Source organism: Dyella monticola (genome assembly GCF_003363155.1).
Lineage (GTDB): Bacteria > Pseudomonadota > Gammaproteobacteria > Xanthomonadales > Rhodanobacteraceae > Dyella_B > Dyella_B monticola.
The window spans coordinates 57,344-115,014 of the sequence record NZ_QRBE01000009.1; the positions used below are offsets into that span (position 1 = coordinate 57,344).

Here is a 57,671-nt window from a genome sequence, read left to right on the forward strand (position 1 = left end):
CCGTTACGCCCGCGACGTTTATTGAGGCCCGCGATGAGCGACAACGCCCTTTCCGATCTGGAACGCATCAAGGCCAACAGCCATTTTCTGCGCGGCACGCTGGCAGAAGGCCTGATCGATCCCGTCACCGGTGCCATCAGCGAAGACGACAACAAGCTGTTGAAATTCCATGGCAGCTATCAGCAGGACGATCGCGATCTGCGCGAGGAGCGCCGCAAGCAGAAGCTCGAACCCGCCTACCAGTTCATGGTGCGCGCGCGGTTGGCTGGCGGCGTGCTGAGCCCCGCAAAGTGGCTGTCGTTCGACCATATCGCACGCACCTGGGGCAGTCAGACACTGCGTATCACCACGCGCCAGACATTCCAATTGCACGGCATCCTCAAGCGCGACCTGAAGCGTTCCATCGCCGCGATGAACGAGGTACTGGTGAGCACCATCGCCGCCTGCGGCGATGTCAACCGCAACGTGGTGGCCAGCGCCAACCCGGTGGCCACGCCAGCGCATCGGCTTGCCTACCGTTGGGCCGAGCGCCTATCGGAACACCTCGTGCCCAAGACACGCGCCTATCACGAGATATGGCTGGACGAGAAACGGGTCGCAGGCGGCGAGGAAGAGAGCGAGCCCCTCTACGGCCCCACGTATCTACCGCGCAAATTCAAGATTGGCGTGGCGGTGCCGCCCACCAATGATGTGGACGTGTTTGCGCAAGATCTGGGTCTGGTCGCCATCATCGAAAACGGCGAATTGCTCGGTTTCAATGTCGCTGTCGGCGGCGGCATGGGCGCCAGCCACGGCGACCCCAGCACGTATCCGCGGCTGGGCAGCGTGATCGGTTTCGTCGAACCTGAGCATCTGCTGCGCACCGCCGAAGGCGTGATCGAACTGCAGCGCGATCATGGCGACCGCCAGGAACGCAAACATGCGCGCCTGAAATACACCATCGACCGGATGGGATTGGACGCATTCAAGACCGAACTCGAACGCCGCCTTGGTTTCCCACTGCAACCATCCCGCGCGTATCGCTTCGACCACAACGGCGACCGCTACGGCTGGACCGAAGGCGATGACGGGCGTTGGCATCTCACTTTGCATATCGAATCGGGCCGCGTTGCCGATCTACCCGGACAACCGCATCTGAGTGGCATGCGTGCGATTGCGCAAGAGCATCAGGGCGATTTTCGCCTCACGTGCAATCAGAATCTGATCATCGCCAATGTGCCGCCGACGCAACGCGCACGCATCGACGAGCTTGTCACCGAATACAAGCTGGATGGCTATCGCAAGCTCAGCGGCATTCGCCGCCATGCGGTGGCCTGCGTCGCATTGCCGACGTGCGGACTGGCGATGGCCGAAAGCGAACGTTATCTGCCGCAGTTGCTGCCCAAGCTGGAAGCCTTGCTTGATCAGCACGGCCTGCGCGATGAGCCGATCCTGCTGCGCCTTTCCGGCTGCCCGAACGGATGCTCGCGTCCTTACCTGGGTGAAATTGCGCTGGTCGGCCGCGCGATCGGCCGTTACGACCTTCGCGTCGGTGCGGATTTCGCCGGCCAGCGGCTCAATCGCACGCTACGTGAAAATATCGATGAAGCCGAAATCCTGGCGGAACTCGGCACACTGTTCGCGCGCTACGCCGCCGAGCGCAACGCACAGGAGCGCTTTGGTGATTTTCTCGTGCGCAGCGACGTGCTGACGGCCGCACGCCACCCGATCGGCGTGGAGGTTTTCGCATGAGCCTGCCTACGCCCGAACAGGCCGCGAACGATGCGCGCGCTCGCGTCACGCTCGACGCGCGCTTGCTCGCGCTGAGTGCGCAAGAACGCATCGACTGGGCGCTGCAGAACCTTCCCGGCGTACACGTGCTTTCATCGAGTTTCGGGGCGCAGTCGGCAGTGTCGCTGCACCTGCTTACGCAACGCGTACCCGGCATTCCGGTGATCGTGATCGACACCGGCTACCTCTTCCCCGAAACCTATCGTTTCATCGATGCGCTGACCGAACGCCTTTCACTCAACTTGCACGTCATTCGCCCGAACCTTTCGCCGGCGTGGCTGCAGGCACGCTTTGGCGAACTGTGGAATCAGGGGCGTGAAGGTCTTGACCACTACAACCGCCTGGCCAAAGTCGAGCCGATGCAGCGCGCGCTCTCCGAGCTTGGTGCGGGCACGTGGTTTGCGGGGTTGCGTCGCCAGCAGTCGCTGAGCCGCGCCGCGTCACCGGTACTGGATTATCGGCAAGGACGCTGGAAGGTGCACCCCATCGTCGACTGGACGGACCGCGACGTTGGCTTGTACCTGCGCCGATTCGACCTGCCCTATCACCCGCTGTGGGACAAGGGTTACGTCTCCATCGGCGACGTGCACACCACGCGCCGCTGGGAGCCCGGCATGCGCGACGAGGACACCCGCTTTTTCGGTATCAAGCGCGAATGCGGTTTGCATCTGGACGTGTAAACAACACCTGTCGTTCGAAAAAACAAAAGCAGCCCCGATCAAGGACACATCATGAAAGCTCTCGCCGCCGAGATTGTCTTGGCCGAACACGATGCGCTGATAGCGCCGCATGGCGGCGTACTGCGCGAGTTGTATCTTCCCGCACCCGAAGCCGAAGCACTGAAGCGGCATAGCGCCTCGCTTCCGCAGTGGACGCTTACGCAACGTCAGTTATGCGATCTGGAGTTATTGCTCAACGGTGGCTTTTCGCCGCTGCAGGGCTTTCTCGGGCGCGCCGATTACGATGGTGTCGTCAACGATATGCGCCTTGCCGACGGCACGTTGTGGCCAATGCCGATCGTGCTGGATGTGGACGAAGCCTTCGCCGCGCGCCTGCCGGATCACGCGCAGATCAGCCTCAACGACACGCAAGGCACGCCGCTGGCAGTGCTTACGGTGGAAGACGTGTACTTTCCCGATCGCATCGCCGAAGCGAAGGCGGTTTTCGGTACCATCGATCGCACCCATCCGGGCGTGGCCGAATTGCTGGATCGCACCGGCTCGGTGTACCTGGGCGGCCGTGTGCAGGGCATCCAGGCCCCGGCGCATTACGACTTCAGCGCGCTGCGCCATAGCCCGCGTGAATTGCGCGACTGGTTTCACCAGCATGGATGGCATCGCATCGTCGCGTTCCAGACGCGCAACCCCATGCATCGCGCGCATCGCGAGCTGACCTTGCGTGCGGCCGAACAAGTGGGCGCAAAACTGTTGATCCAGCCCTCCGTAGGCCGCACCAAACCCGGCGACGTGGATCATTACACGCGTGTGCGCTGCTATCGCGCATTACTCGAACACTATCCGAGCGATCACGCCGCGCTTTCCCTGCTACCGCTGGCGATGCGCATGGGTGGCCCACGTGAAGCACTGTGGCACGCGATCATCCGCAAGAATTACGGCGCGAGTCACTTCATCGTGGGGCGCGATCACGCAGGTCCCGGCAAGGATTCGCAAGGCAAGCCATTCTACGGCCCGTACGACGCACAGCATCTGCTGGCCACGCACAAGGATGAGCTGGGCATCGGCATCGTGCCGTTCCCGGCGATGGTCTATGCCGCCAATCGCGATACCTACGTTCCGCAAACCGAAGTGCAGGCGAACGATGAAGTGCGCGACATTTCGGGCACGGAACTGCGCCGCCGCCTGCACCAGGGTGACACGATCCCGGAGTGGTTCACCTTTCCGGACGTCGTGAAGATTTTGCGCGAGCGGCACCCTGCGCAAGCGCGGCAAGGATTCTCGCTGTTTTTTACCGGGCTTTCAGGGTCCGGCAAATCCACGCTTGCGCAAGCGGTCTTGGCGCGCCTGCTGGAAACCAGCAGCAGGCCTGTCACGGTGCTGGATGGCGATGAAGTGCGGCGCCATCTCTCCAAAGGCTTGGGTTTTTCGCGCGAGGATCGCGACGCCAACATCACCCGCATCGGCTATGTCGCCAGCGAAGTGGTGCGTCACGGCGGCATTGCCATTTGCGCACCTATTGCACCGTATGCCGGCGCACGTGCCGATGCGCGGCAGTTGGTGGAAACACACGGGCGCTTTGTGGAAATCCACGTATCCACGCCGCTGGAGGTGTGCGAGGCGCGCGATCGCAAGGGTCTGTACGCGGCGGCGCGTGCCGGCAAGATCAAGGGCTTTACCGGGATCGACGATCCTTACGAAACGCCGCAATCACCGGAGCTGCGCCTGGATACCAGCACGATGACCGTATCCGAAGCCGCCGACCGCGTCGTCGATTGGCTGCGCCAGGAAGAGCTGGCGTGAAGCCGTTGTCTCCTCCTTGCATGGAGGAGACAACCCATCCATGCATTTGCCGGCGAGAGCCGCCCGCGGCGCACGGCGCACGGTTCGCTGCAGGCTACTATGTTGCGACGGCTGCTTGCGGAAGCGGCAGGCCTTCGTGAGAACGGCGTCGATGATTCGCTTAGGCGGCTCGCGGGGTGACGCGCCGCACTTGGCGCGAGGTGAGCTCGCTCCAGTACGGCGGTGACGGCCAATGCGGCTCGGCGTGACCGGCCACGACACGACGCAGCTCGGCCTCATCGATCTGCGGCGCCACCAATCGCGCGAGCTGTGCCACATAGCTGCGCAGCACATGGTCGCGACGGAGCACCATCCAGCTGGTGCAGATCGGCAGCAAGTTGTCGATGGTCAGCGTGACCAGTTCGCGTGCATCCCCGGGGGTAATCGCCATTTCGGCCAGGATGCCGACGCCCAGACCCGCGAGCACGTAGGTCTTGATGAGATCGGCATCGGCCGATGTGCAGGCGATGCGCGGGGTGAGCTCTAGCGCGGCAAAAGCCCGCCGAAGCGAGGATTCGGCCTGCAGCGAGGATTCGTAGCTGACCAGCGGGTATTCGGCCAGGTCCTCAATTCGCAACGGACGGCCCAGCTTGGCCAGCGGATGCCCATGCGGCACCACCGCCCGCCGATACCAGCGGAACAGCGGCACGGCGATACCCCCTTCGGGTGGCTGGCCGCTGGTGCTGACGATGGCCAGATCCACCTCGCCGCTTTCGAACAGGCTGATGATGCGGCCCTCACCCTGCGGACGGATGTGCACGCCCAGGTCAGGATAGTGCTGCTTCAAGCGCGCGATGGCCTCGGGCAATACGAAGCGTGCCTGGGTGTGGGTGGTGGCGACCGAGAGCTCGCCCTGCGCCTCTTCGCGCAGATTGGCGGCCAGCGCGCGGATGTTGCGCGCCTCATGCAGGATGCTGCGTGCCCGCTCCAGCACCTGTACGCCAGCGGGGGTGATGGCATCGAGGCTCTTGCCACGGCGGGTAAAGACCTGGAAGCCCAGTTCGCCTTCCAGCTGCTTGAGCTGCTTGCTGATGCCCGACTGCGTAGCGTGAACGTTATCGGCGGCGAGGGTGATGTTGAGGCCGGCGTCGGCGATGGCGACGATGTAGCGAAGTTGCGTGAGGGTCATGAGATCGGCTCCAGAATGAATCGTGTGCGGGGGTGCGCTCGACGTTTCGTCGAGCACATACAGCTCACGAACCACCCTGGACGGCGCCTCATCACGATCTCCACACATCACCGGCCCTGCACCGGTCGTCATCCGACCTTAACACAGCGTTATTTGGACGTCTATACATCTATCTGTCTCCAAGTCCGATGCCTTTTCCGTATGCCATACCGCCATATCCTCCGTCCCACCGGCCATTTCCATTGGCGTTTGGCCAGCGCTAGCTTGGACGGCCAAACCCTCTTTGGCGGATACCTTTCATGCAGCTTTACCCGCTTTTCGCTGACCTAAGCGACCGCCCCGTACTGGTGGTGGGCGGCGGCGACGTGGCGGCACGCAAGACCGCCATGCTGTTGCGGGCTGGCGCCAAGGTCACGGTCGGCGCACCCTTGTTGGTGCCGGAGTTGCGCGAATGGGTTCGCCAAGGCCGTATCGCGCACCAGGCGGGTGGCTACCAGCCCGGCTGGCTCGATGGGGTGTGGCTGGTGATCGCGGCCACGCGGTCACGTGCACTCAATGCGCGCATCGCCGCGGAGGGCCATGCACGTCAGCGGTTGGTGAACGTGGTGGACGATCCTGCGCTTTCGAGCTTTCAGGTGCCGGCCTTGATTGATCGTTCACCCTTGCTGGTGGCCATCTCCAGCGGCGGCACTGCACCGGTATTGGCGCGCCGCTTGCGCGAACGCATCGAGAGCCTGCTCGATCCTGCACTCGGTTCGCTGCTGCAACTTGCACAACGCTACCGCACGCGTATTCGCGCGCGTTATGCGGATCTTGCCGCACGTCGTCGTTTTTATGATTGGCTGCACGACGGCCCCGTGCACGCAGCATTGCGCGCATCACGCCCCATTCACGCGCAGCGGCACCTGCAGGCAGCCCTGACTGATGACAGGCAACTACACGCACAGGGATCGGTCGTGCTCGTGGGCGCAGGTCCAGGCGATCCTGGACTGCTTACATTACGTGCCTTGCGCGCACTCAACGAAGCAGATGTCATTCTTCACGATGCATTGATCAGCGATGCCATTCTCGATCTCGCGCGCCGCGATGCCGAGCGTATCGCAGTGGGCAAGCGTGGCGGTGGGCTTCACACGCCACAGCCATCGATTCATGCGCTGCTGCTCGAACATGCGCGCTCGGGACGACGCGTCGTCCGGCTCAAAGGCGGCGATCCCTTCGTATTCGGACGTGGCGGTGAAGAACTGGATTTCTTGCGCGCACACGGCATTGCTTACGAAGTCGTGCCAGGCATTACCGCGGCGCTGGCCTGTGCCGCCTACAGCGGCGTGCCGCTCACGCATCGCGATCATGCGCAATCGGTGCGATTGGTGACAGCGCATTGCCAGCGTTCGTTGACGACGCTGGATTGGGCGGATCTGGCGCGCGAACGTCAAACACTGGCGATCTATATGGGCGTGAGCCAATTGGATGAACTTGCGCATCAACTTATGGCTCATGGCCGTGCTGCCGAGACGCCGTTCGCGCTGATCGAGAACGGCACACTGCCGCAGCAACGCACCCTGACCGGCACGCTTGGCCGATTGGCTGCGCTGAGTGCACAGCACGCGATCAGTGCGCCCGCCCTGCTCATCCTGGGCGAGGTGGCGGCGCACGCCGATGCGTCGCACTGGTATGGCCAATTGCTCGCCACATCGACACTGCAACACCCCACCGCCGTTCCTCACGACCTGGCCGATGCGGCATGACCGCACCATTGTTAGACGGAGATCACCATGAGCCTGCAATTGGGCGAAACCGCCCCTGACTTCACCCTCGATTCCACCGAAGGCACGATCCGGCTGCACGATTACATCGGCGATCAATGGCTGGTGTTTTTCTCGCACCCGAAAGACTTCACGCCCGTGTGCACCACCGAACTGGGCGCCTTCGCACGCCGCAAGGCGGAGTTCGACAAGCGCAGCACGAAACTGCTCGGGCTTTCGGTGGATTCGGTGAGCGATCACAACGCGTGGATCAAGGACGTGGAAGACGTCGGCGGCACGGCGGTCAATTACCCGATCGTTGCCGACCCGAATCTGGAGGTGGCCAAGCTTTATGGCATGTTCCATCCCAAGGCCGATCCGAAGGTAACGGTGCGCTCGGTCTTCATCATCGATCCACAGAAAAAAGTGCGCCTTACGCTGACCTATCCACCGAGCGCCGGGCGCAATGTGGATGAGATCGTGCGGGTGCTCGACTCACTGCAGCTTACCGACGGCCGCAAGCTCACCACCCCCGTGGACTGGCGTCCGGGCGACGACGTGATCATCGCCCCTTCGGTGTCCGATGCCGACGCCCAGAAACTCTTCCCCGAGGGCTGGCGTACGCTCAAACCCTATCTGCGCCTGCTCCGTTATAGCGCCACCCAGCACTGAGCGGATTGGCGCAAGTCCTTGCCGGTACGGTCATAAGAGCCGGGCTGCGGCCTCTGCGCGACCCGCACTGACTCGGTTTGCGTACCGGCAAGGAGGAGGGAGGGCGCGCATCCCAGCTCGCGAGGCCGTCGCGCTATGACGGCCTTTCCTTCGCAATGCTGAAGGGCGCCGCAAGACGGCATGAATCGGGCCTGCCCCGGGCCGGCCGAGTGACAACCGATTCATGTCAACCACGTTACAGTCCGTATCCCCGAAGGGCAGGTTACGGACCGCATGGCTCGGCTTTCCTCTACGTTTTTATCCAAACAGTCCGCCGCGGCCCGGGTCGCGCTGGTGCTGGTCATGATGGCGGCGTTCGTGCTGCTTACCGCCCTGTTGGACGGTAACGACGGCGTGGCCGCATCGCGGCTTTTCCAGCAGCCCGCCTTCCCGCTGGCCAATGCCGTACCCGGCTTGCTGTTCGCTCTGGTGCTGCTGGCACTGACGCGGCGCACCCTGCTTTCCTTTGGCTTGGCGTTTCTGCTTCAGGCGGTGATGTATGGCATCAATGCGCTGAAAGTCGCCAACCTCGGTACACCGCTGCTGCCGGCCGACTTCCGCATGGTGGATCAATTGCGCAAAGGCGGCCTGCACGTGCTGGGCAGCTATCTGCCGCATAGCCCGTGGCCCTACCTGGCCATCCTTGGCGGCATCGCGCTGATCGTGGCGATGTGGCGCTACGAGCCGCCACTGTTTGCCGAACGCACCGGCGGCAAGCGCGCTCTTGCCGGCACGGCGGCCGCTGTCACCCTGGCCACGCTGCTGCTGGGCATGCCAGGTTGGCGTGGGCTCTACAACGGTCACAAGCTTTGGCTGGAACCCTGGTCCGCCGCCGCCACCACCAGCCACTCGGGTCTGGTGAGCTCGTTGGTGATGTTCCATTTGCAGGACCGCCGAACCCAACAGAAGGCCGATCCGGCCGCCGTGGGTGATCTACTGCAAGCCACCAGCAGCGCTGTGCATGCACGCATGCACACGCCCGTGGACCCGAACACGGCACTCCCCGACATCGTGGTGGTGCAAAGCGAATCGTTCTTCGATCCGCGCATCATGCGCGGCTACGAGCACACGAACCTCACGCCCAACCTTACACGCCTGGCTGCCGAAGGCATGAGCGGGCCGCTGCACGTACCCACGTTTGGCGGCGGCACGATCCGCACCGAATTCGAAGTGCTGACCGGACTTTCGCTGCGCTACTTCGGCACCATGCAATTCCCGTATCTGCAGTTGAACGACAAAGTCGTGCCGGGCATGGTGCGTACGTTGCGTGCGCATGGCTACGAAACCATCGCCATTCACGGCAACGATCCGACCTTCTGGAACCGCAATACCGCTTTCAAAGCATTGGGCTTCGATCGCTTCGTGTCGCAATCGGGCTTCCCCGCGAACGCGGCGATGGATGGCAAATACATGGCCGATAGCGCGATGACCGACGAGATCATGGCGCAACTGAAGGACGCCGGCCCACCGCAGTTCCTGTTCGCGATCAGTCTGGAAGCACACGGCCCGTACGACGTGGAACCGAAAGATCCGGCGGCACGCAATGCCGAGCCGGTGCCCACCAATGTCGATGCCAACGACAAGGTGCATGTACAAACCTATCTCTACCATATGCAGCATGCCGATGCGGAGCTTGGACGCCTGGCCGCACTGCTGGCCAAGCGCAGCCGCCCTACCTTGCTGCTGTTCTACGGCGACCATCTACCCGCACTCACCGAGGCGTATCGCGAAACGGGTTTCGTGAATGGTCAGGACATGCTTTCTCAGGCTGGCACGTGGTTGCTGATCGATCCACGCAACCCAGGCAATGCGCAACGCATCGACATGGCGTCATGGATGCTGCCGGGCTTGCTGCTCGAACGCGCGGGCATCCATGACGATGTGTATTTCGCACTGACGCAGGTGCTCGCTCCATCGCTGGCCACGCTCACGCGCGCGCCCGGCGCACCACCACCTTACATCGATGCGCAACAGCGTCAATTCGACAAAGACATGGCCAGCGTTTCGGTACTGCGCATGAAGGGCAAGCTGGACAAGCTACTACCGGCCAGCCTGCTTCCCTCCAACACGGCCGTGGCAACGAATGACGCCGACCATGAGGACGGGCCATCCGCTGCCATGGGCATGCACCACTAAAAAAAGCCCGTTGAAAACAGGCTTTTTATGACGCTAACGCGCTACGGCGTGCCGCTGTCGAAAAGCCATCGACGCCGCCTCGGCCTTCGCAATGCGCTGCGCTGTAACGGGATGGCTGGATAGATAGCGCACCTGCTTGTCTGCGGCCAATTCCGGGTGCACTTTCTCCAGCGCACGCATGGCATCGACGAATGCGGCCGGATCAATGCCGTGCGCCGCCAGTGTCTGGAAGGCAAAGCTATCGGCATCTGCTTCAAAGTCGCGCGAGTAATGGTTGCCGAGCAGGAAGGCGGGGATGGCTGCAGTCATTCCGCCGAGCGAGGTCACGTCACCCGTCAGCATGCCAAACACCACCACCGCGCCCGAGCTGCGCAACACTTCTCGCAGGATGTGATGGTGCGCCTGATGACCTAGCTCGTGTGCCGCCACGGCGAGGAAGGAGCGATCGTCCGGCAGCGCTTTCACCAGGTCGTCGGTGAATACCACCGTGCCATCGGGCAGCGCGAATGCATTGGCACCGACCATAGGCGCGCTGTAGAACACGATGTTGACCGGCGGCAGATCGGGAATGCCGTGTGCAAATTGATCGAATAACGCCTGCAAGTGTTGGCGGCGTTCGGCCGGCAATGTGGTGGTGAGGAATACGCGTCCACGCAACACCGCCAGCGACTGCTGGCCCATCGCCACTTCGAGCCGGTGCGGCAGATGATAGGCAATGCGGTCAGCCGTCCACGGCAACACATATTCGAACAAAGCGATCAGCGCCAGCACCGTTACCACCACGCTTACCCACGCGATCGAACGCATGCGTTCGAGCCGGTCCACAGCTTTTTCGATGCGATGGCTGCGCGCAAACCAGTCTGGCGGCATGTCGTCATGCGCTATCTGCAACTGTGCGCCATCCGGCAGCAGCAACGTGAAAGGCACGCCGATCACGCGAGCACTGGGCATCACGCTCGACAGCGCCGCTTCGCCAGCGACGTCTGCGCCGCGCCACTGCAAGCTGTCATCCACGCGCGAAATGACGACCCGCGTGACACGGGTCGTCATGCCGTCGTGGTAGATGCCCGGCACCGACATTACAGGCCGATATCAAAGCCCAGGAGGCTGTCGATTTCGGTACCCGTAGCGGCCACATCGGCACCGCTGGTGCGTTGCGTGAATTCTTCCAGGCGTCCCTCCCCTGCCACCTGCAGACACGATGCGCGATAGCGTGCGACCTGTATTTTTGCCCACGGTATCGCAAGGCCGATGGTGAAAATGATCGCCAGCACGTTGCCCAGATAGATGTACAACATGGGCCAGAAACGCAATGACGATTCAAACTGATAACGACCCAGCGACGCCTGGTTGTAAAGCGCATTGGTCATGCGCACATGCACGTATGTCCACATGATGAGATAGGTCGGCGCAATGCACAGGTAGGTCGCCAGTAAGACCGGAATGGAATGCTGCCTCGGATCGATATGGCTTTTCACCATCGCATTGAACATCAGGCCCATCAAAATGCCCGATGGAATCATGCAGAGAACGCCGATGCCCAGGGCCGCACCGTAGATGCGGTAGTACGCGCTCGGTTCACGTGTGAAACGGAACGACTTGCCACCGAAGTAATGATGCTCGGCCATCCATTGCTGCTGGTTGCCCTTGAGCCACGGATAGAACAGAAAGAATCCGGCAAGAAACAGAACCATGCCGGTAAATGGATGGCCGCCCTGGGCAAGCAATCCCGACAGCGCCAGCGGAATCGCCATCAGCATATACACCAGCAGATACCATTGGTAAGCGCCACCATAATCGGCAATGAAGCGAAAATGCAGGCCACGCCAGGCCGAATAGCGCGCGCGGAACATCAGGCCTTTGACGATCATCCAAGGCATGAAGACACCAATCACACCCATGGTGACAAGCTGCAGCGTGCGCGAAAAATGGCTGGCCATGATGTAGGTGGCAAACAGCGCCGCCGCGATCAATCTGCCGCGCAAGATGGGAATGGGCCGCGCAAGATATTCGAACGGCGAACCTTCGAACAGCGTGTTGGCATACATGTAACGCCGCGTGCGCACCGACGCCCACGCCGAATAGATGCCCAGCGTGACAATGCTCAAGGCGACATTGACGATCCAGATGCGAAAATAATCGCGTGCGCTGCCGTTGAATTCGAAGCGATGCGCGTCTTCGGCGCGATTGAACACAGTGTCATGGATCTCGGGTAAGTAAATGCCCGAGCCTAAAGTCTCCTCATGCATATCCCTTTCTTCCCCTTTCCTTGTCCTCCCCCCGGAGGTGAGCGGAGTGTAGCGCTGAAATTCGACGCGCCAACACCGTGCGCAAAGACGGAACCGCACACCCGCAAATTCTTGGATCGCCAAACATCCCGCCGATATGCCCTCACCTTGATGCAGCTTAACGGTGGCTGCCGCACAAGACTTAAGTTGATGATTGACCTAATCTTTCCGGATGCACATAAAGACTCCATCATCACTCAAATGGCTGATCAGCAAACAAGCTCGGCTAGCAGGCGAAATTTTGCACAAGCAGGGTTGTCTAGCCCAAATGCAGGGCCAGATGGTTGCGTAAGCTCCCCCAGTTCCTGGACATACAGAAAGTAAAACTTTCTGGCATCTTTTCCGCCAGGAGGTTCCATGAAGAAATCGAAATTCAGCGAGGCGCAGATCGTCTCGATTCTCAAGCAGGGTGATGCCGGTGTACCGGTAAAGGATTTGTGCCGGCAGGCAGGGATCAGGTCAATGAGGGAAAACTTGTTCAGAGTTTCCCTAGAAACACGACGATGATTGCGAGAACAATCAAGATTGCATCTGCAATGGATATACGTCGTATCAGTGCAAGCAAAGGATCATCGGCGCCAAGGCTTTTGCCGAAAGTGCGGCCCAGATACCCAGGTAAAGACATGGGCATGAATTTTGGTTGTTCACCTTTACTAACAAGCCGCGAGTAGACAACGAGACTTGTAATAGTTCGGAAAAGTAACAAGCCAGCGCATAGTACGAACAACAGGTCGATAACGATTATCATTGGATCATCCTATAGCGGTGCTATACAGCTGCAGATAGCAGCTTGTGATGGTTTTTTCTCTTAAAATAAAGCACCGCATCCCGACCACCCTGGATGTTGGCTGCAAAGGAGTTCGCTCATGCCGCGCACCCTTGATCCACTTATCGAGTCGTTCCTGCCTGAGCTGCACGCAACCCGCTGGACGCAAAAAGCGTTAGATATCCAAGCGCGTATTCGGGCCGAAGAAGCCCAGCCTTATCCAGATGCCGATACCCTCGCAAGCCTTCGCGCCGAGCTACAAACGTGGACCGCTCAACGATTCAACGTCGAGAGCACGCGCCAGAGCTTGATCGACGCCACCGATTAACGGTATCCAGGCCGGCAGATCTGGGAGATGGTCACCATCATCGCTTGCTGAAGTGCCCGCAGCTCCCGCAGCGTCTGATGGATATCCTCAGGTGACGCGCCTTCCCCCGGTCGAGTGGCCAACCAAGTTTTCAGCTCCTCGCATACACGCGCCACATCGACGTTAAGGTGCAGGACGGCATCGGCCATGTCGTGATCGACCATGCACCGGATCGGCGTATGCAATGCCACCCTGGCCAGGAACGACGATAGCGGCAGCCCCGCCATGGCAGCACGTGCCGTAATTGTCTCGCGGTCACTCCGCGTTACATAGACCTTCAAGGGACGTTCGCGCTCGCAAACCTCGCACGACTGGGATTTATGGTGACGCATTCGTCTCTCCGGCTGATGTCGCGGCAGCGACTGTGTGCCTCGCAGAGCAAGATGTCGTCGAGTGCGAAGCGCGAGTAAGGGTAAGGATTGGGGGGGGCTACACGTTCACGTGTAGGCCCACAATACCCATCTTGCCTTCTTTCCCTGTGCACAGGTTTGCAACGCATTAAGCCGCTTTGAGAACGCCGTGGCGTTCTCAAACATGCTTAAACCGGCTTAAAGATGTGCAGAGTGGCGCAAAGATGTGTCCACAAACACCGGCACCAAACCTATCCTGCACTAGCAGTGCCCTTTCGCCTTCGATGTTCAGGGCCTGAACACGGCAACACGGAGTTGGCATTGCCCCATGACGGAGCGATGATTAACACCAGGTCCGACGCCAACGAAGGAACCGTGTCATGAGCTATACGAAGACGGTCTACCAGGCCGATGACCAAACGTGGTCATGGGCAGTCCTCGATCCCAACCAGCAGCCCATCATCCAAGGCGGTGGGTACGCCCACGTCAACGCGGCCGAGATCGCTGCCGCGAGGGAGCTATGTGTGCAGCGGGTCTTGGCCGGCGAACTGCGCAGCGATGGCGAGCCCATGACGGGTATCGATGCGCTCGATAATGATCGATCGCTGCCTTTGGATACGTCGCATTAGGAGATCGCATGCGCCTAACCGGATTGGAACCGCTCTATCGAAGCATGCAAGCGCAGGACATGGGACGTGCCAAGTTTCGCTATACACGTAATCACCTGGTCTTCGAGTGTCTGTTTTTTGCCGACACGGCCCCGTACGAGCTGGTGATGGGATGCCTGGGCCATAACTTCGTTATCTTCATGGAGGTCAGCGAAGATTTCGAGATCAAGCCCTACATCGAGCCGAAGGAAACATTCTTCGCTCTGCGCAATGCGGTTTTTCAAAACGCCGGCAACGATCACCGCCTCAGCGTCAGCGACTTTTTCACCGAGTTCAACCGCCACATCCCTTCCCATACGACGCGTCGCGAGGCCGTGACAGCGGATGATGTGGTGCGCTACTACCCGAGCATTGAGCACGCTAATAGTCGCTATTTCTGCGGGTGGCGAGACAACACCATTCGGGATGAGCAAGTCACGCCTAAAAACCTGGAGAAGACACGCCGCCTGCAGGGGCAGCGGGCACACGATTTTTCGCTGCGGCGTAACCAGAGCACTTGCTGGACGCATCTGCAAAGCAAGGCCATCCCGTTTTACATCCCTGACTAGCCGTAACCCCCACCCTTTCCTCATGAGGAAGGATTTACGGGGGTACTTGCCGGGGTTTGCCTATCCTGCACTAGCTCCGTTCGCCCATTCGTTTTTGATCATGATCAAATTTCTGTGTGGCTGCAGCTTTCGTCATGACGAAGGATTTACCGGGGTACTTCACCGGCGAAGTGCCTATCCTGCATTAGCCCACAGGTTTTCGATTCCTTGGAATATTCCAAGCCTCGCAGCTTTGCCACGGCACGGCGTCATACACTTCACCGGCAATCTGCCTATCCTGCAATCCTGCGTTAGCCCACCATCTTTCGATTTCTTGGAAGCTTCCAAGGCCCCGTCGCTCGCCGTGATGAAGAACTCCTAACTTCGTGCCTGGCGCAATTTCGCCCTGACAGGGGTGTCATACGCTTTTCCGGCGGGGTGCCTATCCTGCATTAGCCCACGCCTTTTCTAAAACCCTTGGTACGTACCAAGGTTTCCGGCCCGGGCGGTGATGAAGAACTCCTAAAGTTTTTCATGAAAAACTTTTCTTGGACGCGTCCAAGGCTTCACCAACAAAAAGGCCGCCCTGGGGCGGCCTTCGCGTTAGCATGGTTATGGTCTCGACTAGTCGGCGGTTTTTCGCTTTTCATGCGCGATGCGCGCAGCTTCGATGTGGGCGGCTACCGCTTCATCATGTGTCAGCTCACCACGGATGACGCGCTCCTGGATCGCCAACGCATCCGATGTCGGCACCCAGCCTTCCAGCGCAACGATACTGTTAGCGCTATGGAAAGCGCGCCTTAGATGTTCTTGCTCAGCTTCATTTCTCATCGGTGCAACTCTGCTACTAAACCATCTGAAGTCAACCTTACTCCGTTATTTTTGACCCAAAGCTGTCAAACACGCTCGCCTTTTCCTCTAAAGAAAAGGACTATTCCATAAAATATTCCGATGATGCCGCCAAAAATCCCAAAGGCGCAGCCGGAAAACCCAATTACTAAGAGCACCCTAGATCGAAAATGCATTGCAAGCAAAAGCACTAGCGATGAGCCAAAGGCGATCAGCACCATTGTGGCAACCACTCTAAGAGCCTTGGTCATATCTACTCATCACCAATTCGAAAATGAATTCCACATTTGCGAAATCGTCGGAGTCGTGTACGTATAGGTTCGATTCACTCCAGCTCCGGCCCAGATGCCGCCCCCCACGCCCAACTTACCAAGACCCGTTCCGCCGCCAACATCTTGTCCACCATTGTAGGTCAGGTTACCTCCCGCTGAAGGCCCATAGCCTCCATCTGCTTCAATGATCGCGCCAGTAGCCTTTGACCAACCTGGAGTGCTATCACATTTAATGTGGCTTATTCCGCCTACAAAGCCCGCACCAAGGTAGGCACCAAGCCCGCCCTCGGCATCGCCCTGAAATTGAAAAAATATGTTTCCATTTGAAGTAATGCCGATGTTCGCGCTTGCTCCACCACCCCAAAACAGAAACGCGGCGGTAACGTTAAATCCAACCGAAGCCTGCCACTCTAAACCGAAGGGATCGATGCGATCTAATGGATCGCCGCCGACATAGGCATAAGTGCTGCTCTGGCCTCCGAACATGCCAAGGGGGTCGCTTTGAATGTATCTGCCAGTAGTAGGATCGTAGTAACGGGCACCGTTGTAGGAAAGCCCCGTCTCCGCGTCATAATCTTGCCCTGGGAACCGACCATCGTAGAACGACGAACTACCTTCACTCATGACTTCGCCAAACGCGTTACCGAGCCATGGCCACGCGTAATCCAAATTTCCCTGCGTATCTGTAACGGCGCGCACGGTGCGATTCTGATCAGTGTAGAGGTCATTAATCGTGGCTGCTGTTGTGGTACTCGCATTCGTCGCGGACGCCACAGGTGTGCCGTTCAAGTAAATGTACTCGCGCCAGTCAGACTGGAAATACTCTCCTAGGACATTTTCGCTACCAAATGGGTCATAAACGTAGGCAGTAGTGGTTACTGTTGGCGACGTTGTCGAACGCCAGACGCGCTGACCGAGACCGTTGTACTGATAGTTGGCGATGGTCGCATCCCCACTAGTCACAGCTGCGAGATAGCCCCTGTCGTCATAGCCGAGTCCAACCAACGAGCCGTTGGGATCTGTCATCGCGGTTGTGTTACCCGCAGCATCGACGGATCGTGCCAGGCTTCCCACAGCATTTAGTTGATGTGTATTTGGGCTATAGGTATACGCGGTGGCAGCCGATCCAGCTAGCGTTTTTGAGAGACGATCACCGGTCGAATTATAGGTAACACTTTCTTCCGGCGTCCCGCTGGCGTTATCGAGCTCGATTAGCCTAAACAACGGATCGTACTTATATGTCTCGTTTGCTGGACTGGCGTTGAAGGCGTTTCCCTCGGCCGTGATGTGTCCCATCTGGTCATAGGCAAAATAGAGCGTCAGCGGGGAGCTAACGATGGTTTTTGGCCAGTAGTTACCGTCATAGCCAAAGGTTTCCGATGGACTCCCCGATTGTGCATACGTGTAGCCGGACATAGGGCCAAAGGGGTCGTAGGTTACGTTGTTGATCAATGGTGTTTCACTTTCGACCGTGGTCCATCCACCGGCACCATTTGATGCTTCCTGCTGGTAGCCCACGCTACTCACGCGCCCATCACCATCGAAACCGTAAGTCACCGCAAGCCCAGAACCGTATTGCAAGTACTGGAGACGTCCAGCCAGGGTATAAGCGTAGCCGGTCAGGTAAGTCACGCTATTTCCACTTACGCTTTGCTGCTCCTCGCTCAAGCTACCTTGATCCGTGTAGCACCAGGACGTTGATCCTGATGCATCGGTCATGCTCGTCATCTTCCCAACGTTAAAGTTAGTTGGACAGCCCGAAATCGGCATCGACTGATCGTATGCGTAGCTGACGTTTAACGTCGGGGTGGCCGGATATTGCACGCCTATTAAGCGATCAATTGCATCGTAGGTATAGTTCGTCACTACGCCGCGTGCATCAGTTTTGGACGTGAGATGACCTGCTGCGTCAAAGGCATTCTGCGTCGCGCCGGTGTCCGGACTTGTCACAGTCCAAACCTGACCAAATCCATCACGCCTGTAGCGAGTAACAAGACCGCTTGGGTCGGTAACGCTAGTCACTTGCCCTAATGGATTCAGCGACGCCAAGGTGCTTGAATTCTCGGTGGCAGGATCTGAACCATTGTAGTTCTGCGTGGCACCGTAATATTGGTTAAAGGCCGTATACCAGTAATGCGTATGGATGCCGTTAGCGTTCTCGGCGTCGTTAAGGTTTCCGTTCGGGTCGTAGGTATAGGTTTCGGCAGGAATACCATCAGCGTTATAGGTCGTGATCAACTGCCCCAATGCGTTGAATTGCCACGATGCATAGTTTGTAGCTACTCCGCTACTGGTATACATGACTCTGTTCGTCACATCTCCGGCGACATCAAGTGTGTATTTGACGTAATTCCCAAGGGCGTCTGTAATTTCGTTCAGTCGCTGAGACGAATCGTATGCGTAGTACGCGGTCACCCCATCTGGGTCAGTCACAGCAGTGACGACGTTGAATGGAAAGTCATCATAGGTAAGCGTTGTGGTGGCATCTGATGAGGAAGGAGCACCGCTGGAGTTGGCGCGCAGGGTGCGCGACGTCAACCACTCCATAGTGTTGTACGTAAAGTCAGTGATCACGCCATTCGGGTCCGTCATGCGCATAACACGACCCGAACCGTCATAGCTGTTATACGTTACCGTCTGCCCAAGACCGTTAACAATTGAAGACACGATTCCAAGTGTGTTGTAGTTATAGGTCACTGTATTGGTGGCACTTGGTGGCGTTACCGTGAGGCTCTGCACCAGTCCATTTGCATAAAGCGAGTACGCGTAAGTCGTTGTCCTCGACTGGTTAGGAACGCCATTAACGGTCAGGTTGGTCTGCGTCACCGATGCAATTCGACCCTCGGACGTATAGGTGAAGCTCGTCTTAAGAGCACCTACCACGGTTACCGATAGCAAACGATCGGTGCCGGGAGTGGAGTCCCACACAAGGTTAGTTGTACGAGCATAGTTGACGTTCGCGCCTTCAACTTTTTGTAAAAGCTCGCCATTGGCTGCATAGTTATAGTTCGTGACGTTTCCGTCACTATCTGTCTGAGACGTGACGTTTCCGTTGGAGTCGTAAGTCTGCGAGGCAAACGCTGCATCGCACCGGAACGCAGCCTGTCCAGTAACGGAAACAATGTTCAAATTGCTATCAAACTGGTAGGTGCTGACGTGGCCGAGCGGGTTGGTCACCGTCGCGGCCACGCCTGTGCTATTACTGGTATATGACACCGACACTTTGCTTGTGCCATCTGAATTTTGAGTTCCGGTAGCTTGTCCAAGGCTGTTGTAGGACGTTGTGTCGTGCGCAACGCCGTCGTAGTCAACTTCAGTCAATGCATACGCGTACTTCAATGTCGAAGTATCGCTTGCGTACTTGTACGAAACTTCTTCCAACTGATTGCCGCTTGGGGATAAATAGGAATAGACCACGGAATCGAGTTCGCCCACGATATATCTCGGCCCGGAGACGGGTGCAATCGTTCCCCCGGCAACGCTCGTGTCGTATGTGTAGTTACGACCACTCGGATCGGTAACGGTTAACACTCTAGTCATCGGTTGGACCCCACTAGTAACCGTGGTGTACGTATCCGACCAGTGCAGCTTCACCTGTTGCCCATTCGTATGGGTCACTACCATGTCATTGGCATCTGGATAAGCAAAGGTCCAGCCAATACCTGCCAAGTCCTTGACCGTCTTTACATAGAAGCTTCCGCCGCCATAAGCCGACGTGAAGGTTAGAACTTGAGAATTTTCATCGTGAATGACGTACGACCCATCGGCTTCTCGGGTCATCGTTGCAGTGCCGTTATGCAACTCGGCAAAAGATGCTGTTCCATCTGCGTTTGCGGTGCCTGGCGCAAATTCGATAATCGACCCATCCGGGCGCACCAACACTAACGGGCATACGCTGCCCGCAGCAAGAAAACTGCAGTTTGTTGACTGACGAATGTCTCCAGTCAGGACGAAATCATAACTTGTTGTCCAAGCCCCGATACGTGTGGTGCTCCCCACCGTCGTCTCGTTTTGCGCGTTGGAGTTGTAATACCGAACGAAGTCCAAGCCCATCTCACCAGGCATGGCGAAATCAGTCATCGATTCGATCTTCGCCTGCGTTCCAAGGTCGATCGGATCAGCCGCAACGCAATTAGTCTTAGTCTTGCTGGTATCGCGATTTACGGTCGAGGAGGAGGCTGTAGTTACCACCCCTGGCGTCTTGCTTGCGTGCAGTGGTGGAGCGACTGCACCGCCCGCGCCCGGAAGGGCCATACCAGGTGAAAAGTTATAGTAGAACTCAGTGGGAATGTAAGTGTACGTATTGGCGGTAACGTTTACAGCAGGTAGGTTTTGTGCATTGTTTGGAGTGGGGGTGGGGGTCCCGCCGCCACCTCCGCTGCCTCCACCAGACCCGCCGCCAGATCCACCGGCGCCACTATCGATACCACCGCTGTCTCCGTTATTACCTGTAACCACGACATCAGCATGCGCAACGCTGACAAGCTGATTGCTAATCCCAGCTACGGTCACCAGAGCAGCCAGTCCGAATATCAACTTCGGATTGCTCCTTCTCGTGCGAGATGTCTTTTTTTTCGAAGCCAGATCATCCGCGTCGTCGCGCTCCGCGCCCACATGGCTAGTAGAGCGAACAAGTTTTTGAGAAATTGAATACTTTGACATGGATATCCGTTATGTAGGCATGATTTACGCGCAATCGAACGCGTCGAAGCCATGGGGCTCGAGCAAAGTCCTCGTTTGGTTAAGCTTCAATGCTGGCGGATATCAGCCAGTATCAAGCGCTGAAGCAGAATTGCGCGGCGATCCGCCCAGCGGCGGCAACAAACAGCTACTTTCCATGTCTTCCCCTGAATTACTATCGCACTGGCGATGGCGCGAACGTCTTAGCAGTCGGTTCGCATTTTCGAATCTGCGCTTTTGGATGAACTCCTGTCAATACTCAAATCGGTGTGCGCGCTTTAAGAGGATTGATCCGACCACGGACTTCCCAGACTGCGGAGCGAAAGGAATTACGACAGCGTCCTCTAATTGGGTAACTCAAACGCCTCCACTATATCCATCGGAGCCACAGCCGTACTATTGGCAATGCTTAACGAGGAGCGTGAAACCTTGTGAGGTGGAGTGGCGGGTTAAGAGAGCTTCTTGTGCGACAGCTACCGATTAGCGCTTGATGCAAAAAGAAAACCCCGCTTGCGCGGGGTTTTCTTCGTGTTGCATGGGAAAGCCAGGGACAATTAGAAGTCCATACCGCCCATGCCACCCATGCCGCCGCCCGGGGCGCCATGGTTGTGCTCTTCCTTCTTCGGCAGCTCGGCCACCATCGCTTCGGTGGTGATGAGCAGGCCGGCCACGGAGGAGGCGTACTGCAGGGCCGAACGCGTGACCTTGGTCGGATCCAGGATGCCGAACTCGATCATGTCACCAAACTCGCTGGTGGCGGCGTTGTAGCCGTAGTTGCCCTTGCCTTCCTTGACCTGGTTGACGATCACGGACGGCTCGTCGCCGGAGTTGAACACGATCTCGCGCAGCGGAGCTTCCAGTGCGCGGCGGGTGATGGCGATGCCGTGGTTCTGGTCTTCGTTGTCACCCTTCAGGCTTTCGATGGCCTTCAGCACGCGGATCAGGGCTACGCCACCACCGGGCACCACGCCTTCTTCAACGGCTGCGCGCGTCGCATGCAGGGCGTCTTCGACGCGAGCCTTCTTTTCCTTCATTTCGATTTCGGTTGCAGCGCCAACCTTGATCACGGCAACGCCGCCGGCCAGCTTGGCCACGCGTTCCTGCAGCTTCTCGCGGTCGTAGTCGGAGGAGGTCTCTTCGATCTGCGCCTTGATCTGGCCGATGCGCGACTGGATCTTCGCCGCTTCGCCGGCACCGTCGATGAGGGTGGTGTTTTCCTTGGTCACCACGACCTTCTTGGCGCGGCCCAGATCCTGGATGGTGGCCTTTTCCAGTTGCAGGCCCACTTCTTCGGAGATGACCTGACCGTTGGTGAGGATGGCCATGTCTTCCAGCATCGCCTTGCGACGATCGCCGAAACCCGGCGCCTTGACGGCGGCAACCTTCACGATGCCACGGATGGTGTTGACCACGAGGGTGGCCAGCGCTTCACCTTCCACTTCCTCGGCGACGATCAACAGCGGCTTGCCGGCCTTTGCGACGCCCTCCAGGATCGGCAGCATTTCGCGCACGTTGGAGATTTTCTTGTCGTACAGCAGGATGAAGGGATCTTCCAGCTCGACCTGCTGGCTCTGCTGGTTGTTGATGAAGTACGGCGACAGATAGCCGCGGTCGAACTGCATGCCTTCGACGACGTCCAGTTCGTTTTCCAGGCCCGAGCCTTCTTCAACCGTGATCACGCCTTCCTTGCCGACCTTCTTCATCGCGGTGGCGATGATGTCGCCGACGGCAACGTCGGAGTTGGCCGAGATGGTGCCGACCTGGGCGATGGCCTTGTCGTCAGCGGTGGGCTTGGAGAGCTTCTTCAGCTCTTCGACAGCGGCGACGACGGCCTTGTCGATACCGCGCTTGAGATCCATCGGATTCATGCCGGCGGCCACGGCCTTGAGGCCTTCGCGCACGAACGCCTGGGCGAGAACCGTGGCGGTGGTGGTGCCATCACCGGCGTTATCGGAGGTCTTGGAAGCGGCTTCCTTGACGATCTGGGCGCCCATGTTCTCGTAGGCGTCGGCCAGTTCGATTTCCTTGGCGACGGACACGCCGTCCTTGGTGACGGTGGGGGCGCCGAAGCTCTTCTGGAGCACGACGTTGCGGCCTTTCGGGCCGAGCGTGACCTTGACCGCGTTGGCCAGGGTATTTACGCCTTTGAGGATGCGTGCGCGCGCGTCTTCGCCGAAGCGGACTTCTTTAGCTGCCATAATTTTTTTGCCTCAAAAAAATTAAATTAAATACGGAAAATCTAGCGAGAAAACTGTGGAAGGAGCCGAAGGCGACTGGGTGCGTGCTTTGTCTTTCGCACCTGTCGCGCTCAATCAACCCTCGACCACCGCAACAATGTCGTCTTCCTTCAAGAAGACCAGCTCTTCGCCATCGATCTTGATTTCCTGGCCGGCGTACTTGCCGAACAGCACCACTTCACCGGCCTTGACCGACATCGGACGAACCTTGCCGTCTTCCAGGATGCGGCCTTCACCGGCGGCGATGACCTTGCCGCGGGTCTGCTTTTCGGTTGCGCTATCGGGGATGACGATGCCGCCAGCGGAGACACGCTCCTCTTCCAGGCGCTTGACGATGACGCGATCGTGCAGCGGACGCAGTTTGCTCATATGATGAACTCCAGCTAATGGGCTAGGGATGAAAAATAATGAGGACCCCGAACCGGCCTGATGGCCCTTGTTAGCACTCGAGGTACACGAGTGCCAATTTTAGCCGCCAAAAAAACCCCTGCAATAGGGGGCCGGACAGGTCGTATGCAGCGACATGGGGCAGGCAGGCAGGCTTTACAAGGGCCGATCGCGCATTACCTCGCCAGCGCCGGTTCGGGCGAATGGGATGCCTGGTCCTGGCTGCGGATCAGCGCTGCAATGCGCTCGGCGTCCGCCGGCGTGGCCGGGTTGTAGATCACCATCCCCAGATCGGGCCGGCCGTCCACGGCAAACGCCGAGTACTCCATGCCGATCATCCCGGCGATGGGATGCCTCAGGTACTTGGTGCCCTCGCCGTAGGTGCGCACGTCGTTGTCGCGCCATAGTGCGGCGAATTCGGGGCTGGTGCGGCTGAGTTCGTCGACCAGGGCCTCTACGTTTTTCGCTGCGCCCGCACGCGCAGCGTCGGCACGGAATGCCGCCACCACGAACCGCGCGACGCTTTCCCAATCCCGTTGCGCCTGGCGAACCCGCGAATCGCTGAAAACCAGACGAAGAATGTTGCGCTGTTCGGGCGCCAGCTTGCTGTAGTCGGTCAGCATGACCGCCGCCGCACGGTTCCAGGCGACAACATCCCAGGTAGCGGTCTTGATGATGGCCGGGCTCAGTTCCAATGCGTCGAGCACGCGCTGCAATCGCGGTGTGACGCCTTCAACTGCCCGGTAACGGATTTCCGGCGGCCGGCCCAGCGCAAGCAGATATAGGTGTTCGCGTTCCACCTCGGTCAGCATCAGTGCGTGGGCGATGCGATCCAGCACGCTGGCGGAGGGCGCACCGCCTCGACCCTGCTCCAGCCAGGTGTACCAGGTGGCGCTGACATTCGCGCGCTGCGCCACTTCCTCGCGCCGCAGTCCGGGTGTGCGTCGACGTGTCAGGGGCAACCCGAATGCCGCCGGATCGAGCCGGGTGCGGCGATCCTTCAAATAGGTGCCGAGCGGATTGTCGTTAGGGTCCGACATGCGCATCCTGTTAGCAATTATACCCGTATAAAGTCACTACTTTAACCGGATAAATCATACGCCGATGATCTCCTGCATCCAATCCGGAGGTTATTTCCATGCGTGTATTTGTTACGGGCGCGACTGGTTTCGTCGGTTCCGCCGTGGTGAAAGAACTGCTCAGCGCAGGGCATAAGGTGCTGGGCCTGGCACGCTCGGATGGGTCGGCCGCAGCGCTGGTGGCGGCGGGGGCCGATGTGCATCGCGGCTCGCTCGAAGATCTCGACAGCCTTCGCAGCGGCGCAGCCACGACGGACGGCGTGATCCACACCGGCTTCAACCATGATTTCTCCCGCTTCGTGGAGAACTGCGCGATGGATCAACGCGCCATCGAGGCCATGGGTGACGTGCTCGCCGGCTCCGATCGTCCGCTGATCGTAAGCTCCGGCGTCGCCTTGCTGGCGCCAGGGCGCACGGCTGTTGAAGACGATCCGCCGCACGCTGTGTCCGCATCGTATCCCCGCGCATCGGAGACGACCGCCGCAGCATTGGCGGCGCGCGGAGTGCGTGCCACCTCCGTGCGCCTTGCGCCATCGGTGCACGGCGAGGGCGATCATGGCTTCGTACCGCGATTGATTGCCTTCGCGCGCGAAAAAGGCGTTTCGGCCTACATCGGCGAAGGGCTCAACCGCTGGCCCGCCGTGCATCGTTTCGATGCGGCCCGCATGTATCGACTTGCGCTCGAACGCGGCGCCACCGGCGGCCCCTATCACGCCATCGCCGAAGAGGGCGTGCTGTTCAAAGACATCGCCAGCCTGATCGGCCGCCATTTGAACGTGCCGGTGGTCAGCAAGACGCCTGAAGGAGCCAAGGACCACTTCGGCTGGTTTGCGATGTTCGCCGCCATCGATGCGCCAACCTCGAGCAAGCGAACCCGTGCGCTATTGGGCTGGGAACCGAAACAGCCAGAACTGCTGGTGGATATGGATCAGTCGAGCTATTTCCGCGCCTGAGAAACGTGCTGAGCTCCCTCCCCTGCTTGCAGGGGAGGGGGTCCATGCGTGCGCCGATCCATCGATACGGATGGCAAGCAGGCCTTCTGAACCTCATCCGGCCTACGTAGAATGGATCGGAGCACCCGAGGGCCCCCACGCAGTGAGCACGGACCAGACATTACGCGAGCAGATCGTCGCCGGTGGATTACAACTCACACCCTCGGGCCTGAGCCAGGGCACGTCCGGCAATCTCAGCGTGCGGCATGGCGACGGATTTTTGATTACACCCAGCGGCATGCCGTATGGCGACATTGCACCCGTAGACATCGTGCCTGTGAACATGGACGGCCATTACGAACACGCACGCCGCCCGTCGAGCGAATGGCGATTCCATCGCGATATCTACGCAGCACGCCCGGATGTGCACGCCATCGTCCACGCGCATCCGCCCTACAGCACCGGCCTTGCGATGTGCCGGCTGGCTATTCCCGCCACGCATTACATGATCGCCGTCAGCGGCGGCGATTCGATCCGCTGCTCGGACTACTACACGTATGGCACGCAGGAACTATCCGATGCGGTGGTGCGTGCATTGGAAGGGCGCCTGGCATGCCTGATGGCCAATCACGGCATGATCGCCGTCGGTGCGAGCATGGAACAGGCGATGTGGCGCGCCATCGAAGTGGAAACACTCGCAAGGCAATACACGATTGCGTTGCAAGTCGGCAAACCGGTGATGCTGCGCAATGAGGAAGTCACACAGGTGATCGAGAAATTCGGAAACTACGGTTTGATGTCGAAGAAATAACGCAACCATGTCCACGCCGACCAACGTTCTGCTCTGCTATTGCACCTGCCCCAACGCGGCCAGTGCGCAGCATCTGGCCGATGCGCTGGTCGGCGAATCACTGGCCGCGTGTGTCAATCGCATTGCGGGCGTTCATTCGACCTATCGCTGGAAAGGTCAGGTCACGACGGATGTCGAGGAATTGTTGTTGATCAAGACCACGGTGGAGCGCTTTGAAGCGCTGAAGGAGCGCGTCGTAGCTTTGCATCCGTACGAACTACCGGAGTTGATCGCGGTTCCCGTGGAACGCGGTCATGTTGCATACCTGGATTGGGTGCGTGAGGCTGGCGGCTGAGAGTGGTGTGCTGATGGTTGGCGCATTGAACATCAACGCTTCCCGCTTTGCGCACGTTCCTCACCATCCTTCCGGCGAAGGCCAGAATGACGATTGGCTGGGGATGAGCATTGGGAAACTACACAGACTGATCCACCAGCTCGGTTAGTCGACGAATTCCTTCGTCGATATTTCGCACGTCGGCCAACCCCAAGCCGAATCCAACGCCGTTCACGGCCGATGCGTCCAGCGCGCAGCTGTTGAGCGCATCCAGACGGATGCCGCTTTTCTCCGCACGCTCGGCCAGCTCGATCGCATCGATGGACGCTGGCAAGCTCACGGCCAGATGCAAGCCGGCATCTGAAGGCCAGGGCCGCCATGTGCCATTGGCATAACGCGCCAGCGCATCGAGCAGTGCATGGCGACGCTCTGCGTAGAGTTTGCGCATATGGCGCACATGACGCACCAGATGCCCTTCGGCGATGAATGCAGCGAGCGTGTCCTGCGCCAGCACATTACCGTGCGAATCGGCCTGATATTTCGCGTTCGCGAGTGCCGCGCGCAGCCATGGCGGCACCACCGCATAGCCCAACCGCAAGGCCGGAAACAGGCATTTGGAAAACGTGCCGACATAGCAAACCGTGTCGCCGCGATCCAACGTCTGCAGCGCATCGAGCGGCCTGCCGCTATAGCGAAACTCACTGTCGTAATCGTCTTCGATGATCACCGCGCCGTGCGCGCGCGCAAACTGCAGCAACGCTACACGCCGGCGTGGCGACATCACCACGCCGAGCGGAAACTGATGCGACGGTGTGACGTAGATGATGTTCGCATTAGGCGGCAGCTTTTCCACCACCAAGCCTTCTTCGTCCACCGCCACGCCTACGATGCGCGCGCCGGCTGCCGCGAACACATCCTGCAACGGTTGATAACCGGGATCTTCCACCGCGAGCACGCTGCGCCCCGGCGTCACCAGCACGCGTGCGAGCAGATCAAAGGCTTGTTGCGCGCCATTCGTAACGACGATGTCGTCGGGCCCGCAAGCGACCGCGCGTGCAAACGAAATATGGCTGGCAATGGCCTCGCGCAGCGCACGCTTGCCTTGCGGAGGACCGTACAGCGGTGCCCCCTTGGCCATCATGCGCAACGCGCGGGCGGAAAGGCGCCGCCATACGTCGTAGGGAAATGGATGGCTGTCGGGAATGCCGAGGCGAAAGTCGAACGCAAACGCACCCAACTGCATCGGCACCGGCATCGTGCTCATATTTCTCCAATACGGCGTCAGCCGATGCTCGTTGCGATCCGCGGTGGCGTGCGTTGAAACGGTGGGTCGCCTTGCTGCCACGTCCGCCACGAAATGGCCGGCACCGCGCTGGGCCACGATGTAGCCCTCGCTGAGCAATAAATCGTAGGCCGCCACCACCGTGTTGCGTGACACACCCAAGGTGTCGGCCAGCGCACGCGTCGCAGGCAATTGCAGACCCGCTTTCAAGCGCCCGTCGAGAATGGCGGCATGCAGTTGTGCGTGCAGGGCCGCCAGGCGCTGGCGGGAACTGCGCGCAGGCAGGTCCAGCGGAAACTCGAACGGGTGATTCATGCGCCGCCACCCCAAACTGGATCTATAGATTTGTCTTAATGTGGCTCTTTTGCAAGTCCACCTGAGCACCTAGGCTTTCCATCCAGAAACCACCACGATCCAACGAGGCCACACCATGATCGACCTCTACTTCTCGCCCACCCCGAACGGCCTGAAGGCCAAGTTGTTCATAGAAGAGGCCGGACTGCCCTACCGCATCGTGCCGGTGGCGCTGAGCAAGGGCGAGCAGTTCAAGCCGGATTTCCTCGTTATCTCGCCGAACAACAAGATCCCCGCCATCGTCGACCACGAACCGCCAGGCGGCGGCGCGCCGATCAGCTTGTTCGAATCGGGCGCGATCATGCTCTATCTGGCGGAGAAAACCGGGCGCCTGATGCCGACGGACATCTACCACCGCGCCGAGGTTCTGCAATGGCTGTTCTGGCAGGTAGGCGGCCTGGGGCCGATGGCCGGACAGATCGGCCACTTCAATGTCTACGCGCCGGAAAAGGTGGCTTACGCGATCGACCGCTATACACGCGAGACCGCACGTCTTTACGGTGTGCTCGACCGGCGCCTGGCCAATCGCGCCTTTATTGCCGGCGAATTCTCGATCGCCGATATCGCCTGTTACCCATGGATCGTTCCGCACGAAGCACATGGACAGGACCTCGCCGAATTTCCCCATCTGAAGCGCTGGTTCGAAACCATGGCGACGCGGCCAGCTACCGTGCGCACGTATGAAGGCATCGAGAACGTCTATGCACCCAAGCAAGCGATATCCGAAGCGGAGCGCGAAGTGCTGTTCAGGCAAGGCGCAAAGGGGCGCGCCTGAGCGCATCGCACCGCCTTGGGAAATCATTTCAAACACTGCTGACAGGCCCTGTCACTGCCCGGGCTTAGGGTTAACTCGCCACCTTCATGAATGCCTGCGCCATGAAAAAGTCCGACGTCGCTGCATTGATCTTGCTCGGCGCCCTGTGGGGCGCTTCGTTCCTGTTCATGCGCATGGGTGCGGCGCAGTTCGGCAGCATGGCGCTGGCCGGCATGCGGGCGATCGGCGCGGCGATCTGTTCGATTCCGCTGCTGCTCTCGCGCCAGCGCTTGGCCGAACTGCGCGCGAACTGGCGTTCCGTTGCATTGATCGGCTTGGCCAATTCCGCGCTGCCATTCATGCTGTTCTCCTACGCGGCGCAGAGCTTGCCCGCGGGACTTTCGGCGATCTTCGACGCGATCGCACCGCTGCTGGTGGCGCTTTCCGGCTGGCTGTGGTTGAGCGAGCGGTTGAATGCCATGCAGGCGAGCGGGCTGGTGATCGGCATGAGCGGCGTGGTGTGGCTGATCGGCGGCAGCATGGGTCTGGGCCACGGTGGCGCATCGGTGGGCTGGGCGATGGCGGCGTGCGTGGGGGCCAATATCTGCTACACCTTCGGCGCGCATTACAGCCATCGACGCATGCAGAGCATATCGCCGCTGACGGTGGCGATCGGCAGCCAGGTGGCGGCAGCGTTGATATTGCTTCCTTCCACCGTGTGGCTGTGGCCCGCCACGTCACCCACGCTACAGGCATGGCTGGCGATGTTCGGGCTGGCTGCGGGCTGTACGACGTTCGCCTACGTGCTGTTCTACCGTCTGCTGGCACACATCGGTTCGATGCGATCGATGTCGGTGCTGTACCTGATCCCGGTGTTTGGCGTGGTCTGGGGCGCACTGTTCCTGCACGAGACGATCACCATGGCGATGGCGGGCGGATGCATCGTTATCCTGCTCGGCGTGGCACTCACTACCGGTCTACTGAAGATCCGCCCGAAGGCACCCTCGCCGTTGGATGCGGTCGAAAAGGCCTGAACGGGCGCACGCCGGGTATTCGCCGCGGGCTGCGCCATAATCCTCAGGTTCGCCCCGTGCGACCCTTACAGCCCGGAGTTGGAATGCGTTCGCCCCGTTTTGGCCGTTTTGCGGTCTATGTATTGACGCTGTTCGCGCTCTCATTGAGCACCTTCGCCTTTGCGCAGGACCCCGAAGACAACCTGCTGCCGGTCACCGAGGCCTACAAGCTCACCGCCGATGCCAGCACCCCCGGCGTGGTGAAGCTGCACTGGACCATCGCGCAGGATTACTACCTTTATCGCGGACGGATGGCTTTCAAGGGTGGCGCTGGCGTAACGCTGGGGCAGGCTCAGTTGCCTGATGGCGAGAAGCACGTCGACCCCTACTTGGGACCGGTGGAAACCTATCACCACAGTGTGGACGCGACGATTCCCTACACGGTCGCGCCCGGCACCACCACGCTCGCGCTGAGCGTGCGCTACCAGGGTTGTCACGAAACCGATCCAAAGATCTGTTATCCGCCGCATACGGAAAACCTGTCGCTACCGCTTCCTCCCGGAGCATCGACACCCACGAGCAGGCTCGATGCGCTGCTCGGTTCTCGCCCCTCATCGCTGGGCACCGGTAGCGACACACCGCTGCCGGCCGAGCAGGCCTTCCATTTCGATGCGATCGCGCAAGACCCGCAGCATCTCCTGCTGCGCTGGACCATGCCCAAGGGTTATTACCTTTATCGCGACCAGACGCAGCTGTCGCTGCAAGACGCACCCAAGCTCTCGCTAGCGCCCGCGTGGCCTGCCGGAACGATGCATCAGGATGCGCACTTCGGTAATACCACGGTGTATTTCGATGAAGTGACGGTACCCGTCACCATCCACGGCGACATCGGCAACACGCGCACGCTCGCCTTGGTCGCGAGCTTTCAAGGTTGCCAGGACGGTGGCCTGTGTTATCCGCTGATGACGCGCCAGGCGCATATCGACCTGACCGGAAGCAGCAGCACCACGGTTGAAACCGCGGCGAATCCGGCACCGCAGATGCCGCCGGGCAGCAACGCGGATTCCGTCGGCGTGAACTTCTGGTATGCCTTGCTGCTTGCGCTTGGCGGTGGCCTGGTGCTGAACCTGATGCCGTGCGTGTTGCCGGTACTGTCGATCAAAGCCATCGGCCTGATCGAAAGCGGCGACAGCGCAGCGCATCGACGCATGCATGCCTTGATGTATACGGCGGGCGTGCTGCTCAGCTTCGTGGTGCTTGGCGCGGTGATCATCGCGCTGAAAACCGCCTGGGGTGCGCATCTGCAGAATCCCGTGGTGGTGGCGGTATTGGCGTTGATCATGCTTGCCGTGGCGCTGTCGATGTCCGGCGTGGTGCAGTTCGGTGCATCGCTCGGCAATGCCGGTGGTGCACTGGCCAATCGCTCGGGTCCGGTGGGCGATTTCTTCACCGGTGTACTCGCGGTCGTGGTGGCCAGCCCATGCACGGCGCCCTTCATGGGTAGCGCGTTGGCGTATGCGTTGGTGGCACCCATCGCGAGCGCCATGTGTGTGTTCATCGCACTTGGCATCGGACTGTCTCTGCCGTTTCTTGCCGTCGGTTTCGTGCCGGCGTTATCGCGCTGGCTGCCGCGTCCGGGCGCCTGGATGGAAACGCTCAAAGAAGTGCTGGCGTTCCCGATGTATCTGACCGCGGCGTGGCTGGCGTGGGTGCTCGCGCATCAGCGTGGCGCCGATGCCGTGGGTCTGTTGCTGGTCGCTGCGGTGTTGCTGGCGATGACGCTCTGGTGGTTCGAGCGCAGCCGTTATCGCGGCGCACTCAGCCGCGCGCTGGTCGTTCTGCTCGCGCTGGTTACGCTGGCGCCGCTGTATTACCTCTCCACGCTGCCGGCCGCAGCGCAGGCAGCGGACACCGCCGATGGCATCGTCGCCTATTCACCCGAAAAGCTCGATCAATTGCGCAAGGCGGGTACGCCGGTCTTCGTGGATATGACGGCGGACTGGTGCGTCACCTGCAAGGCGAACGAGCATGCGGTGCTCGATGGCGATGATTTCAAGGCCCTGCTCAAGCGCACCGGCGCCGTCTACATGAAGGGCGACTGGACCAATGAAGACCCGGCGATCTCCTCCTTCCTGCAGCAATACCATTCACCGGGCGTGCCGCTGTACGTGGTGTTTCCGAAGGATGGCGGTGCTGGGCACAAGCTGCCGACGGTGCTCACGTTTGCGCTGGTCGATGAGGCATTGAGCAAAGCCGCTAAGTGACGGCTATTCGTCGCCCTCTCGAAAGATGTCGCTCGCTTACTCAATAGGTCAAAGTATCCGTCGCCCCGGCGAAAGCCGGGGCCCGGTGGCGTTGGTTCGATAACTCGCCGGCCCCCGGCTTTCGCCCGCACGCCTTCCTTCGACGGACTCTCCATGCTCAGCCGCACCAACCAATTTATCCTCGCCGTTGCCCTGTTGGCTGCCATAGCTGGCGGGTGGCTGCAGCACGAAAGCCAGCAGGTGCGCGTGCCGCCGGGGGTTCATGTGGCGAACGTCGGCGATCTTCGCCCGGATATCGCATTGCTGGACCTGCATGGCCATCAGCGCCGGTTATCCGCTTATCGGGGCCATCGCCTGCTGATCAATTTCTGGGCAAGCTGGTGCGAGCCATGCCTGACCGAGATGCCAGCACTCAGCACTGCCCAGCGTAAGTTCGCCGATCAGGGGGTGATCGTGCTGGGTATTGCGATGGATGAGCCCGATCACGTGCAGGCATTCCTGGCCGACCACCCGATGAATTACCCCATTTTGCTGGGCCAGCTCGCGTCGCCCAGCACCTCATTGCGCTTCGGCGACCTGGATGAAGTGCTGCCCTACAGCGTGTTGCTGGATGAAAATGGCCGAATCCTGGCCACACATCGAGGGCCGCTGGACCCCGGACGGCTAGACCGCTGGCTCTCCCCGGCAACCGCGCCCTGACGCGGTTTGCGTGGCCGTACGATCACGTACGTTTAACATCTTCTTTCTCCGTCAAACATCGCCGAACTGCGTCGAACTGGACAATATCCCCGACACCGCGCACACTCGCGCATTCTGGCCCCCGGGGATGCCATGGCAAAGCTGCTGGTCCTGCACGGACCCAACCTCAACTTGCTCGGCGTGCGCGAACCGGACATCTACGGCCGGGAGTCGCTGGCTGACATCAATAACCAGCTGGCCCAGCGCGCCCAGGCGGCAGGCCATGAACTGGCCTGGTACCAATCCAACGCCGAGCATGAGTTGATCGGTCGCATTCATCAGGCGCGCGACGAGCAGATCGCGTTCATCCTGATCAATCCTGGCGCCTTCACCCACACCAGCGTGGCCTTGCGTGATGCACTGGCCGCGGTGGACATCCCTTTTATCGAGTTGCACATGAGCAATGTGCATGCCCGCGAACCCTTCCGCCGCCATTCCTACCTGTCGGACCTCGCGGTCGGCGTGATCTGCGGCTTCGGCAGCGGCAGCTATCGGCTGGCGCTGGAAGCGGCCCTGACCAAACTTGAACAGCAGGCAGCCAGTTAGCTGGCTGTCTACCGGTTTCTTTCACCTTTTGGCCGCCAAGCTGCGGCCTCCAGACCCTGAGAAGGCAAGCCCATGGATCTGCGCAAGATCAAAAAACTGATCGACCTGCTCGAGGAATCCAACCTCGCCGAACTGGAAATCAAAGAGGGCGAGGAAGTCGTCCGCCTCTCGCGCGTTCCCAAGGGGAACATCACCGTCGCCGCACCCGTCGCAATGCAGGCCCCCGCGCTGCCCCCTGCCGCCGCACCCGCTCTGCCTGCGGCCGCTCCGGCCGAAGCCAGTGGCCTGCCAGCCGGCCACGTGGTGAAGGCACCGATGGTCGGCACGTTCTATGCCTCGGCCAGCCCTGGCGCACCTGCGTTCGTGAAAGTGGGCCAGCAGGTCAAGGCCGGCGAAACGCTCGGCATCATCGAAGCGATGAAAATGTTCAACCAGATCGAGGCCGATGTCGGCGGCACCGTGCAGGCCATCCTGGTCGATAACGGCCAGCCGGTGGAATTCGACCAACCGATGTTTGTGATCGGCTGACGGCCTGACGACCATGCAAAAGCTCGAAAAAGTCGTCATCGCCAATCGCGGCGAAATCGCGCTGCGCATCCTGCGCGCGTGTCACAGCCTGGGCATCCGAACCGTGGCGGTGCACTCCACCGCCGATCGCAATCTCAAGCACGTCGGCCTCGCCGATGAAGCCATCTGCATCGGCCCGGCACCGTCGGTCGACAGCTACCTCAACATTCCGCGCATCATCGCGGCGGCGGAAATCACCGATGCCAACGCGATCCATCCCGGCTATGGCTTTCTCGCCGAACGCGCCGACTTCGCCGAACAGGTGGAGCAATCGGGTTTCATCTTTATCGGCCCGACCGCCGATGTGATCCGCATGATGGGCGACAAGGTCGAAGCTATCCGCGCGATGAAATCCGCCGGCGTGCCGTGCGTGCCTGGCTCGGGCGGTCCGCTCGGCGACAACGTCGAAGAGAACATGCGCATCGCGCGTGAAATCGGCTATCCGGTGATCATCAAGGCCGCCGGCGGCGGCGGCGGACGTGGCATGCGCGTGGTGCGTACCGAAGCGCATCTGGGCAACGCCGTCACCATGACCAAGCAGGAAGCGAAGGCAGCATTCGGCAACGATCAGGTGTACATGGAGAAGTTCCTGGAAAATCCGCGTCACGTGGAAATCCAGGTGCTCGCCGACGGTCAGGGCAACGCCATTCACCTGGGTGAACGCGATTGCTCGATGCAGCGCCGTCACCAGAAAGTGGTGGAAGAAGCTCCCGCCCCCGGCATCACGCCGGAACTGCGTGCGCAGATTGGCAAGGTTTGCGTGGACGCGTGCCTGCGCATCGGCTACCGCGGCGCCGGTACGTTCGAATTCCTGTTCGAGAACGGCCACTTCTACTTCATCGAAATGAACACGCGCATCCAGGTCGAACATCCGGTGACAGAGCTCATCACCGGGGTGGACCTGGTGCGCGAGCAGCTGATGATTGCGGCCGGCGAAAAGCTCTCGATCAACCAGGAACACATCAAGATCAACGGTCACGCGATCGAGTGCCGCATCAATGCGGAAGATCCGGAAACCTTCATGCCCTCACCCGGCACGGTGAAGCGTTTCGAAGCACCGGGCGGCCCGGGTGTGCGCGTCGATACGCATCTGTACGACGGCTACAAGATTCCGCCCAATTACGATTCGATGATCGGCAAACTGATCGTGCATGGTCCGGATCGTGAAACAGCCATTGCACGCATGCGTCTTGCATTGGCCGAAACGGTCATTGAAGGCGTGAAGTGCAATCTTCCACTGCAGCAGCGCATCATGAACGATGTGGGTTTCCAGCAGGGCGGACAGAACATCCACTATCTGGAGAAGCGGATGGCGGAGCATAAGGAACATCCGCACAGCGGGCATTGAGTGGCTGCAGGTCGCTCAATGCCTGAGCTCGCTTCACCATCATTCCGGCGCAGGCCGGAATGATGGTGAGGTGACATCGACCTGTGTCGCAAGATTCACCTTTCGCCCTACCCCTCCATCTGGCCGCGAGGGAAAATCACTCCATCGCCCGCCTCCCGGACCACCCATGCCCTGGCTCGAACTCACACTGATCGTCCGCGCCGAACAGCAACCGCGCGCGGAAGAAGCGCTGGACGATCTGGGCGCCTTGTCGATCACGCTACGCGATGCAAATGCAGAAACCCCCGATGAACAGGCCATCTTCGAGCCCGGCGTCGGCGAATTGCCGCTGTGGCCGACCGTTACGTTGAACGCATTGTTCGACGCCGATACCGATCGCCGCGGCCTCACTGAAGCACTCGGCGAACTGCTGCCCTGGCTGGAACCGGATCAACTCACCTTCAACGACGTTGCCGATGAAGATTGGGAACGCGCGTGGATGGATCAGTTCAAGCCCATGCCATTCGGGCACCGGCTCTGGATTTACCCGTGGAACATTCAGCCGCCCGACGACGACAGCGTGGTCGTGCAACTTGACCCCGGCCTCGCCTTCGGCAGCGGCACTCATCCCACCACCGCCCTTTGCCTGGAATGGTTAGACGGATTGGATGTAGCCGGTAAACGCATCATCGATTATGGCTGCGGTTCGGGCATCCTGGCGATCGCGGCGCTCAAGCTCGGCGCAGCCGCTGCGGTGGGCGTGGACAACGATCCCCAGGCACTCACGGCCTCAGCCGATAACGCCGAACGCAATCGGGTCGCCGATCGGCTTGCGCTGTTTCTTCCCGAGGATTTCGCCGGCGAGCCCGCCGATGTCTTCGTCGCAAACATTCTTGCCGGCCCACTGGGTGAGCTCGCGCCCACCTTCGCCGCGCTGGCCAAGCCGGGGGCGCCATTCGCGATCTCGGGCATCCTCAAAGGCCAGGACGAGGAACTGCTGACGCGCTATGCCCAATGGTTCGATGCGTTAGGCGTGGACGTGCGCGAGGATTGGGTGCGCATCAGCGGATATCGGCGCCATGCTTGAGGCCACACGCATCACCTATCGTCTTAACTTTCTCTCCTTCGCTTAGCAAATGTGGTAAACGAAGAGGAAAGCGCGAAAGCACGAGCCGCCCTCACCCATGTATACGCAATGCCCCGAATGCCTATCCGTGTTTTCTGTGGATGCGCGCACGCTTGCGCAGGCGCACGGCTTCGTGATGTGCGGCCATTGCGGGGCCGGCTTCGACTCCATCGCCACCCTGGCCGACCAGCTGCCGGCTGAACCCTTCACGGAACTGCCCTCCCACGAACCCGCGGTAGAGCCGCCGCATGTGAATGCCGTGGTCTACCGGCCGCGAAACGAAGCGGAAGCGGAAGCGGCGGAAAACGAAGCACCGGCACCGCCACAAGACATCTTTGCCGATCTCGTCGTTACGCCGCGGTTTGCACGCGACAAGCGCATGGACCGACCGCGCCGCTGGCCATGGCTCGTCGCCTGCCTGCTGTTGTTTCTCGTGCTGGCCGCTCAGCTTGCGTGGGCATTACGCGATCCGTTGATCGCCGACCCCACGACCGGCCCGATCGTGCAGGAAGCCTGCGCACTGGTGCATTGCCCATTGCCGCCTGTACGCGATGTCGGCAAGTTGCAGCTGCTGGCACGTGACGTACAGACACACCCCACCGTGCCGGGCGCATTGCTGATCAGTGCGACCGTGCGCAATGACGCTGCGTTCGTGCAGCCATGGCCGGTGGTGATCATTCGCTTGTCCGACGGCAACGGCAAAGTGATTGCCATGCGCCGTCTCAACCCGTATGAGTACCTTGACGATACCGAAGCCTTGCATCGCGGGCTTGCACCTGGCGCCGCTACGGCATTGGTGTTTGAGGTCGAAGATCCTGGCCATCAGGCCGTAGGCTTTGACATCGGATTTGAATAACCATCGCTTAGTGCCTGTTCGGCTTGGGCTTATGATTTTTCCTGTTCAAGGCTCTTAATTTTGTCGTCGGTCGCGAGTACACTCGGTCCCTCGCGCTAGAACTATCAGCGCTGCTTATCCCGCCGCGAAAGCGGTAACTGCCAAAACAGGGCAACGGCCGATGTAGCCGTTGCGTGAGTATGTGGGGAGATGTCCTTGAACGCGGTCAGACTGCCTGTCAACGAGGCTGTTCGTGAATCCTCGTCGCAGAGCGCACTGAGTGAATGCGTAAGCCGGACCGTGCGCCGCTATCTTGCGGACATCGGCGATACGTCGTGCGATGAAGGTCTGTATGCATTGGTGCTTCGCGAAGTCGAAGGTCCGTTGCTGCGCGAAGTGCTCGCGTTTCATGAAGGCAATCAAAGCCGCGCGGCAGCGGTGCTGGGCATCAATCGCGCCACATTGCGCAAGAAGCTGGCCGTGCACGGCCTGCTCTGATTCACGGTCCAGGCCGGTCGTCACCGGCCATATGCCATTTAGCCGTCCAAACACACCACGCCGGGCATGCGCATCACGCTATAATGCGAGGCTTTCACGCATCCGGAAGCCGCCATGCCCGCACCTGCCGTCACACCCATCCGCCGCGCGCTGATCAGCGTTTCGGACAAGACCGGGCTGATTGAACTGGGGCGCCGCCTGGCCGCGGCCAAGGTGGAACTGCTTTCCACCGGTGGCAGCGCCAAGGCCTTGCGCGATGCGGGCATTAGCGTGAAAGACGTCAGCGATCTCACCGGCTTTCCGGAGATCATGGACGGTCGCGTCAAGACCTTGCACCCCAAGGTCCATGGCGGCCTGCTCGGCCGACGCGGCACGGACGATGCGGTCATGACTGAACTGGGCATTGCGCCCATTGATCTATTGGTGCTGAACCTCTATCCGTTCGAAGCCACCGTCGCCAAACCCGATTGCACGCTGGAACAGGCCATCGAGAACATCGACATCGGTGGCCCGGCCATGCTGCGTTCGGCTGCCAAGAACTGGAACGATGTCGGCGTACTGACCTCACCCGATCAGTACGAGGATGCGCTTGCCGAAATCGAGCAGCACGGTGGCTTGAGTCGCGCGACACGCTTCAAGCTCTCGGTGACGGCGTTCAATCGCGTATCCAATTACGACGGTGCGATCAGCGACTACCTGTCCGGCCTGCAGCTCAACGATGCATACGATGCCATTGCCGGCCACGACCCGTTCCCCGCGCAGGCCAATGGCCGATTCGTCAAGCTGATGGATCTGCGCTATGGCGAGAATCCGCATCAGCAGGCGGCGTTCTACCGCGATCTGCATCCGGCACCGGGCACGCTCGCCACGTTCCGTCAAGTGCAAGGCAAGGAACTATCATTCAACAACATCGCCGATTCCGATGCCGCGTGGGAGTGCGCGCGCAGCTTCAGCAAGCCCGCTTGCGTGATCGTCAAGCACGCCAATCCGTGTGGCGTGGCGGTAAGCCTCGATGGCATCGCCCGCGCCTACGATCTGGCCTATCAGACCGATCCCACCTCGGCGTTTGGCGGCATCATCGCGTTCAATCGCGACGTCGACGGCACCACGGCACGCGCCATCGTTGAACGACAGTTCGTGGAAGTGGTGTTGGCGCCAGGCTATGCGGATGACGCGCTGAAAGCCTTCGCCAAGAAGACCAACGTACGCGTGCTGGTGATTCCGCCGCCGCCCAGCGGCGACCTCAGTCAGGCACATCCGGGCAACGACTGCCGCCGCGTGGGCTCGGGCCTGCTGATCCAGACCGCGGACCGCGGCATGATCACCGCGCAGGACCTCAAGATCGTTACCCGCCGCGCACCGACCGAAGCGGAAATCAACGACCTGATCTTCGCCTGGAAAGTCGCCAAGTACGTAAAGAGCAACGCCATCGTCTACGCGCGCGACCGGCAAACCATCGGCATCGGTGCCGGCCAGATGAGCCGCGTCTACAGCGCGCGCATCGCCGGCATCAAGGCGGCGGATGAAAAGCTGGAAGTGCGCGGCTCGGTCATGGCGTCCGACGCGTTTTTCCCGTTCCGCGACGGCATCGACGCGGCCGCGGCAGCAGGCATTCGTGCAGTCATCCAACCCGGCGGTTCGATGCGTGATGCGGAAGTCATCGCTGCGGCGGACGAGCACGACATGGCGATGGTGTTCACCGGCATGCGCCATTTCCGCCATTAACGCCCCGTACGGTGCTACCGCCCCTGCGAGCGGGAGTGGTAGCACCGCGCATCACTCAGCGGCGAGCACGTCTGTTCTGGGCGTTTCGTGCTTGCCCGTCTCCAGACGCCGCGCATAGCGCCGCGCCAGCACGGCGCACGTCATCAACTGCATCTGATGAAACAGCATGATTGGTAGCACGATCATGCCCAGCACATGCGCGGGAAACAGTACATTCGCCATCGGCACGCCGCTGGCCAGGCTCTTCTTGGAGCCGCAGAACACGATAGTAATTTCATCCTCGCGGCGAAAACCCAGCGCGCGCGAGCCATAGCGTGTGATCAAAAGCGCGGCCGCCAGCAGGATCGCATTGATCAGTAGCACACCGCCCAGCACCGACAGCGGCAGCTGTTTCCACAAACCTTGCAGCACCGCCGCGCTGAACGCCGTGTACACCACCAGCAGGATCGAGCCCTGATCCACCACACCGATCAGCGGACGATGACGCTGTACCCAACCACCTATCCAACGTTGCGCGATCTGTCCCGCCACAAACGGCACGAACAACTGCAACACGATCTCGCCCACCGAATGCCACGACATCGCGCCCTGCCCGTTCGCCCGCACGATGAGGCCCGTCAACAGCGGCGTAATACCGATGCCGAGCAGGCTGGACGCGGACGCTGAACACACGGCCGCCGAAACATTGCCGCGCGCGATCGATGTGAACGCAATCGATGACTGCACGGTCGAGGGTAACGCACATAGAAAGAGAATGCCCACATACAGCGTCGGCGTAACCAGCGGCATCAGCAGCGGCTTGAACAGCAGCCCCAGCACGGGAAACAACACGAAGGTGCTGGCGAGCACCACCAGGTGCAGCCGCCAATGCGTCGCACCCGCCACCACCGCTTCGCGCGACAGCTTCGCGCCGTGCAGGAAGAACAGCAGGGCAATCGCCAGGTTGGTAAGCCATTCGAACGCATGCGCCACACCGCCCCGGCACGGCAACAGGCTGGCCGTCAGGACCGTGGCGAGCAGGCAAAGCGTGAAATTGTCGGGGAGAAAGCGACGCAGGGCCATGACACGAGGGAAGGCAGCGGAGATGCGGTTATTCCAATACAGGCCTATTGATAAATCAAATAACTTTATTGTATCTATTGATACAATATGGCAATGAATATCAGTCTCCGGCAATTGCGGGTTTTCCTGGCGGTGGCCAAACAGCGCCATTTCCGGCGCGCGGCCGAACAACTGCATTTAAGCCAGCCTGGCGTGAGCCGGCATGTGGCCGAACTGGAGGCCGAACTAGGCGTGCGACTGTTCGATCGCAGCACGCGCGAAGTCGTGCCGACCGAAGCAGGCCGTTATCTGGAAGGAGCCATGGAGCGCGTACTGGACGAACTGGAAGGCGTCCTGGAACACATGCATTCAGAAGGCGAACGTCGACGCGGAAAAATCCACATCGCTTCCGTGCCCACGCTTTCGGCCAGCCTGATGCCCGCATGCATCGCCGATTGTGCCCGCGACTATCCCGAATTGACGATCCAGTTGCATGATCAGGCGCAAACCCTGGTGCTCGACAGCGTGCGCGGCGGTGAAGTGGATTTCGGTATCGCGATCGAGCCGCCGGAGTCAGGTGAATTCGACTGCGAAACGATCATGCGCGATCCGTTCTGTCTTGCCTGTCGTCCGGACCACCCGCTCGCGCAACACAAGACCGTGTCGTGGAAGAAACTGCAGGGACAAGCGCTGGTGCTCCTGGATTACTCTTCCGGCAGCCGACGCCTGATCGATCAGGCGCTGCAAAAACATGGCGTGCAAGCCTGCGTTGTGCAGCAAACCGGCCATACACATACAGCGTTTCGCATGGTTGAAGCCGGACTTGGTGTAACCGTGACGCCATGGCTTTCCTCGCCGCCATCGACCTTGGCGGTGCGGCCGCTGACACCGACTGAACGACGCGCCGTCACGCTCATTCATCGCCATCAACGCTCGCTGTCGCCGCTGGCTGCGCTGGTATGGAACCGGCTGCGCGAGCTGGCCGCCAAAGGCTCGCTCACGCCGCGTTGAATGCCCGCTTTTTAGGCTTTACACGCCATTGGCGCGAGGACAAGCCGCATGCGGTACGAACTCTATTACTGGACCGGCATCCAAGGTCGCGGCGAATACGTGCGCTTGGCGCTCGAAGATGCAGGCGCCGATTATCTCGACGTCGCGCGCGAGCGCGGTGACGACGCGATCATGGCGTTTCTCGGCGGCGAAGAGAAAGGCGCACTGCCCTTCGCGCCGCCGTTCCTCAAAGCCGGGCGTCTGGTGATTGCGCAAACCGCAAACATTCTCGCCTATCTCGGGCCCCGGCTCGGCCTGGTGCCCGAAGGAGAAGCAGCGGAAATCTACGCGCAGCAATTGCAATTGACGATTGCCGATTTCGTCGTGGAAATCCACGATACGCATCATCCGATCGCGGCCAGCCAGTACTATTCGCAACAACGCACCGCCGCGCGCAAACGCACCGAAGCATTCCGCAAAGAACGCCTGCCGAAATTCCTCGACTATTTCGAGCATGTACTCGAACGCGGCAATGGGCGCCAGGCATTGGCACGCCATTCCTACGTGGATTTGTCGCTGTTCCAGCTCGTGAGCGGACTGGACTATGCGTTTCCCAGCGCCATGCGTCGCATGCAAAGGCGCATACCTCGCTTGCGCGCTTTGGCAGAACGCATTGCCGACCGGCCGAACATCGCCGCGTATCTGGCATCACCACGGCGCATTGCGTTCAATGAAGACGGTATTTTCCGCCACTATGCCGAACTCGACCCCTCGCGCTGACGGGACTTCATCTGTTTAGAACAACGCAATCACCAGCGAACCGGCCACGATCAGCACACCGCCGACGAACACCGGCCAGGTCGGCTTTTCTCCCAGCACGAGCAAACCCAGCACGATCGCTATCGCCACGCTCAACTTGTCGATCGGCGCGACCTTGCTGATCGGTCCCAATTGCAGCGCGCGGTAGTAGCACAGCCAGGAAAGCCCCGTGGCGATGCCCGAAAGCACCAGGAATACCCAGCTATGCCACGGCAACCCCGACGGTTTCGCCCACTCCGCGCGCAGACTGAGAATGCCGGCCGTCACCGCAAGAATCACGAGCGTGCGGATGAACGTGGCGAGATTGGAATTGATGCCCGCCACGCCGAGCTTGCCGAACAATGCCGTCAGCGCGGCGAAGCACGCCGAGCCAAGGGCAAACAGCAGCCAGCTTTCGCGCAGATTCATGCGCCAGCGTTAATCGCCGTTGTCGTCTGATGAAGACGCGGACGCAGGCTTGGAGTTGCCCCACTGCATGATCTTGTACATCACCGGCTTCACCGGCGGCTGTCCGTTCGGGTCGAGCATATGGCCGTCGGTGTCCACGTTGTAGATCTGTTGCGGGCCATGCTTGGGCGTCACCACCACCATGTAAACGCGGCCGTTCTGGCGATATTCCTGGATGGTGTTTTCGCCTTCCTGATGCACCGACACATCCGGCGGCGGCTCGCCATTGGCATCGCGCCCATCCGGTACGCCGGCCACGTGAGGCACGGGTATCGGCTTGCCCGGCAGATGGCTCGGCTCCAGCTCCGCCGGGCTCGACACGGGCTTGGCGCTGGTGCTTGCCACGGCCGGTTCCCTGGCTGGATTCACGCCCGGATCGTTCATCCCCGGCGGCGGTGGCACGGGCGCGAAATGCGGCGTGCCCGACGAGGACGATGAAGACTGCGCAAAGGCCGCTGAGGCGGCCAGAAAAGAAAGGGCGAGCAAGCAAGTTGCGGATTTCATGGCGATCTTGGGGCCTCGTCAGGGTGTCAGAGCATACCAGTGGGCGGGCCGCCCCGCGGTGAATGGCCGGCAGCCATAAGCGACCTGCGCCCCCATGCGTGTTCCACGTTCCCCACGCCCTGTTCCCTTAGAATCGGCGGATGGCAAACCTCACGCTCATCGACGGCTCCTCGTACCTGTACCGCGCGTTCCACGCGCTGCCACCCCTCAGCAATGCGCAGGGCGAACCCACGGGCGCGCTGTTCGGTGTGGTCAACATGCTGCGCACCACCTTGAAGGCGCGGCCTGATTACGTGGCGTTCGTCAGCGATGCCTCGGGCCCCACCTTCCGCAATGTGCTCTATGACAAGTACAAGGCCCATCGCCCGCCGATGCCCGATGAATTGCGCGCGCAAGTGGAGCCGATGCTGAAAATAGTCAGCGCGCTGGGTTTTCCGATCCTGCGCGTAAGTGGTGTCGAAGCCGACGATGTGATCGGCACGCTTGCCACGCAAGCGCATGAGCACGGCATCGACGTGCTGATCTCCACCGGCGACAAGGATCTTGCGCAGCTGGTGCGCCCAGGTATCACGCTGATCAACACGATGACCAACACCACCATGGATGGCGCCGCCGTGATGGACAAGTTCGGCGTGAAACCCGAGCAGATCATCGACTTTCTCAGCCTCACCGGCGACACCGTCGACAATGTGCCGGGCGTCACCAAATGCGGGCCGAAAACCGCGGCGAAATGGCTGGCCGAATACGGTTCCCTCGACGGCGTGATGGCGCATGCCGACAAGGTCGGCGGCAAAATCGGGGAGTACCTGCGCGAGGCATTGCCTTCCCTGCCGCTGTCGCGCCAGCTGGTGACGATCAAGATCGACGTGCCGCTGGAGGTGGGCGTACCGCAATTGATGCTGCGCGACCGCGATATCGACGCCTTGCGCGAGTTGTACACGCGCTATGAGTTCAAGGCGGCATTGAAGGAACTGGACAGTATCGCCGCGGAAACGGCAACGGCACCTTCGGCCGCCCCATCGCCGGCCGTCGTCGCGCCTGCGCAACTTCCGCCGCCGGCGCCATCGGCCGAGTTGAGCGCGCAAGGCCACTACGAGCTGGTCACCACCCAGGCGCAGTTCGATCAATGGTTGTCGCGTTTGCATGATGCGCCGCTGATTGCCTTCGATACGGAAACCACCAGCCTGGATGCCATGCAAGCGGATATCGTGGGCATCAGTTTTTCAGTGCAGCCGGGCTATGCCTGCTACATCCCGCTCGCGCACGATTATCCCGGCGCACCCGCGCAGTTGCCGCGTGAAAACGTATTGGCCGCGCTCAAGCCCATCCTCGAAGATGCACGTCGCCCGAAAGTCGGACAGCACGCCAAATACGACATCAACATCCTCTCGCACTATGGCATCGCAGTGCAGGGCCTGGTGCACGACACGATGCTCGAATCCTACGTATGGAACGCGACCGCCACACGGCACGACATGGATTCGCTGGCGAAGAAATACTTAGGTTACGACACCGTCAAGTACGAGGAAGTCGCCGGCAAGGGCGCCAAGCAGATTTCGTTCTCGCAGGTGGACCTTGACACCGCCTGCCGCTACGCCGCCGAAGATGCGGATGTGACCTTGCGCCTGCATCATGCGCTATGGCCACTGCTGGAAGGTGAGCCGCAGCTGCGCCGCGTCTACGAGGACATCGAAATACCGCTGGTGCCAGTGCTGGCTGGCATGGAACAGCGCGGTGTGCTGATCGACGTGAACGAACTGCGCAAACAGAGCCAGCAACTGGGCAAGCGCATGCACGAGCTGCAGCGCGAGGCGTGGGCATCGGCCGGGCGCGAGTTCAATCTCGACTCGCCCAAGCAGTTGCAGGCGATTCTGTTCGATGAACTGGGACTGCCGGCGAAACTGAAAACGCCCACCGGGCAACCGTCAACCAATGAGGAAGCGCTCGAGGCGATCGCGGACGATCACGCGTTGCCACGCCTGATCCTCGATTACCGCGGCCTGGCGAAATTGCGTTCCACGTATACGGAAAAACTCGCGGAAATCGTCAATCCGCGCACCGGGCGCGTGCATACCAGCTATCACCAGGGCGCGGTGGCGACTGGTCGCATTTCGTCCACCGATCCGAATCTGCAGAACATTCCCGTTCGCACCGAGGAAGGCCGACGCATTCGCCAGGCGTTCATCGCACCCGAGGGCTGGCGGGTAGTGGCCGCCGACTACTCGCAGATCGAGCTGCGCATCATGGCGCATCTTTCAGGCGATGAAGGCTTGCTGCGCGCGTTCCACGAAGGCGGCGACATTCATCGCGCCACCGCCGCGGAAGTGTTTGGACTGGAGCCTGAGGCGGTCACCAGCAATCAGCGCCGCGCCGCCAAGGCGATCAACTTCGGCCTGATGTACGGCATGAGCGCATTCGGCCTGTCGCGCCAGCTCGGTATCGACCGCGGCGAGGCCAGCGACTACATGGCGCGCTACTTCTCACGCTACCCGGGTGTGCATGCCTTCATGGAGGCCACGCGCGAGCGTGCGCATCGCGATGGCTATGTCCAAACGCTGTTCGGGCGCCGCCTGTATCTGGAAAACCTTAGCGCCCGCAATCAGGCCTTACGTGCGGGCGCAGAGCGCGCGGCCGTCAACGCACCGATGCAAGGCACGGCGGCCGACATCATCAAACGCGCCATGATTTCCGTCGCTGCGTGGCTCAAGGATCGCGACGACGCGCATATGTTGATGCAAGTGCACGACGAACTGGTGTTCGAAGTGCGCGCCGATGTCGTGGACGCCGTGCGCGAGGGCATCCGCCAACGCATGTCCGGCGCGGCCGAACTGCGCGTACCGCTGATCGTGGATGTGGGCGTCGGCAAGAACTGGGACGAGGCGCATTGATCGGTGATGTTCACCCGCACCAGGTTTGCAAACCTGGTGCGGGTGAATGCGCTCATTTCATCTTGTTGAGTTCAAGCATGGCCGCATCCGCGTCGGCTTTGGTGGCCTTGGCCTGTTCCATCAACGCCGCATCGTTCTGGAGAACCGCTTGTGCGATGAGCCGGTAGGTTCGCCGGCGCCCATCCGCATAACGGTTCAACGTCTGCTGTAATGCATACTGGCTGTCGCCAGGTTCAAGCTTCGGCGCCGACACCAGGGCATATATGTGGTCCCAGCCCGGTACCACGTCACGTTGAAGAACGCCCGCGTAATCGGCGCCTGACATCGCTCCCGACTGTGCTTTCTTGCCCACGGCATTCGCTTCCTCCACCACACGCCGCTCTTGCGCAGGGAAGTCGAGCAGCGCCGTCTGGAATTGCTGTTCGGCAAGCGCTTTGGCGGACGGATGGCCAAGCGGCCAGCTCATCGCGCCCAGCACGATGGCAGCGACGACCAGACCCGTTGCAAATTGCGGCATGCCAAAACCGATGCGTGATTCTTTGCGCAGCGGACGCGCCAACACGAGCCCCATGGCAAATCCGCCCACTAGGCCGCCGATGTGCGCCGCGTTGTCGATACCGCTGTGCGCAAAACCAAACACGAGGTTGTAGAACGCGAAGAACAGCGCACTGTTGCGTTGCCCGACCATCACAGCAACAGGCACGCCATTGCGCGAATTCATCACGAACGCGATCAGCCCTCCATAGATGCCGAAGATGGCCCCCGAGGCACCGGCGCTGTTGACCGCCGGATTCCAGAGCAAGCTGGCCATGCTGCCGCAAAGACCGGCGAACAGATACAGCAGCAAGAACCGACTGCTGCCGAACAGCCGCTCGATGAGCGAACCACTGGCAAGCAACACCAGCATGTTGCAGGCGATATGGATAATGCCGAAGTGGACAAACAGCGACGTAAACAGCCGCCACCACTGCCCACCCATGGTCAACGGGCCAAAATTCGATCCCCAATGAACCACGTCATTGCCATTCGGCGCAAAGAATCCCACCCCGCCCACGCACATGGCGACAAACACCAGTACGTTGATAGCCACCAGCACCGGCGTAACCGGTGCCCTCGGGCTCAAGGTCATCAGGCGCGAGCGATATTCCTGGAGTTCGGCGTGCTGACGCGCAAACGCGGCGGTCTGCCTGACGGGTAATTGCTGGCGGAGCGTAGCGACATCGTCTCGGTTCGCCGCGGTGAATTCGACCTGATGTGACAGGTTTTCTCTGTCACCGTCAAAGCGAAAACGAACCGTCAGCCCCGACCATTCCACATTGAAAATGTCGCTCAACGGTACACTGAGCTGCGCTTTCTTTCCCATGGAAAAGCGGCCACATGGGCCATTGAGCAGAACCTGGTCGCCGTTGATCGTGATCTGGCCCGATCCAAACAAATCCAGCAGATCGAGAGGTCTTTTGCGCTGACCGGACCTTTGGCCAAATTTAACCTTGTAGGTCGCCGGCGCTACCGAAACGACACGCGCGATCGATTCGTCTCCCATCAGGGAGACCACGTTTTCCTGCTGCATGATTTCCCCCTGATCCTGTGACTGCATGATGGCGTCCTTGCCCAAGCCCGTGCTCGGGAGCATGCCATCCAACGATGCAACCCTCCACCGACGTAAAGTCATGCGGGCAGAAATTACGATTCGTGCGCACTTTTTCTATATGAATCAGGGCTGACCAATCAGGGGTTTGTGCTCCGTTCTCTGCAACTTTTTGGCCGGATATGCGTTCTTACTCTACGGATGCACGCAACGGCATCCCCCGGCGCCCCACCTCCCTGGGTCGCCAACCGGAATCGGACCTCTCCCCTGGGTCGCCGATTCCCCGGCCCCGAAGACCCCCCCTAAGTCTTCGGGGCCTTTTCTTTTGCATTTCTTGCCGTGCGGCGGGACATAGGACAAGACAGACGTTAGGATGAAGTTACGGGATGGCCGCCGCCCGCCGGTTGCCCGAGCAAAGAACTGGTCCTACGTGCACATCAAAGGGAAACCCACTTCGTTCGACATCGCCCACCTGACGGGGGTCTCGCAATCCACGGTCTCGCGCGCCTTGCGCGGGAGTCCGCTGGTCAGCGAGGAAACCCGTCAGCGCGTGAAGGCCGCGGCCGACCAGCTCAACTACAAGGTGGACAAGAACGCCTCGAACCTGCGTTCCCAGCACTCGGGCACGCTAGCCCTGCTGCTGTTTGAAGATCCGACCGCCGATGATTCGCACATCAATCCATTTTTCCTGTCCATGCTGGGTTCGATCACGCGCGCCTGCGCGCTGCGCGGTTACGACCTGTTGATCTCCTTCCAGCAGCTTTCCGACGACTGGCACGCCGATTACGCCGATACCAAAAAAGCCGACGGCATCATCCTGCTCGGTTACGGCGACTACCTGGTGTACCGCGACAAGCTGCAGAAACTTGCCGAACAAGGCACGCGTTCGGTGCGCTGGGGTGCCGTGCTGCCCGATCAGCCGGACGTGTCCATCGGTTGCGACAACTTCCAGGGCGGCCACGCCGTGGCCGCGCACTTGTTGCAACAAGGTTGCCGGCGCATTGCGTTCCTTGGGGATGCATCCAGCCACTATCCCGAATTCTTCGACCGCTATCGCGGTTACGTCGCGGCCTTGCAGGAGGCTGGCGTGGACGTGGATGACGCCTTGCAGGTCGACGCCATCGAAAGCACCGAACAGGCCGGCTACGAAGCGCAGGAACAGCTGCTTGAGCGCGGCGTGCCGTTCGACGCTGTGTTCGCCGCCAGCGACCTGATCGCCATGGGCGCCATGCGCGCCCTTGCCGACCGCCAGATCAAAGTGCCTGAACAGGCCGCCGTGGCTGGCTTCGACGATATTCCGATGGCCCGCTTCCTCAATCCACCGCTGACCACTGTGTTGCAGGACACCAAGCTGGCCGGCGAGACGCTGGTCGACAACCTGTTGCAGCTGATCCGCCACGACCCGGTCCAGACACAACTGCTGCCGGTAAAGCTGGTGGCGCGCCGATCAAGCCAATACGGCACGTGACGTTCCCCCTGCGCCCCGCACGGCTGGCGTGACAGCTAACGCCTGCGGGATGCCAAGCACCCGAACGCGAAGCCCGATTTCACTCAAAACATACGTCCACGCGCAGCTCACCCGGCTTTCTCACCCGAAGAGAAAGAAAACAGCGGCTGTCGATTTCCGCCTGGCTGCTTCGTCGTCTCCACAAACGGCACCTTCATGCCACGGAGAAGCACCATGTTCATACAGCCCTATCTGTTCTTCAGCGGCCGCTGTGAAGAAGCGCTTGGCTATTACGAAAAACATCTCGGCGCCACGATCAACGCAAAAATGCGTTACAAGGAAGCGCCGCCCGGTGATGGTCCTGGTGCCAACGCCAATGGCGAACACATCATGTACAGCAACTTCACCATTGGCGATACGGTGTTGATGGCGTCGGACGATTGCGTCAACACGAACACTGCATTCCAGGGCTTTTCGCTTTCGCTTAGCGTAAAAACCAAAGACGAGGCTGATCGCGCCTTCAACGCTCTCGCCGACGGCGGCCGCGTGCATGCGCCGCTGGGCCAGACCTTTTTCTCGCCGTATTTCGGCATGGTGGTCGACCGCTTCGGCATGAGCTGGATGGTGATCGTTCCACAATAAGCGCCTGCTCAATGTCTCCTCGCAGTCCGGCTAACCCCTAAGTGACCAGATGAACCACGCAGAGACATCGAACAGGCTCCAAGGAGAACGACTATGCGATTCATGATGCTGATGCTGCCCAGCGCACATTGCGATGCCCTGCCCGACGCGCGACCCAGCGCTGACGCCGTGGCAAAAATGATGCGTTTCAACAAATCGTTGCAGGAGGCGGGCGTACTGCTTGCGCTTGACGGTTTGCATCCGCCCTCGGCCGGTGTGCGCGTCACTACGGTCAACGGCAAACTCAAGATTTCCGATGGTCCTTTCGCCGAAACCAGGGAAGTCGTCGGCGGCTATTGGATGATCGATGTCGCTTCGCGCGACGAAGCGATTGCCTGGGCGTCGCGTTGTCCGCTCACCCCCGGCGATACGATCGAGATTCGCCAAGTGTTCGAGATGTCGGATTTTCCCGCTGATGTGCGCAAGGCGGCCGAAGGTTTCGAAGAACTCCGGGCCGCGACTGGCTGATGCAGGAACTTGCGCCGCGTCGATACACGTGCTGTGATCGTCAGCCATGACGGCAACCGATATTCATCGCACGATCGAAGCGGTATGGCGCATTGAATCGGCGCGTCTCATCGCAGGGCTTGCGCGCATGGTGCGCGATGTCGGGTTGGCCGAGGAACTGGCGCAGGATGCACTGGTTACCGCGCTTGAACGTTGGCCGCAACAGGGTGTGCCGGACAATCCCGGAGCGTGGCTGATGACGGCCGCCAAGCATCGCGCCATCGATCTCTTGCGACGGAACAAGCTGATCGAGCGCAAGCATGAGGCCCTCGCCTACGAGCTCGACGGCGAGGCCGATGATGCCAGGTCGGAGCTGGATAGCATGCTCGACGACGATATTGGCGACGATCTGCTCAGGCTGATTTTCACGGCCTGCCACCCCGTGCTTTCCGCCGAAGCGCGCGCGGCACTCACGCTGCGCCTGCTCGGTGGCTTGAGCACGGATGAAATCGCGCGGGCATTCCTGGTACCCGAGCCCACCATTTCGCAGCGCATCGTGCGCGCCAAACGCACGCTTGCGCAAAAGCGCATTCCATTCGAAGTACCGCGCGGCGACGAACGCGACGAGCGACTCGCCTCGGTGCTCGAGGTGATCTACCTCATCTTCAACGAAGGCTACGCAGCCACCTCCGGCGACGATTGGATACGCCCGGAACTCTGCAACGAAGCCATGCGTCTGGGCCGCGTATTGGCCAGCCTCGCGCCGATGGAACCGGAGGTGCTTGGCTTGCTCGCACTGATGGAAATCCAGGCATCACGTCTGCGCGCGCGCACCACACCTACGGGCGAGCCGATTCTCCTGCCTGATCAGGATCGCAGCCGTTGGGATCCTTTGCTTATCCGTCGCGGTCTGGAGGGTCTTGCACGTATCGAAGCCCTGCGCGGCGCGCATGGCCCCTACGCGCTGCAAGCGGCCATTGCGGCCTGTCATGCGCGCGCACGTACCGCCGACGCAACGGATTGGTCGCGCGTCGCCACACTCTATGCCGAACTGGCACAGGTGCAGCCATCGCCCGTGGTGGAACTCAATCGCGCCGTCGCCGTATCGATGGCATCCGGGCCTGCCGCGGCGCTGGTGTTGGTCGATGCACTGACGGACGAGCCGTTGCTGCGTAATTACCACTTGCTGCCAAGCGTACGCGGCGACCTGCTGCACCGGCTGGAACGCTACGCCGAAGCGCGCGATGAATTCGAACGTGCAGCATCGCTGGCACGCAATCTGCGCGAGCGTCATTTGCTGCAACAACGCGCTGCGGCGTGTGCACTGGCTGCGCGCTCGCATTTTTGATGCATCTGTGAGCGCGCAGGAAACTGTTCCACTCCCAGGCGCTACTCTTCCCACCCCGTCATTCCGGCGAAGGCCGGAATGACGGGGTGGGAAGATGAACACACATGCCAGCACTGAGCTATTAAGCCGATGGCGACAACACCTCACCCACCACCGGTTCACGCACTCGCAGCACACTCAGCCCCGCCACCAGCAAACTCACGCCGCCGAGCACCAGCGCATAGATCGGCTGCCCGTGGAAAAATACACGCAACAGCACACCCAGCACACTGGCGGCGAGCAATTGCGGAATCACGATGAAGAAATTGAAGATGCCCATGTACACGCCCATCTTCTCCGCCGGCAGGTTGTCCGACAGCAGCGCATAGGGCAGCGAAAGTATCGACGCCCATGCAAAGCCCACACCCACCATCGGTAACAACAGCCAATGCGGATCGCGGATCAGCAAGAACGCCACCAGCCCCAGACCGCCGAGCCACAAGTTGAGCAGATGGCTGATGCGCAAGCCCCAGCGGCGCACCATCAGCGGAATCACCAGCGCTGCCACGGCGGCGAAACCGTTGTACGCCGCGAACAACACGCCCACCCAATTGGCGCCATTGTTGTACGCCGCCGAATGCGGATCGGTGCTGCCAAAGTGCACCTGCGCTACGCCAGCGGTGGTGTAGATCCACATTGCAAACATGGCAAACCATGAAAAGAATTGCACCCATGCCAATCGACGCATCGCCGGCGGCATGGTGTGCAGATCCGTGATTACCTGCGTCAGCACGCCATTGCCGCGCACCATGCTCAGCCACAGGTACGTAAGTCCGAAAGCCACCAGACCACCCGCGAGCAGATACAGCTCATGCTCCAAGCCGTACGCATGTACGAGCCATGCGCCAGCGAAACCGATGACCAGCCATATCAATCCGTTGCGTAACGCGCTGGCGCGCTCCACCTCGACATGTGGCGCGGTTACCGCGTCGGCGAACACGCGTAACTGCTCGGGTGGATATTCGCGTGTGGAAAACACCGTCCACAGCACCGATCCCAGCAGCACGACGCCACCGACGTAAAAGGCATCGCGCACCGTGTTGGGAATACCACCGGGGTCTGCGACATTGCTCACACCCAGATGCGCGAGCAGATAAGGCAACAGCGAAGCCACCACCGCACCCAGGCCGATGAAGAAGCTCTGCATCGCATAACCCAGCGGACGCTGCGTGGTCGGCAGTTGATCGCCAACGAATGCGCGGAACGGTTCCATCGACACATTGATCGATGCATCCATGACCCACAGCAACATCGCGGCGGTCCATAGCGCAACCGAGTTGGGCATCCACACCAGCGCCAGCGTGGTAAGGCATGCCCCGGCGAGAAAATAAGGGCGCCGTCGCCCGAGCTTTCCCCACGTGCGATCGGAGGCGTAGCCGATCAGCGGCTGCACGATCAGGCCCGTGAGCGGCGCGGCGATCCACAGTATCGGAATATCGGTCACGCTGGCGCCGAGCGTCTGGAAGATGCGGCTGACGTTGGCGTTCTGCAGCGCAAACGCAAACTGGATACCCAGAAAGCCGAAGCACATGTTCCATATTTGCCAGAACGACAGGCCAGGTTTGCGACTCATGGCGCACCTGTCGTGGGACTGATGATGAGCTCACCGATGCGCGCGTCATTCAGCGGCCCGTCGACGCCGCCCTTGCCGCCCGTGTAATGCGCGAAATGGCTGAGGTCGCTCATATTGAAGCCTTGCTCCCATTGGAAACGGCACGCCACGCCCGCCTTCGCCGTGATCACGGCATAGGTGGAGGATTGTTCGCCGACGCTATGCGGCAGCACGATCGGCACGCGTTGGGGCGTATCGCTACCACAATGGACCACCAGCATCTTCACGGCGGCGGTAACACCGGTGTTGATGGGGCCATGGTTGTTTTCGTAGCGAAGCGACACCCGGTATCGGCCCGCAGCCGGCACATTCCATGTCCGCGGCCAACCATTCGCCACGGCATCCGCCTCGCCACCGCACACGGCCGGACTGTGCAGCGATTCGATGCCGTGAGCGTCGATGCGCGTGACGCTGACACACGGCGCCTGCGTGCCTTGCGCGATATAGGTGCTGCCGTCGATGTTACCCACGCGCTGGCCGTCCGCATAAAGCACCACCTTGCCGTCCGCCTGCACGCGCCAGCCCTTGTTGTCGCCGGTGATGGTCGGTGCGGGCGGCGCAGCGGGCGCATACAGCGGTGCGTCGGTGCGCAGCGGCATCGCCGGCACATCGATTGCCTTGAGCATCACGACGGTTTCGCTACCACGCTGCCGGGTGCTGTCAGCCACCAGGAGGTTGCCGTGCACGCTGTGCGGCAAACGCAGCGTGATCGTGCGGCCGGGCATGTGCAGGCTGATGCTGTCGTGGGCGCCGAACAACATGGGCAGCAGCGACGCCGGCAGTTTGGGTTCGATACGCCCATCCTGCGTGAGGCCGAACACGCCCTCGCTCACGGCATCCAGATACGCCGCCACCGACCACAGCTGGCGCGGCGAATCCACGACCGGCCCGCTGAGCTTGCCTTCGTCGACGTGCGTCGCCTGGGTCTGGAGCTCGTAGTTCTCCATGTTCGAACCAGAGATCGCGGCGCCGCGCATGATCGAACGAAGCTCATGCGCAATACGCGCTGGATCATTCACCTCCCGCGCGGCGCGTAACGCATACGCACTGACAAATGGCCAGATGGCCCGGTTGTGATAAATCGGCTGATCGGCGCGTTCAGGCCAGATCACCGGGCTGCCAGCCGGCCAGGTGGGATAGTTCAGCAGCGCCTGGCGTGCGCGATCGCCTTCCGCGACGCCGCTGGTGATCGCCAGCGCGGTGCCGAGCAAATCATATGTGTCGTAAGGTGTGCCATCACCACCGATATAGCTCATGTACATGCCACGATCCGCGCGCCAGAAATGTGCGTTGATCGCTTTCTTCAGCGCCTGTGCCTGCGCGTCGTAAGCCTTGGCATCCGCTGCGTGGCCGTGTGCATCGGCCAGGCGCGCCGCGAGCTGCAACGCTTGGAAATGCAGCACATTGGTCGATAACGCGAACGATTGCGCGATGAACACCACATTGTCCGCGGTCCACGCCGGATAGGTTTGCTCACGCCAATCCAGGAAGGATGTTTCGCCGCGATACAAGCCCGCATCCGGATCGAACGCATAGTGCCGATCCTGCGCCAGCGTGTCGCTCAAGGCGCGATACACGTCATCGGCGAAGGCCTTGTCGTCGAGCAGATGGCGTGCACCGAGGAACCACACCACGCGATCGGTGCTGATCGGCCAGCTACCGCCCGACCCGGTGTCCTGCATCACGTACAAACCCTGCTTCAGCGAGGGGTCGCGCATATCCGACAACTTGAAGTTCAGGCCGTTACGCGAACGTAACGGGTCGTAGCGCCATAGGCCCAGGTCGATCGAATAAGAAAGATCGCGCGTCCACACGTACGGCCATTTCGCACCGGTTTCGAAACAGGTGCAGGGAATCGGCTGGCCATGATCAAACGCACCGTCGCGGATGGCGGTGACGGAATCCTGGGCGAGTTCGTCCTGCGCCATGGCGAACAGGCCATCGAACATGGGGCTTGCCGTGTCCACGCGTGAACGCTGCGCGCCGATATCGCGCGTGCCAAATGGCCCCGTCAGCGTGAAACGGCCGCCTTGCACCGCGCTCATGTGCGCCTGTTGTCCACGCCAGGAAATGTTATCGCGCCAGAGATCGCCCTGGGCGCCCGCCGCCAGGGCGGCCATCATCACCACACTCAGCATGCGCACTCCACCGATGGCTGACTCACAGGATCTCCCCTCTGGTTATGTCACGATGCGGCGCGATGTACATGCTGCGATCGCAGCATTCGAGCCTCTCATTCACATAGCGACTGCGCATGGTAGGCAAGCTGCCGGCCGATGGCGGCGTTATGCATACGTATTCATGCGCGGCGCGACCCTTCTGGACGAAACGAGGGCGCCACGCTCAGTGCAACTGGACCACCACCAGGCCTTGCGGCGGAATGTCGAGATGCAAACGGCCATCCTGCAGCGGCGACACCTGGGGTGCGCTCAATGTGCCTGCCGCGCGCAATTGCGCGATCTGCTCGCGGCTGGGGAAATCCGGACGTCCCATACGATCGAACGTCGCCACGGCATTGCCATGCTCGGCATCCACGCGCCACACCGTGGCTTTCGCGCCGGCAGCCAGATGTGCAACATCAATATCGAAATGCTTCACCGAGCCCTGCGGTTCGCCCTTGGTGTACGCAGCGGTATCGCCCACGGGCGGCGCATAGTTCCATAGTGCCAGCACCACCGTGCCGTCTTTGCACCGCGTGGCCAGGGCACTGTCCGACGACACCGGCAGGCGTGTATCGCCCAAGCGATGCAGCAACGCGAACGCATTGAATGCCGGCTTGGGAATGCGATCGGCCGCGATCAAACCGAAGCCGCCGTAGAACGGCATGCGCACCACGCCCTGCTCCTCGAAGACATCGGAGAAGGACCAGTAGCTCATGATGTCCACCTTGCCGGCGCATTCGCGGATCGTGTTGGCCATCCACGGGCCCATGAAGGTGGAGTCGGTGACATTGGGAAGGTTGGCATAGGACGCGTTGTACTCGCTGAAGATCAGCGGCATCTTCGGGTACGGCGAGGCGGCGATTTCGCGATGCACCTTATCGACCGCGCGGCACACCATGTTGGCACGCGAAATGGTTTCGCTGGTCTTGAACACGTTCTGCGCGGTGTCGTCGCCGTAGACGTGCGTGCTCACAAAATCCACTAGCACGTGCGTGTCATGGACATGCTTGAGAAAGTCGGGCACCCACGCCGCCTGCGCGGTGGCCGGGCCGCCCACGCGCAAGCGCGCGTTGACCGACTTCAACGTGCGCGCGGTGTTGTCGTACAGCGTGAAATACGTGGATTGCTCGGGCTTGCCGCCCCAGAAGGTGAGGTTGGGTTCGTTCCACACCTCGAAATACCAGCTGGATACCTCATCGATGCCGTAGCGCGCGATCAGATGCTCGGCGAAGGCGCGGATCATCGCATTCCACTGCGCGTAATCCTTGGGCGGCATCACATTGGGGTGATACCAGAAATCATGCTGCTGCGATGGGTCGGAACTGAGTTCCCGCGGCATGAAGCTCAACTCGACGAACGGCTTGACGCCACGTTCCAGCAAGCCATCATAAATCTGATCGACATAGGAAAAGTTGTAACTGATGTGGCCGTCGTTATCGCGCTGAACCAAACCCACGTCACGATCGAAGATGCCATGGAAGCGTACGTAACCAAAACCGGTGGCCTGGTGCACGGCGTCGATGTCCCTACGGTAGTCGTCGCGAAGCGCGAGCGCCGCGCGGCCCGAACCGAACATCTGTTCCCAGAAATGCGGGAAGGCCATGCCGGCGGCGGTGGCATCCACCGTAATGTTCACAGTGCTGGTGACCGGTGGCGTTGCAGCGTTGGCGAGGCCGAATATGAGGAGCGTGGCGAGGCCGAGCGTTGCTGCAGTGCGGCGTTGCAAGCGGGGACAGGGCATGGCGATTCCTTGAAATTTGCCGGCATGTAAACGTTTTCTCGCTCAAGTTTCGTACAGATGAGGCGCGGTGTTCAATGCTGTAGTTGTGATGGCCGATGCCGGCCGATGGCTCCCCCCTGCGCACAGGCGAGGGAGCCATCTCGCACGTCAGTGTGAAGCTGCCGACTGCAATGTCACATGCCGCGCCTGCCCCGCCGCAATCCGCAGCACCGTCACGCTGCCATAGCGATCGTGATGGACCGTCCAGCCCTCGCCTTTCGCGGCCAGCAGTGCATCGGCGCTGGCGTAGGACTTCAGTGTCCCCACGCTCGTGGCCGCGATGCCGTGCACCTTCACCAGGTAATACTTCAGCGCCGGT

The 57,671-nt window shown here is 60.6% G+C and carries 50 protein-coding genes and 1 pseudogene (2 of these 51 running past the window's edge); 32 read left to right on the plus strand and 19 right to left on the minus strand.

Going from position 1 to position 57,671, the window contains the following annotated elements:
* The 4 genes in view from DWU98_RS14645 to DWU98_RS14660 are tightly spaced (at most 51 nt apart) and all read left to right on the plus strand, a layout consistent with a single transcriptional unit that may run on beyond the window.
* Positions 1-25: the 3' end of an assimilatory sulfite reductase (NADPH) flavoprotein subunit gene (locus DWU98_RS14645; RefSeq protein WP_115496305.1), read on the plus strand. Its footprint begins 1,772 nt before the window's first position; 25 of the gene's 1,797 nt are visible here — the last part of the coding sequence; its start codon lies beyond the left edge, outside the window; the stop codon is at positions 23-25.
* Positions 26-33: 8 nt separating this feature from the next.
* The gene (gene cysI, locus DWU98_RS14650; RefSeq protein WP_115496306.1) at positions 34-1,731 is read left to right on the plus strand and encodes an assimilatory sulfite reductase (NADPH) hemoprotein subunit; all 1,698 of its coding nucleotides are present in this window, start codon (positions 34-36) and stop codon (positions 1,729-1,731) included.
* The gene (locus DWU98_RS14655) at positions 1,728-2,450 is read left to right on the plus strand and encodes a phosphoadenylyl-sulfate reductase (RefSeq protein ID WP_115496307.1); all 723 of its coding nucleotides are present in this window, start codon (positions 1,728-1,730) and stop codon (positions 2,448-2,450) included. The genes cysI and DWU98_RS14655 overlap by 4 nt, the downstream gene beginning before the upstream one ends.
* Positions 2,451-2,501: 51 nt before the next feature.
* Positions 2,502-4,247: a bifunctional sulfate adenylyltransferase/adenylylsulfate kinase gene (locus tag DWU98_RS14660; RefSeq protein WP_115496308.1), complete on the plus strand. Its 1,746-nt coding sequence runs from the start codon at positions 2,502-2,504 to the stop codon at positions 4,245-4,247.
* Between the two features lie 160 nt (positions 4,248-4,407).
* Here the strand turns inward: DWU98_RS14660 and DWU98_RS14665 are convergent, their stop codons facing one another.
* Complete coding sequence (locus DWU98_RS14665; RefSeq protein WP_115496309.1) at positions 4,408-5,415, minus strand: LysR substrate-binding domain-containing protein; 1,008 nt, start codon at positions 5,413-5,415, stop codon at positions 4,408-4,410.
* 299 nt (positions 5,416-5,714) lie between these two features.
* Between DWU98_RS14665 and cysG the strand changes: the two genes are divergently transcribed.
* From cysG to DWU98_RS14680, 3 genes are all read left to right on the plus strand, one after another.
* On the plus strand, positions 5,715-7,160 hold the full coding sequence (gene cysG / locus DWU98_RS14670; protein ID WP_115496310.1) for a siroheme synthase CysG: 1,446 nt from the start codon (positions 5,715-5,717) through the stop codon (positions 7,158-7,160).
* Positions 7,161-7,187: 27 nt separating this feature from the next.
* Positions 7,188-7,829 carry a peroxiredoxin gene (locus DWU98_RS14675; RefSeq protein WP_115496311.1) on the plus strand — a complete coding sequence of 214 codons (642 nt, stop codon included), beginning with the start codon at positions 7,188-7,190 and terminating at the stop codon, positions 7,827-7,829.
* A gap of 273 nt (positions 7,830-8,102) precedes the next feature.
* Positions 8,103-10,004 (plus strand): LTA synthase family protein, encoded by a 1,902-nt coding sequence (locus DWU98_RS14680; protein ID WP_115496312.1) that lies wholly within the window; start codon positions 8,103-8,105, stop codon positions 10,002-10,004.
* A gap of 33 nt (positions 10,005-10,037) precedes the next feature.
* Here the strand turns inward: DWU98_RS14680 and DWU98_RS14685 are convergent, their stop codons facing one another.
* Complete coding sequence (locus DWU98_RS14685; protein WP_115496313.1) at positions 10,038-11,084, minus strand: M48 family metallopeptidase; 1,047 nt, start codon at positions 11,082-11,084, stop codon at positions 10,038-10,040.
* Positions 11,084-12,253, minus strand: a complete 1,170-nt coding sequence (locus tag DWU98_RS14690) for a YjgN family protein (RefSeq protein WP_115496314.1) — start codon at positions 12,251-12,253, stop codon at positions 11,084-11,086. The genes DWU98_RS14685 and DWU98_RS14690 overlap by 1 nt, the downstream gene beginning before the upstream one ends.
* A 396-nt stretch (positions 12,254-12,649) precedes the next feature.
* Between DWU98_RS14690 and DWU98_RS14695 the strand changes: the two are divergent.
* Positions 12,650-12,748 (plus strand): annotated as a pseudogene (locus tag DWU98_RS14695) (transposase); the annotation flags it as partial.
* A gap of 410 nt (positions 12,749-13,158) precedes the next feature.
* A complete protein-coding gene (locus tag DWU98_RS14700; protein WP_115496315.1) occupies positions 13,159-13,386 on the plus strand; it encodes a hypothetical protein in 228 nt (75 codons plus the stop codon).
* On the opposite strand, the gene DWU98_RS21725 is transcribed toward DWU98_RS14700, so the two are convergent.
* Positions 13,383-13,757: a plasmid mobilization protein gene (locus tag DWU98_RS21725; RefSeq protein WP_147293333.1), complete on the minus strand. Its 375-nt coding sequence runs from the start codon at positions 13,755-13,757 to the stop codon at positions 13,383-13,385. The two genes, DWU98_RS14700 and DWU98_RS21725, sit on opposite strands and share 4 nt — an antisense overlap.
* Before the next feature lie 398 nt (positions 13,758-14,155).
* Between DWU98_RS21725 and DWU98_RS14710 the strand changes: the two genes are divergently transcribed.
* Together DWU98_RS14710 and DWU98_RS14715 are read left to right on the plus strand one after the other, a co-directional pair.
* A complete protein-coding gene (locus DWU98_RS14710; protein ID WP_115496317.1) occupies positions 14,156-14,404 on the plus strand; it encodes a hypothetical protein in 249 nt (82 codons plus the stop codon).
* A gap of 8 nt (positions 14,405-14,412) precedes the next feature.
* Positions 14,413-14,991 (plus strand): DUF6037 family protein, encoded by a 579-nt coding sequence (locus DWU98_RS14715; protein WP_115496318.1) that lies wholly within the window; start codon positions 14,413-14,415, stop codon positions 14,989-14,991.
* A 603-nt stretch (positions 14,992-15,594) separates the two neighbouring features.
* Here DWU98_RS14715 and DWU98_RS14720 read toward each other — a convergent pair.
* The 6 genes from DWU98_RS14720 to DWU98_RS14745 all read right to left on the minus strand — a co-directional run bounded on the left by DWU98_RS14720 (position 15,595) and on the right by DWU98_RS14745 (position 24,435).
* A complete protein-coding gene (locus tag DWU98_RS14720; RefSeq protein WP_115496319.1) occupies positions 15,595-15,801 on the minus strand; it encodes an antitoxin VbhA family protein in 207 nt (68 codons plus the stop codon).
* Between the two features lie 65 nt (positions 15,802-15,866).
* Positions 15,867-16,070, minus strand: coding sequence for a hypothetical protein (locus tag DWU98_RS14725; protein ID WP_115496320.1), 204 nt, complete (start codon positions 16,068-16,070; stop codon positions 15,867-15,869).
* Between the two features lie 9 nt (positions 16,071-16,079).
* Complete coding sequence (locus DWU98_RS14730; RefSeq protein WP_147293334.1) at positions 16,080-20,753, minus strand: RHS repeat-associated core domain-containing protein; 4,674 nt, start codon at positions 20,751-20,753, stop codon at positions 16,080-16,082.
* Positions 20,754-21,325: 572 nt separating this feature from the next.
* A complete protein-coding gene (gene groL / locus DWU98_RS14735; RefSeq protein ID WP_115496322.1) occupies positions 21,326-22,969 on the minus strand; it encodes a chaperonin GroEL in 1,644 nt (547 codons plus the stop codon).
* A 114-nt stretch (positions 22,970-23,083) separates the two neighbouring features.
* Positions 23,084-23,377, minus strand: a complete 294-nt coding sequence (locus DWU98_RS14740) for a co-chaperone GroES (RefSeq protein WP_115496323.1) — start codon at positions 23,375-23,377, stop codon at positions 23,084-23,086.
* Between the two features lie 194 nt (positions 23,378-23,571).
* A complete protein-coding gene (locus DWU98_RS14745) occupies positions 23,572-24,435 on the minus strand; it encodes a helix-turn-helix transcriptional regulator (protein ID WP_115496428.1) in 864 nt (287 codons plus the stop codon).
* Positions 24,436-24,533: 98 nt separating this feature from the next.
* Between DWU98_RS14745 and DWU98_RS14750 the strand changes: the two genes are divergently transcribed.
* The 3 genes from DWU98_RS14750 to cutA all read left to right on the plus strand — a co-directional run bounded on the left by DWU98_RS14750 (position 24,534) and on the right by cutA (position 26,551).
* A complete protein-coding gene (locus DWU98_RS14750) occupies positions 24,534-25,427 on the plus strand; it encodes an SDR family oxidoreductase (RefSeq protein WP_115496324.1) in 894 nt (297 codons plus the stop codon).
* Positions 25,428-25,569: 142 nt separating this feature from the next.
* Positions 25,570-26,217, plus strand: coding sequence for a class II aldolase/adducin family protein (locus tag DWU98_RS14755; RefSeq protein ID WP_230474862.1), 648 nt, complete (start codon positions 25,570-25,572; stop codon positions 26,215-26,217).
* Positions 26,218-26,224: 7 nt separating this feature from the next.
* Positions 26,225-26,551 (plus strand): divalent-cation tolerance protein CutA, encoded by a 327-nt coding sequence (gene cutA, locus DWU98_RS14760; RefSeq protein ID WP_115496326.1) that lies wholly within the window; start codon positions 26,225-26,227, stop codon positions 26,549-26,551.
* A 118-nt stretch (positions 26,552-26,669) separates the two neighbouring features.
* Here the strand turns inward: cutA and pdxR are convergent, their stop codons facing one another.
* Entirely contained in the window at positions 26,670-28,127 is a 1,458-nt protein-coding gene (gene pdxR, locus DWU98_RS14765) for a MocR-like pyridoxine biosynthesis transcription factor PdxR (protein WP_115496327.1), read from the minus strand.
* Between the two features lie 115 nt (positions 28,128-28,242).
* Between pdxR and DWU98_RS14770 the strand changes: the two genes are divergently transcribed.
* The 11 genes from DWU98_RS14770 to purH all read left to right on the plus strand — a co-directional run bounded on the left by DWU98_RS14770 (position 28,243) and on the right by purH (position 39,559).
* Positions 28,243-28,941 (plus strand): glutathione binding-like protein, encoded by a 699-nt coding sequence (locus DWU98_RS14770; RefSeq protein ID WP_115496328.1) that lies wholly within the window; start codon positions 28,243-28,245, stop codon positions 28,939-28,941.
* Between the two features lie 101 nt (positions 28,942-29,042).
* Positions 29,043-29,954 carry a DMT family transporter gene (locus DWU98_RS14775; protein ID WP_115496429.1) on the plus strand — a complete coding sequence of 304 codons (912 nt, stop codon included), beginning with the start codon at positions 29,043-29,045 and terminating at the stop codon, positions 29,952-29,954.
* A gap of 83 nt (positions 29,955-30,037) precedes the next feature.
* On the plus strand, positions 30,038-32,197 hold the full coding sequence (locus DWU98_RS14780; protein WP_115496329.1) for a protein-disulfide reductase DsbD family protein: 2,160 nt from the start codon (positions 30,038-30,040) through the stop codon (positions 32,195-32,197).
* Positions 32,198-32,350: 153 nt separating this feature from the next.
* A complete protein-coding gene (locus DWU98_RS14785) occupies positions 32,351-32,896 on the plus strand; it encodes a TlpA disulfide reductase family protein (RefSeq protein ID WP_115496330.1) in 546 nt (181 codons plus the stop codon).
* 132 nt (positions 32,897-33,028) lie between these two features.
* The gene (gene aroQ / locus DWU98_RS14790; RefSeq protein WP_115496331.1) at positions 33,029-33,481 is read left to right on the plus strand and encodes a type II 3-dehydroquinate dehydratase; all 453 of its coding nucleotides are present in this window, start codon (positions 33,029-33,031) and stop codon (positions 33,479-33,481) included.
* Between the two features lie 72 nt (positions 33,482-33,553).
* Positions 33,554-34,009 carry an acetyl-CoA carboxylase biotin carboxyl carrier protein gene (gene accB / locus DWU98_RS14795; protein WP_115496332.1) on the plus strand — a complete coding sequence of 152 codons (456 nt, stop codon included), beginning with the start codon at positions 33,554-33,556 and terminating at the stop codon, positions 34,007-34,009.
* A 13-nt stretch (positions 34,010-34,022) separates the two neighbouring features.
* Positions 34,023-35,396: an acetyl-CoA carboxylase biotin carboxylase subunit gene (gene accC, locus DWU98_RS14800; RefSeq protein ID WP_115496333.1), complete on the plus strand. Its 1,374-nt coding sequence runs from the start codon at positions 34,023-34,025 to the stop codon at positions 35,394-35,396.
* A gap of 166 nt (positions 35,397-35,562) precedes the next feature.
* Entirely contained in the window at positions 35,563-36,462 is a 900-nt protein-coding gene (prmA, locus tag DWU98_RS14805) for a 50S ribosomal protein L11 methyltransferase (protein ID WP_115496334.1), read from the plus strand.
* A 97-nt stretch (positions 36,463-36,559) separates the two neighbouring features.
* Positions 36,560-37,357, plus strand: coding sequence for a zinc-ribbon and DUF3426 domain-containing protein (locus DWU98_RS14810; RefSeq protein WP_115496335.1), 798 nt, complete (start codon positions 36,560-36,562; stop codon positions 37,355-37,357).
* 189 nt (positions 37,358-37,546) lie between these two features.
* Positions 37,547-37,834, plus strand: a complete 288-nt coding sequence (locus DWU98_RS14815) for a helix-turn-helix domain-containing protein (protein WP_115496336.1) — start codon at positions 37,547-37,549, stop codon at positions 37,832-37,834.
* Positions 37,835-37,948: 114 nt separating this feature from the next.
* The gene (gene purH / locus DWU98_RS14820; RefSeq protein ID WP_115496337.1) at positions 37,949-39,559 is read left to right on the plus strand and encodes a bifunctional phosphoribosylaminoimidazolecarboxamide formyltransferase/IMP cyclohydrolase; all 1,611 of its coding nucleotides are present in this window, start codon (positions 37,949-37,951) and stop codon (positions 39,557-39,559) included.
* Between the two features lie 51 nt (positions 39,560-39,610).
* Here the strand turns inward: purH and DWU98_RS14825 are convergent, their stop codons facing one another.
* Positions 39,611-40,621, minus strand: a complete 1,011-nt coding sequence (locus DWU98_RS14825) for a bile acid:sodium symporter family protein (protein WP_115496338.1) — start codon at positions 40,619-40,621, stop codon at positions 39,611-39,613.
* 93 nt (positions 40,622-40,714) lie between these two features.
* Between DWU98_RS14825 and DWU98_RS14830 the strand changes: the two genes are divergently transcribed.
* On the plus strand, positions 40,715-41,611 hold the full coding sequence (locus DWU98_RS14830) for a LysR family transcriptional regulator (protein WP_115496339.1): 897 nt from the start codon (positions 40,715-40,717) through the stop codon (positions 41,609-41,611).
* A gap of 48 nt (positions 41,612-41,659) precedes the next feature.
* The gene (locus DWU98_RS14835; protein WP_115496340.1) at positions 41,660-42,370 is read left to right on the plus strand and encodes a glutathione S-transferase; all 711 of its coding nucleotides are present in this window, start codon (positions 41,660-41,662) and stop codon (positions 42,368-42,370) included.
* A 15-nt stretch (positions 42,371-42,385) separates the two neighbouring features.
* On the opposite strand, the gene DWU98_RS14840 is transcribed toward DWU98_RS14835, so the two are convergent.
* Both DWU98_RS14840 and DWU98_RS14845 read right to left on the minus strand, forming a co-directional pair.
* A complete protein-coding gene (locus DWU98_RS14840; RefSeq protein WP_115496341.1) occupies positions 42,386-42,817 on the minus strand; it encodes an EamA family transporter in 432 nt (143 codons plus the stop codon).
* A 9-nt stretch (positions 42,818-42,826) separates the two neighbouring features.
* Positions 42,827-43,360 (minus strand): DUF2782 domain-containing protein, encoded by a 534-nt coding sequence (locus DWU98_RS14845; RefSeq protein WP_115496342.1) that lies wholly within the window; start codon positions 43,358-43,360, stop codon positions 42,827-42,829.
* 140 nt (positions 43,361-43,500) lie between these two features.
* On the opposite strand from DWU98_RS14845, the gene polA reads away from it, so the two are divergent.
* Complete coding sequence (polA, locus tag DWU98_RS14850; RefSeq protein WP_115496343.1) at positions 43,501-46,248, plus strand: DNA polymerase I; 2,748 nt, start codon at positions 43,501-43,503, stop codon at positions 46,246-46,248.
* Between the two features lie 52 nt (positions 46,249-46,300).
* On the opposite strand, the gene DWU98_RS14855 is transcribed toward polA, so the two are convergent.
* The gene (locus DWU98_RS14855; RefSeq protein WP_158545067.1) at positions 46,301-47,845 is read right to left on the minus strand and encodes a rhomboid family intramembrane serine protease; all 1,545 of its coding nucleotides are present in this window, start codon (positions 47,843-47,845) and stop codon (positions 46,301-46,303) included.
* Between the two features lie 421 nt (positions 47,846-48,266).
* Here DWU98_RS14855 and DWU98_RS14860 point away from each other — a divergent pair, with 421 nt between their 5' ends.
* The 4 genes from DWU98_RS14860 to DWU98_RS14875 all read left to right on the plus strand — a co-directional run bounded on the left by DWU98_RS14860 (position 48,267) and on the right by DWU98_RS14875 (position 51,759).
* Positions 48,267-49,304, plus strand: coding sequence for a LacI family DNA-binding transcriptional regulator (locus tag DWU98_RS14860; RefSeq protein ID WP_230474869.1), 1,038 nt, complete (start codon positions 48,267-48,269; stop codon positions 49,302-49,304).
* 213 nt (positions 49,305-49,517) lie between these two features.
* A complete protein-coding gene (locus DWU98_RS14865) occupies positions 49,518-49,925 on the plus strand; it encodes a VOC family protein (RefSeq protein ID WP_115496345.1) in 408 nt (135 codons plus the stop codon).
* 93 nt (positions 49,926-50,018) lie between these two features.
* Positions 50,019-50,432 (plus strand): YciI family protein, encoded by a 414-nt coding sequence (locus tag DWU98_RS14870; protein WP_115496346.1) that lies wholly within the window; start codon positions 50,019-50,021, stop codon positions 50,430-50,432.
* A gap of 46 nt (positions 50,433-50,478) precedes the next feature.
* Positions 50,479-51,759 carry an RNA polymerase sigma factor gene (locus DWU98_RS14875; protein ID WP_115496347.1) on the plus strand — a complete coding sequence of 427 codons (1,281 nt, stop codon included), beginning with the start codon at positions 50,479-50,481 and terminating at the stop codon, positions 51,757-51,759.
* Between the two features lie 121 nt (positions 51,760-51,880).
* Here the strand turns inward: DWU98_RS14875 and DWU98_RS14880 are convergent, their stop codons facing one another.
* The 4 genes from DWU98_RS14880 to DWU98_RS14895 all read right to left on the minus strand — a co-directional run.
* Complete coding sequence (locus tag DWU98_RS14880; RefSeq protein WP_115496348.1) at positions 51,881-53,371, minus strand: MFS transporter; 1,491 nt, start codon at positions 53,369-53,371, stop codon at positions 51,881-51,883.
* Positions 53,368-55,548, minus strand: a complete 2,181-nt coding sequence (locus tag DWU98_RS14885) for an alpha-L-rhamnosidase-related protein (RefSeq protein WP_115496349.1) — start codon at positions 55,546-55,548, stop codon at positions 53,368-53,370. The genes DWU98_RS14880 and DWU98_RS14885 overlap by 4 nt, the downstream gene beginning before the upstream one ends.
* 205 nt (positions 55,549-55,753) lie before the next feature.
* Positions 55,754-57,313, minus strand: a complete 1,560-nt coding sequence (locus tag DWU98_RS14890; RefSeq protein WP_115496350.1) for a GH39 family glycosyl hydrolase — start codon at positions 57,311-57,313, stop codon at positions 55,754-55,756.
* A 147-nt stretch (positions 57,314-57,460) separates the two neighbouring features.
* On the minus strand, positions 57,461-57,671 hold the 3' portion of the coding sequence (locus DWU98_RS14895; protein ID WP_115496351.1) for a glycoside hydrolase family 31 protein. The gene runs 2,141 nt beyond the window's last position; the window shows 211 of its 2,352 coding nt (coding positions 2,142-2,352); the start codon falls outside the window, past its right edge — the gene reads right to left on this strand; it ends in the stop codon at positions 57,461-57,463.

Coding starts and splice junctions, on each gene's coding strand:
- cysI (WP_115496306.1), top strand. CDS start 34: ATGAGCGACAACGCCCTTTCCGATCTGGAACGCATCAAGGCCAACAGC.
- DWU98_RS14655 (WP_115496307.1), top strand. CDS start 1,728: ATGAGCCTGCCTACGCCCGAACAGGCCGCGAACGATGCGCGCGCTCGC.
- DWU98_RS14660 (WP_115496308.1), top strand. CDS start 2,502: ATGAAAGCTCTCGCCGCCGAGATTGTCTTGGCCGAACACGATGCGCTG.
- DWU98_RS14665 (WP_115496309.1), bottom strand. CDS start 5,415: ATGACCCTCACGCAACTTCGCTACATCGTCGCCATCGCCGACGCCGGC.
- cysG (WP_115496310.1), top strand. CDS start 5,715: ATGCAGCTTTACCCGCTTTTCGCTGACCTAAGCGACCGCCCCGTACTG.
- DWU98_RS14675 (WP_115496311.1), top strand. CDS start 7,188: ATGAGCCTGCAATTGGGCGAAACCGCCCCTGACTTCACCCTCGATTCC.
- DWU98_RS14680 (WP_115496312.1), top strand. CDS start 8,103: ATGGCTCGGCTTTCCTCTACGTTTTTATCCAAACAGTCCGCCGCGGCC.
- DWU98_RS14685 (WP_115496313.1), bottom strand. CDS start 11,084: ATGTCGGTGCCGGGCATCTACCACGACGGCATGACGACCCGTGTCACG.
- DWU98_RS14690 (WP_115496314.1), bottom strand. CDS start 12,253: ATGCATGAGGAGACTTTAGGCTCGGGCATTTACTTACCCGAGATCCAT.
- DWU98_RS14700 (WP_115496315.1), top strand. CDS start 13,159: ATGCCGCGCACCCTTGATCCACTTATCGAGTCGTTCCTGCCTGAGCTG.
- DWU98_RS21725 (WP_147293333.1), bottom strand. CDS start 13,757: ATGCGTCACCATAAATCCCAGTCGTGCGAGGTTTGCGAGCGCGAACGT.
- DWU98_RS14710 (WP_115496317.1), top strand. CDS start 14,156: ATGAGCTATACGAAGACGGTCTACCAGGCCGATGACCAAACGTGGTCA.
- DWU98_RS14715 (WP_115496318.1), top strand. CDS start 14,413: ATGCGCCTAACCGGATTGGAACCGCTCTATCGAAGCATGCAAGCGCAG.
- DWU98_RS14720 (WP_115496319.1), bottom strand. CDS start 15,801: ATGAGAAATGAAGCTGAGCAAGAACATCTAAGGCGCGCTTTCCATAGC.
- DWU98_RS14725 (WP_115496320.1), bottom strand. CDS start 16,070: ATGACCAAGGCTCTTAGAGTGGTTGCCACAATGGTGCTGATCGCCTTT.
- DWU98_RS14730 (WP_147293334.1), bottom strand. CDS start 20,753: ATGTCAAAGTATTCAATTTCTCAAAAACTTGTTCGCTCTACTAGCCAT.
- groL (WP_115496322.1), bottom strand. CDS start 22,969: ATGGCAGCTAAAGAAGTCCGCTTCGGCGAAGACGCGCGCGCACGCATC.
- DWU98_RS14740 (WP_115496323.1), bottom strand. CDS start 23,377: ATGAGCAAACTGCGTCCGCTGCACGATCGCGTCATCGTCAAGCGCCTG.
- DWU98_RS14745 (WP_115496428.1), bottom strand. CDS start 24,435: ATGTCGGACCCTAACGACAATCCGCTCGGCACCTATTTGAAGGATCGC.
- DWU98_RS14750 (WP_115496324.1), top strand. CDS start 24,534: ATGCGTGTATTTGTTACGGGCGCGACTGGTTTCGTCGGTTCCGCCGTG.
- cutA (WP_115496326.1), top strand. CDS start 26,225: ATGTCCACGCCGACCAACGTTCTGCTCTGCTATTGCACCTGCCCCAAC.
- pdxR (WP_115496327.1), bottom strand. CDS start 28,127: ATGAATCACCCGTTCGAGTTTCCGCTGGACCTGCCTGCGCGCAGTTCC.
- DWU98_RS14770 (WP_115496328.1), top strand. CDS start 28,243: ATGATCGACCTCTACTTCTCGCCCACCCCGAACGGCCTGAAGGCCAAG.
- DWU98_RS14775 (WP_115496429.1), top strand. CDS start 29,043: ATGAAAAAGTCCGACGTCGCTGCATTGATCTTGCTCGGCGCCCTGTGG.
- DWU98_RS14780 (WP_115496329.1), top strand. CDS start 30,038: ATGCGTTCGCCCCGTTTTGGCCGTTTTGCGGTCTATGTATTGACGCTG.
- DWU98_RS14785 (WP_115496330.1), top strand. CDS start 32,351: ATGCTCAGCCGCACCAACCAATTTATCCTCGCCGTTGCCCTGTTGGCT.
- aroQ (WP_115496331.1), top strand. CDS start 33,029: ATGGCAAAGCTGCTGGTCCTGCACGGACCCAACCTCAACTTGCTCGGC.
- accB (WP_115496332.1), top strand. CDS start 33,554: ATGGATCTGCGCAAGATCAAAAAACTGATCGACCTGCTCGAGGAATCC.
- accC (WP_115496333.1), top strand. CDS start 34,023: ATGCAAAAGCTCGAAAAAGTCGTCATCGCCAATCGCGGCGAAATCGCG.
- prmA (WP_115496334.1), top strand. CDS start 35,563: ATGCCCTGGCTCGAACTCACACTGATCGTCCGCGCCGAACAGCAACCG.
- DWU98_RS14810 (WP_115496335.1), top strand. CDS start 36,560: ATGTATACGCAATGCCCCGAATGCCTATCCGTGTTTTCTGTGGATGCG.
- DWU98_RS14815 (WP_115496336.1), top strand. CDS start 37,547: ATGTCCTTGAACGCGGTCAGACTGCCTGTCAACGAGGCTGTTCGTGAA.
- purH (WP_115496337.1), top strand. CDS start 37,949: ATGCCCGCACCTGCCGTCACACCCATCCGCCGCGCGCTGATCAGCGTT.
- DWU98_RS14825 (WP_115496338.1), bottom strand. CDS start 40,621: ATGGCCCTGCGTCGCTTTCTCCCCGACAATTTCACGCTTTGCCTGCTC.
- DWU98_RS14830 (WP_115496339.1), top strand. CDS start 40,715: ATGAATATCAGTCTCCGGCAATTGCGGGTTTTCCTGGCGGTGGCCAAA.
- DWU98_RS14835 (WP_115496340.1), top strand. CDS start 41,660: ATGCGGTACGAACTCTATTACTGGACCGGCATCCAAGGTCGCGGCGAA.
- DWU98_RS14840 (WP_115496341.1), bottom strand. CDS start 42,817: ATGAATCTGCGCGAAAGCTGGCTGCTGTTTGCCCTTGGCTCGGCGTGC.
- DWU98_RS14845 (WP_115496342.1), bottom strand. CDS start 43,360: ATGAAATCCGCAACTTGCTTGCTCGCCCTTTCTTTTCTGGCCGCCTCA.
- polA (WP_115496343.1), top strand. CDS start 43,501: ATGGCAAACCTCACGCTCATCGACGGCTCCTCGTACCTGTACCGCGCG.
- DWU98_RS14855 (WP_158545067.1), bottom strand. CDS start 47,845: ATGCAGTCACAGGATCAGGGGGAAATCATGCAGCAGGAAAACGTGGTC.
- DWU98_RS14865 (WP_115496345.1), top strand. CDS start 49,518: ATGTTCATACAGCCCTATCTGTTCTTCAGCGGCCGCTGTGAAGAAGCG.
- DWU98_RS14870 (WP_115496346.1), top strand. CDS start 50,019: ATGCGATTCATGATGCTGATGCTGCCCAGCGCACATTGCGATGCCCTG.
- DWU98_RS14875 (WP_115496347.1), top strand. CDS start 50,479: ATGACGGCAACCGATATTCATCGCACGATCGAAGCGGTATGGCGCATT.
- DWU98_RS14880 (WP_115496348.1), bottom strand. CDS start 53,371: ATGAGTCGCAAACCTGGCCTGTCGTTCTGGCAAATATGGAACATGTGC.
- DWU98_RS14885 (WP_115496349.1), bottom strand. CDS start 55,548: ATGCTGAGTGTGGTGATGATGGCCGCCCTGGCGGCGGGCGCCCAGGGC.
- DWU98_RS14890 (WP_115496350.1), bottom strand. CDS start 57,313: ATGCCCTGTCCCCGCTTGCAACGCCGCACTGCAGCAACGCTCGGCCTC.